This is a genomic window from Variovorax sp. GW821-FHT09D05 (assembly GCF_059416325.1).
Genome location: NZ_JBWKOZ010000012.1, coordinates 54,887 through 111,279 on the forward strand (window position 1 = coordinate 54,887; position 56,393 = coordinate 111,279).

50 protein-coding genes, 1 tRNA gene and 1 pseudogene (2 of these 52 running past the window's edge) are annotated in these 56,393 nt (G+C 66.2%); 33 read left to right on the top strand and 19 right to left on the bottom strand.

The window, feature by feature from the left end:
* The 11 genes from AC07O3_RS28810 to nirB all read right to left on the bottom strand — a co-directional run.
* Positions 1-703, bottom strand: the 5' portion of a protein-coding gene (locus tag AC07O3_RS28810) for a YaeF family permuted papain-like enzyme (protein WP_495340930.1). It extends 86 nt beyond the left edge of the window; 703 of the gene's 789 nt are visible here — the first part of the coding sequence; its start codon is at positions 701-703; the stop codon falls past the left edge of the window.
* A complete protein-coding gene (locus AC07O3_RS28815; protein ID WP_093057876.1) occupies positions 703-1,833 on the bottom strand; it encodes a sterol desaturase family protein in 1,131 nt (376 codons plus the stop codon). The genes AC07O3_RS28810 and AC07O3_RS28815 overlap by 1 nt, the downstream gene beginning before the upstream one ends.
* A gap of 64 nt (positions 1,834-1,897) precedes the next feature.
* Positions 1,898-2,788 carry an ABC transporter permease gene (locus tag AC07O3_RS28820; protein WP_093057875.1) on the bottom strand — a complete coding sequence of 297 codons (891 nt, stop codon included), beginning with the start codon at positions 2,786-2,788 and terminating at the stop codon, positions 1,898-1,900.
* A gap of 75 nt (positions 2,789-2,863) precedes the next feature.
* Positions 2,864-3,781, bottom strand: coding sequence for an ABC transporter permease (locus AC07O3_RS28825; RefSeq protein WP_307617109.1), 918 nt, complete (start codon positions 3,779-3,781; stop codon positions 2,864-2,866).
* 16 nt (positions 3,782-3,797) lie between these two features.
* A complete protein-coding gene (locus tag AC07O3_RS28830; RefSeq protein WP_093057873.1) occupies positions 3,798-5,066 on the bottom strand; it encodes an ABC transporter substrate-binding protein in 1,269 nt (422 codons plus the stop codon).
* A 70-nt stretch (positions 5,067-5,136) separates the two neighbouring features.
* Positions 5,137-6,258: an ABC transporter ATP-binding protein gene (locus AC07O3_RS28835; protein WP_093057872.1), complete on the bottom strand. Its 1,122-nt coding sequence runs from the start codon at positions 6,256-6,258 to the stop codon at positions 5,137-5,139.
* An 86-nt stretch (positions 6,259-6,344) separates the two neighbouring features.
* Complete coding sequence (gene cobA / locus AC07O3_RS28840; protein ID WP_495340931.1) at positions 6,345-7,151, bottom strand: uroporphyrinogen-III C-methyltransferase; 807 nt, start codon at positions 7,149-7,151, stop codon at positions 6,345-6,347.
* Positions 7,148-8,053 carry a DNA-binding protein YbiB gene (ybiB, locus tag AC07O3_RS28845; protein WP_426392324.1) on the bottom strand — a complete coding sequence of 302 codons (906 nt, stop codon included), beginning with the start codon at positions 8,051-8,053 and terminating at the stop codon, positions 7,148-7,150. The genes cobA and ybiB overlap by 4 nt, the downstream gene beginning before the upstream one ends.
* 62 nt (positions 8,054-8,115) lie before the next feature.
* Complete coding sequence (locus AC07O3_RS28850; protein WP_495340932.1) at positions 8,116-10,914, bottom strand: nitrate reductase; 2,799 nt, start codon at positions 10,912-10,914, stop codon at positions 8,116-8,118.
* A 3-nt stretch (positions 10,915-10,917) separates the two neighbouring features.
* Positions 10,918-11,316 (bottom strand): nitrite reductase small subunit NirD, encoded by a 399-nt coding sequence (gene nirD / locus AC07O3_RS28855; RefSeq protein WP_093177659.1) that lies wholly within the window; start codon positions 11,314-11,316, stop codon positions 10,918-10,920.
* 11 nt (positions 11,317-11,327) lie between these two features.
* Positions 11,328-13,808 (bottom strand): nitrite reductase large subunit NirB, encoded by a 2,481-nt coding sequence (gene nirB / locus AC07O3_RS28860; protein WP_495340933.1) that lies wholly within the window; start codon positions 13,806-13,808, stop codon positions 11,328-11,330.
* A gap of 64 nt (positions 13,809-13,872) precedes the next feature.
* On the opposite strand from nirB, the gene AC07O3_RS28865 reads away from it, so the two are divergent.
* Entirely contained in the window at positions 13,873-15,594 is a 1,722-nt protein-coding gene (locus tag AC07O3_RS28865) for a bifunctional protein-serine/threonine kinase/phosphatase (RefSeq protein ID WP_495340934.1), read from the top strand.
* Between the two features lie 20 nt (positions 15,595-15,614).
* Here AC07O3_RS28865 and AC07O3_RS28870 read toward each other — a convergent pair whose 3' ends face one another.
* A complete protein-coding gene (locus AC07O3_RS28870) occupies positions 15,615-16,874 on the bottom strand; it encodes an MFS transporter (protein WP_495340935.1) in 1,260 nt (419 codons plus the stop codon).
* Between the two features lie 266 nt (positions 16,875-17,140).
* On the opposite strand from AC07O3_RS28870, the gene AC07O3_RS28875 reads away from it, so the two are divergent.
* Complete coding sequence (locus AC07O3_RS28875) at positions 17,141-18,418, top strand: ANTAR domain-containing response regulator (protein WP_495340936.1); 1,278 nt, start codon at positions 17,141-17,143, stop codon at positions 18,416-18,418.
* A 28-nt stretch (positions 18,419-18,446) separates the two neighbouring features.
* Here AC07O3_RS28875 and AC07O3_RS28880 read toward each other — a convergent pair whose 3' ends face one another.
* The 4 genes from AC07O3_RS28880 to AC07O3_RS28895 form a co-directional block, all read right to left on the bottom strand.
* Entirely contained in the window at positions 18,447-19,256 is an 810-nt protein-coding gene (locus AC07O3_RS28880; protein WP_093079890.1) for an ABC transporter ATP-binding protein, read from the bottom strand.
* The gene (gene ntrB, locus AC07O3_RS28885) at positions 19,253-20,176 is read right to left on the bottom strand and encodes a nitrate ABC transporter permease (protein ID WP_093057862.1); all 924 of its coding nucleotides are present in this window, start codon (positions 20,174-20,176) and stop codon (positions 19,253-19,255) included. The genes AC07O3_RS28880 and ntrB overlap by 4 nt, the downstream gene beginning before the upstream one ends.
* Positions 20,177-20,186: 10 nt before the next feature.
* Positions 20,187-21,431 carry a CmpA/NrtA family ABC transporter substrate-binding protein gene (locus tag AC07O3_RS28890; RefSeq protein ID WP_093079892.1) on the bottom strand — a complete coding sequence of 415 codons (1,245 nt, stop codon included), beginning with the start codon at positions 21,429-21,431 and terminating at the stop codon, positions 20,187-20,189.
* A 343-nt stretch (positions 21,432-21,774) separates the two neighbouring features.
* Positions 21,775-23,037, bottom strand: coding sequence for a nitrate- and nitrite sensing domain-containing protein (locus AC07O3_RS28895; RefSeq protein ID WP_495340937.1), 1,263 nt, complete (start codon positions 23,035-23,037; stop codon positions 21,775-21,777).
* A gap of 119 nt (positions 23,038-23,156) precedes the next feature.
* Between AC07O3_RS28895 and tsaD the strand changes: the two genes are divergently transcribed.
* Complete coding sequence (tsaD, locus tag AC07O3_RS28900) at positions 23,157-24,197, top strand: tRNA (adenosine(37)-N6)-threonylcarbamoyltransferase complex transferase subunit TsaD (RefSeq protein ID WP_093057859.1); 1,041 nt, start codon at positions 23,157-23,159, stop codon at positions 24,195-24,197.
* On the opposite strand, the gene AC07O3_RS28905 is transcribed toward tsaD, so the two are convergent.
* Positions 24,154-24,888: an alpha/beta hydrolase-fold protein gene (locus AC07O3_RS28905; RefSeq protein ID WP_093057858.1), complete on the bottom strand. Its 735-nt coding sequence runs from the start codon at positions 24,886-24,888 to the stop codon at positions 24,154-24,156. The two genes, tsaD and AC07O3_RS28905, sit on opposite strands and share 44 nt — an antisense overlap.
* Before the next feature lie 187 nt (positions 24,889-25,075).
* Complete coding sequence (locus AC07O3_RS28910) at positions 25,076-25,447, bottom strand: Hsp20/alpha crystallin family protein (protein ID WP_093057925.1); 372 nt, start codon at positions 25,445-25,447, stop codon at positions 25,076-25,078.
* Between the two features lie 124 nt (positions 25,448-25,571).
* On the opposite strand from AC07O3_RS28910, the gene AC07O3_RS28915 reads away from it, so the two are divergent.
* The 26 genes from AC07O3_RS28915 (at position 25,572) to AC07O3_RS29040 (ending at position 50,407) form a co-directional block, all read left to right on the top strand.
* Positions 25,572-26,864 carry a branched-chain amino acid ABC transporter substrate-binding protein gene (locus AC07O3_RS28915; RefSeq protein ID WP_495340938.1) on the top strand — a complete coding sequence of 431 codons (1,293 nt, stop codon included), beginning with the start codon at positions 25,572-25,574 and terminating at the stop codon, positions 26,862-26,864.
* Between the two features lie 27 nt (positions 26,865-26,891).
* On the top strand, positions 26,892-28,064 hold the full coding sequence (locus AC07O3_RS28920; protein WP_495340939.1) for a pyridoxal phosphate-dependent aminotransferase: 1,173 nt from the start codon (positions 26,892-26,894) through the stop codon (positions 28,062-28,064).
* 81 nt (positions 28,065-28,145) lie between these two features.
* Positions 28,146-29,081 (top strand): DMT family transporter, encoded by a 936-nt coding sequence (locus tag AC07O3_RS28925; RefSeq protein WP_495341002.1) that lies wholly within the window; start codon positions 28,146-28,148, stop codon positions 29,079-29,081.
* Between the two features lie 88 nt (positions 29,082-29,169).
* Positions 29,170-29,436 (top strand): 30S ribosomal protein S15, encoded by a 267-nt coding sequence (gene rpsO, locus AC07O3_RS28930; RefSeq protein ID WP_007837783.1) that lies wholly within the window; start codon positions 29,170-29,172, stop codon positions 29,434-29,436.
* 206 nt (positions 29,437-29,642) lie between these two features.
* Positions 29,643-31,946, top strand: a complete 2,304-nt coding sequence (pnp, locus tag AC07O3_RS28935; RefSeq protein WP_093057854.1) for a polyribonucleotide nucleotidyltransferase — start codon at positions 29,643-29,645, stop codon at positions 31,944-31,946.
* Positions 31,947-32,036: 90 nt separating this feature from the next.
* Positions 32,037-33,035 carry an NAD(P)H-quinone oxidoreductase gene (locus tag AC07O3_RS28940; protein WP_495340940.1) on the top strand — a complete coding sequence of 333 codons (999 nt, stop codon included), beginning with the start codon at positions 32,037-32,039 and terminating at the stop codon, positions 33,033-33,035.
* A 20-nt stretch (positions 33,036-33,055) separates the two neighbouring features.
* On the top strand, positions 33,056-33,820 hold the full coding sequence (gene tpiA, locus AC07O3_RS28945; RefSeq protein WP_007837775.1) for a triose-phosphate isomerase: 765 nt from the start codon (positions 33,056-33,058) through the stop codon (positions 33,818-33,820).
* A 36-nt stretch (positions 33,821-33,856) separates the two neighbouring features.
* Positions 33,857-34,258 carry a preprotein translocase subunit SecG gene (gene secG, locus AC07O3_RS28950; RefSeq protein ID WP_495340941.1) on the top strand — a complete coding sequence of 134 codons (402 nt, stop codon included), beginning with the start codon at positions 33,857-33,859 and terminating at the stop codon, positions 34,256-34,258.
* A gap of 119 nt (positions 34,259-34,377) precedes the next feature.
* Positions 34,378-34,462: transfer RNA gene (locus AC07O3_RS28955), tRNA-Leu, on the top strand.
* 67 nt (positions 34,463-34,529) lie between these two features.
* Positions 34,530-34,889 carry an NADH-quinone oxidoreductase subunit A gene (locus tag AC07O3_RS28960; protein ID WP_012748607.1) on the top strand — a complete coding sequence of 120 codons (360 nt, stop codon included), beginning with the start codon at positions 34,530-34,532 and terminating at the stop codon, positions 34,887-34,889.
* Between the two features lie 12 nt (positions 34,890-34,901).
* Positions 34,902-35,381: a NuoB/complex I 20 kDa subunit family protein gene (locus AC07O3_RS28965; protein ID WP_007837763.1), complete on the top strand. Its 480-nt coding sequence runs from the start codon at positions 34,902-34,904 to the stop codon at positions 35,379-35,381.
* A 13-nt stretch (positions 35,382-35,394) separates the two neighbouring features.
* The gene (locus AC07O3_RS28970; RefSeq protein ID WP_093057850.1) at positions 35,395-36,006 is read left to right on the top strand and encodes an NADH-quinone oxidoreductase subunit C; all 612 of its coding nucleotides are present in this window, start codon (positions 35,395-35,397) and stop codon (positions 36,004-36,006) included.
* Between the two features lies 1 nt (position 36,007).
* Positions 36,008-37,261 (top strand): NADH-quinone oxidoreductase subunit D, encoded by a 1,254-nt coding sequence (locus AC07O3_RS28975; protein WP_093057849.1) that lies wholly within the window; start codon positions 36,008-36,010, stop codon positions 37,259-37,261.
* Between the two features lie 10 nt (positions 37,262-37,271).
* Positions 37,272-37,811, top strand: coding sequence for an NADH-quinone oxidoreductase subunit NuoE family protein (locus tag AC07O3_RS28980; protein ID WP_093079910.1), 540 nt, complete (start codon positions 37,272-37,274; stop codon positions 37,809-37,811).
* The gene (gene nuoF, locus AC07O3_RS28985; protein ID WP_093057847.1) at positions 37,811-39,151 is read left to right on the top strand and encodes an NADH-quinone oxidoreductase subunit NuoF; all 1,341 of its coding nucleotides are present in this window, start codon (positions 37,811-37,813) and stop codon (positions 39,149-39,151) included. The genes AC07O3_RS28980 and nuoF overlap by 1 nt, the downstream gene beginning before the upstream one ends.
* A gap of 20 nt (positions 39,152-39,171) precedes the next feature.
* Complete coding sequence (gene nuoG / locus AC07O3_RS28990; RefSeq protein ID WP_093079912.1) at positions 39,172-41,343, top strand: NADH-quinone oxidoreductase subunit NuoG; 2,172 nt, start codon at positions 39,172-39,174, stop codon at positions 41,341-41,343.
* Positions 41,340-42,419: an NADH-quinone oxidoreductase subunit NuoH gene (nuoH, locus tag AC07O3_RS28995; RefSeq protein ID WP_371127400.1), complete on the top strand. Its 1,080-nt coding sequence runs from the start codon at positions 41,340-41,342 to the stop codon at positions 42,417-42,419. The genes nuoG and nuoH overlap by 4 nt, the downstream gene beginning before the upstream one ends.
* A gap of 17 nt (positions 42,420-42,436) precedes the next feature.
* Positions 42,437-42,958 carry an NADH-quinone oxidoreductase subunit NuoI gene (gene nuoI / locus AC07O3_RS29000; RefSeq protein ID WP_042579825.1) on the top strand — a complete coding sequence of 174 codons (522 nt, stop codon included), beginning with the start codon at positions 42,437-42,439 and terminating at the stop codon, positions 42,956-42,958.
* 38 nt (positions 42,959-42,996) lie between these two features.
* Entirely contained in the window at positions 42,997-43,647 is a 651-nt protein-coding gene (locus AC07O3_RS29005) for an NADH-quinone oxidoreductase subunit J (protein ID WP_093057845.1), read from the top strand.
* Positions 43,644-43,952, top strand: a complete 309-nt coding sequence (gene nuoK, locus AC07O3_RS29010) for an NADH-quinone oxidoreductase subunit NuoK (RefSeq protein WP_019653383.1) — start codon at positions 43,644-43,646, stop codon at positions 43,950-43,952. The genes AC07O3_RS29005 and nuoK overlap by 4 nt, the downstream gene beginning before the upstream one ends.
* A gap of 7 nt (positions 43,953-43,959) precedes the next feature.
* Complete coding sequence (gene nuoL, locus AC07O3_RS29015) at positions 43,960-45,993, top strand: NADH-quinone oxidoreductase subunit L (RefSeq protein WP_093057844.1); 2,034 nt, start codon at positions 43,960-43,962, stop codon at positions 45,991-45,993.
* A 24-nt stretch (positions 45,994-46,017) separates the two neighbouring features.
* Positions 46,018-47,496, top strand: coding sequence for an NADH-quinone oxidoreductase subunit M (locus AC07O3_RS29020; RefSeq protein WP_093079915.1), 1,479 nt, complete (start codon positions 46,018-46,020; stop codon positions 47,494-47,496).
* A 24-nt stretch (positions 47,497-47,520) separates the two neighbouring features.
* A complete protein-coding gene (nuoN, locus tag AC07O3_RS29025) occupies positions 47,521-49,008 on the top strand; it encodes an NADH-quinone oxidoreductase subunit NuoN (RefSeq protein ID WP_093057842.1) in 1,488 nt (495 codons plus the stop codon).
* Positions 49,009-49,022: 14 nt separating this feature from the next.
* A complete protein-coding gene (locus tag AC07O3_RS29030; protein WP_093057841.1) occupies positions 49,023-49,328 on the top strand; it encodes a DUF2818 family protein in 306 nt (101 codons plus the stop codon).
* Positions 49,329-49,338: 10 nt separating this feature from the next.
* Positions 49,339-49,950, top strand: coding sequence for an NUDIX domain-containing protein (locus AC07O3_RS29035; protein WP_495340942.1), 612 nt, complete (start codon positions 49,339-49,341; stop codon positions 49,948-49,950).
* A gap of 7 nt (positions 49,951-49,957) precedes the next feature.
* Entirely contained in the window at positions 49,958-50,407 is a 450-nt protein-coding gene (locus AC07O3_RS29040; RefSeq protein ID WP_495340943.1) for a DUF1178 family protein, read from the top strand.
* 29 nt (positions 50,408-50,436) lie between these two features.
* Here the strand turns inward: AC07O3_RS29040 and AC07O3_RS29045 are convergent, their stop codons facing one another.
* The gene (locus AC07O3_RS29045; RefSeq protein WP_093057838.1) at positions 50,437-52,221 is read right to left on the bottom strand and encodes an ABC transporter transmembrane domain-containing protein; all 1,785 of its coding nucleotides are present in this window, start codon (positions 52,219-52,221) and stop codon (positions 50,437-50,439) included.
* Positions 52,222-52,298: 77 nt separating this feature from the next.
* On the opposite strand from AC07O3_RS29045, the gene AC07O3_RS29050 reads away from it, so the two are divergent.
* The 4 genes and pseudogenes from AC07O3_RS29050 to AC07O3_RS29065 all read left to right on the top strand — a co-directional run.
* Positions 52,299-52,835 (top strand): MarR family winged helix-turn-helix transcriptional regulator, encoded by a 537-nt coding sequence (locus tag AC07O3_RS29050; protein WP_093057837.1) that lies wholly within the window; start codon positions 52,299-52,301, stop codon positions 52,833-52,835.
* Positions 52,828-54,303, top strand: coding sequence for an efflux transporter outer membrane subunit (locus tag AC07O3_RS29055; protein ID WP_093057836.1), 1,476 nt, complete (start codon positions 52,828-52,830; stop codon positions 54,301-54,303). The genes AC07O3_RS29050 and AC07O3_RS29055 overlap by 8 nt, the downstream gene beginning before the upstream one ends.
* 54 nt (positions 54,304-54,357) lie before the next feature.
* Positions 54,358-55,692: an HlyD family secretion protein gene (locus AC07O3_RS29060; protein ID WP_093057835.1), complete on the top strand. Its 1,335-nt coding sequence runs from the start codon at positions 54,358-54,360 to the stop codon at positions 55,690-55,692.
* A gap of 47 nt (positions 55,693-55,739) precedes the next feature.
* Positions 55,740-56,393, top strand: a pseudogene (locus tag AC07O3_RS29065) (DHA2 family efflux MFS transporter permease subunit) (its annotated part continues 912 nt past the right edge of the window); the annotation flags it as partial.

Consider the following 56,393-nt stretch of genomic DNA (forward strand, 5'->3'; position numbering starts at 1 on the left):
GCACGTCGCCCTCGCGCATGTGCAGCAGGTCGGACGGGCTCACCCAGCGCGGGTCGGCGCTGGTGATCGGCAGGCCAGCCTGTTTGTAGGCCTCGAGCACGAACTGCGAGCAGAAGAACTGGTCGTCGCGGCTCGCACCCAGCTGCACCATCGCCATGCCGCTCACGCAGTAGCTGCTGACCGCGCTTGGCACCAGCGGCAGTTCGCACAGGCGCCGGTTCAGCACGAAAGGCGCGTTCAGCAGCACGCCCACGGTGTTGTAGCGCGCGCCGACCTGCGACAGCGCCCATTCGCGCATGCGCCCGGCACCGGCTTCGTCGACGCCCGGCACGCGAAAGGCCACCACCATCTGCTCTTCATCGACCAGATCGGCCAGCGGCCGCGCGCGCACGCCGGTGCCCACGGCTTCGGCGATCTGGCCGTCGCCGAGGTACAGCACCGCGTGGCTCACCGGCGAGAAGGTGCCCAGCCGGATGCCGAAGGAGTTCACCGTGGCGATGGAGGTCAGCAGGATGTCGCCGGGCTCCAGCGCATCGGCCGCGATGAGTTCGCCGCCGTTGCCCGGCGCGATGACCGAGCTCTGCACCCGCAGGCGCAAGCCGGCATCCTTGGTCGGCAGGTCGATGCGGGTGGCGCAGGCCGTGAGCAGCAGGGCTGCGCCCGCGGCAACGACGACCGCGGCGGTCTTGAACGCGGCGCGCATCAGCCCTTCCAGATGAACGGAAACTTCAGCTGCTTGAAGAAGCCGTTGGGCACGTAGTCGCCCAGCACGCCGTATTTTTCGGGCCAGAGCTTGGTGCTCTTCACCGCGGTGCCGAAGATGTAGTCGAGGAAGGCGTAGTGCGCCGCGTAGTTCTTGTCGAGTGCTTCCTGGTCCTGGCTGTGGTGCCAGTGGTGGAAGTTGGGCGTCACGATCAGGTAGCGCAGCGGACCGAGCCGCACGCTCACGTTGCAATGGTTGAACACCGCCTGGAAGCCCACCACCACGATGTAGGCGTCGATCACGTCCTTGCTGAAGCCCAGCACATAGATGGGCGCCAGCACCAGCGTGCGCGTGATCAGCAGCTCCAGGATGTGCTGGCGCGAGCCCGCCATCCAGTCCATGCTCTTCACGCTGTGGTGCACCGCGTGCAGGCGCCACAGCACCGGCACCTCGTGGTAGGCGCGGTGGGTCCAGTACTGCACGAGGTCGGCCACCAGAACGATCAGCAGCAGCCCCGCCCAGAACGGCAGGTTGCCCACCCAACCGCGAATGCCGTCATTGGCGGCCCAGCCGAAGAGCTTGTGCACCATCAGGTTGGTGGCCAGCAGCACGAAGCCCACGATCATGTGGTTCACCACGAAGTGATGGAAGTCGGTCTGCCACTCTTCGCGGAACACGGGCTGGTCTTTGCGCAGCGCAAAGAGTTTCTCGATGAAGATGAAGATCAGCGACGAGCCCAGCAGGTCGAGGATGAACCAGTCGAGCCCGATGTACGGCGTGTTGTCCGCGAAGTCGTGCACCGGCACCTTGTGCCCGCCGAGCAGCGCCGACGCCACCACCAGCAGGAACGCCGCCGACGAGAGCCAGCGCGAGCGGTTGAAGATGATGTTGACCAGCGACAGCCCACCCGAAATGACCAGCGCCGCCAGCAGGATGTAGCGCATCACGTCGACGTTGTAGCTCTTGCGCAGCTCGGGCGTGGTGAGGTACTGCGGAAAGTGGAAGGCCAGCACGCCGAGGAAGCACAGGATGGCCAGGCTCAGCGCGATGGTGCCTGTGACCAGCCCTTGGCCACGGCGCAGTTCGCCGTGGTTATGGGTGAATTCGTTGAGTTTGTCGATGTCCAGCATGCCCGCCTCTCTCGCTTGTACTTTGTGTTGGAGCGCGATTTTAGAGGCGGCTGTAGGAAAAATCTCACCTGGGCCGCACAGCCCTGCGGCGCAGCAGCGCGGCCGAGCCCAGCGCCACGGCCATCACGAGCAGCGACACGACGGTGGTCACCGTGCCCAGCGCATAGATCGACGGCGTGGTGACGGTCGAGGTGAGGCCCTGCAGCTCGAGCGGCAGCGTGTTGACGTCGCCGATGGCCTGCGAGGTGCGGGCGATCTCGTCCCACGACAGCGTGAAGCCGAACATGCCGATGCCCACGATCGACGGGCCGATCAGCGGCAGCACCACGAAGCGGAAGGTCTGCCACGGCGTGGCGCCGAGGTCGCGTGCGGCTTCCTCGTAGGCGGGGTTGAAGCGGTTGAACACCGCGAACATGATGAGCAGGCCGAAGGGCAGGGTCCAGGTCAGGTGCGCGCCGAGGGCTGAGCTGAACAGCCCCAGCGCGGTGCCGTAGCCTTCGAGCAGCGTGGTCGCGTCCATCGCCGTCAGCACGCTCTTGATGCCCGTGTCGATCAGCCGGAACTGCAGGCCGATGCCGAGCGAGATGATGATCGACGGCATGATGAGGCTGGCCACCGTAACGAAGAACAGGGCGTTGCTGCCCGCGAGCTTCTTGCGGAACGCCAGGCCTGCCAGCACCGACAGCACGACAGTGAAGGCCATCACCACCGCGCCCAGCGCGAGCGAGCGCCTGAAGGCCGCGCCGATGTCCACTGTGCCCAGCCCTTCAGCCAGCTTGTAGAACCAGTGCAGCGAGACGCCGCGCAGTGGAAACGTCAGGCCGCCTTCGGGGCCCTGGAAGCTGAGCACGAAGATCGTGATCATCGGGCCGTAGAGGAACAGCACGAACAGGGCGAAGACCGTGGCGAGAGGCCAGAAGCCGGGGCTGCGTTGTTCGCCTATGCGTTGGCTCATTTGTATTTTTCCTTCAGGGCGTGAGCGCGCCCCGAACGACGCACCCCAAACAGAACGGAAGAATCCAGGGTCACCCTAGAGCTCCTTTCGAATGTCGACCAGCCGTGTCAGCCCCCAGATGATCATCAGCACCACCGCCAGCAGGATCATCGCGTTGGCCGCAGCCAGCGGAAACTGCAGGTACGAGGTCTGCACCTGGATGATCTTGCCGATGGAGGCGATCTGCTGGCCGCCCATCACGCCGATGGTGACGAAGTCGCCCATCACGATGGTGATGACGAAGATCGAGCCGATCAGGATGCCGGTGCGCGACAGCGGCACCACCACGTTCCACAGCGTTTGCCAGCCCGAGGCGCCCGCGTCGCTGGCTGCTTCGAGCAGCGAGCGGTCGATGCGCATCATGCTGTTGAAGATCGGCACGATCATGAACATCGTGTAGAGGTGCACGAAGGCCAGCACCACCGAGAAATCGGAGAACAGCAGCCACTCCACAGGCTGGTTCACGAGGCCCAGGCCCATGAGCGCCTGGTTGACCAGCCCGTTGCGTCCCAAGAGCGGCACCCACGAGATCATGCGGATCACGTTCGAAGTCCAGAAGGGCACCGTGCACAGCACGAACAGCACCGTCTGCATGGTCGACGAGCGCACGTGGAACGCCAGGAAGTACGCAACCGAAAAGCCGATCAGCAGCGTGATGCCCCACACCAGCACGCAGAACTTGAACGTGCTCAGGTAGGTGTTGAGCGTGACGCACAGGTCGCCGTTATCGGTGAGGCGCGAGCAGCCCTCGAACAGGCTCAGGTAGTTGCGCAGCGTGACCGCAGGGATCAGCTCGTATTCGTTGAAATTCCACAGGCTGACCATCGCGACCAGCGCCAGCGGAACCAGGAAGAACAGCAGGAACACCAGCGCGAACGGCGCCGCCTGCCACCATGCTTTCACAGCATGGACGGGCGTGGTGGCGACGGACGCGCTGGTCGAAGGAGCGCTCACAGGCTCAGGTCGAAGGTCAGGCCGCGACGAACTCGTTCCACTTGCGCACCATGTACTCGTTCTCGTCCATCACGGCGTTCCAGCAGGCGATGCCGCCCATGCGCTGTTCGTAGCTGCCGCCGTCGCGCACCGAGCCCGCCTTGGCGATCACGTCGCCCTGCGGGCTCTTGATGTCCTGCGCGGCGGGCTTGCCTTCCATCCAGTAGGCCCACTCGTAGGCTTCCATCTTGGTCTTGGCGGTGTCGAGCACGGCGCTGTAGTAGCCCTGGCGGTTGAGGTACGCACCAGCCCAGCCGTCGAGGAACCAGTTGATGAACTCATAGGCGCCGTCGAGCTTCTTGCCCGAGAGCGTGGCCGGCAGCCCGAAGCCCGAGGCCCAGGCGCGATAGCCTTCCTTCAGCGGCTGGAAGGTGCAGTCGATGCCCTTGCTGCGCACGGCCGTGACGGCGGGCGACCACATCGACTGGATCACGACCTCGCCCGAGGCCATGAGGTTCACCGACTCGTTGAAGTCCTTCCACAGCGCGCGGAACTGGCCGGCCTTCTTGGCTTCGATCAGGGTCTTGATCGTCAGGTCGATCTCGGCCTTGGTCATGTTGCCCTTGTCGGCGTACTTGTGGATGCCCTTGGCCTCCACCACCATCGCGGCGTCCATGATGCCGATCGACGGAATGTTCAGGATCGCGGTCTTGCCCTTGAACTCGGGGTTCAGCAGCTCGGCCCACGAAGAGATCGGGCGCTTGATCAGGTCGGGCCGGATGCCCAGCGTGTCGGCGTTGTAGGTGGTCGGAATCAGCGACATGAACTGCGTGGCCGACTTCGCGAAGACCTTGCTCTTCTCGCCCTCGAGATAGATCACCTTGACCGGCGCCGTGCCCTGGCTGCCGACCTTCTTGCCGGCCACTTCGCCCTTGGTGAAGAGCGAGGTGATCTTGTCGGCGTTCTTCACGCGCTTGGTGTCGATGCCCTTCAGGTTGCCGGTCGGCACGATCTTCTTGAGCGAGAAGAACTCGGTGTCGATCAGGTCGAAGCTGTTGGGCGCGGTCACGGCTCGCTTGGTCACGTCGTCGGTGGTTACGGCCACGTACTGGATCTCGATGCCGGTGTCGGCCTTGAATTTTTCGGCAATCGCCTTGTCCTGGTTCACCGCGGTGCCGAGGTAGCGCAGCACGATCTTTTCCTGCGCATGCACGAAGGGCGCGATGCCCGTGGCCAGGATGCCGGCGGTGCCTTGCAGGAGGGTGCGGCGCTTGACGCCGTTGGACGAGTCGATGGAATCGGTCATGGCTGAGTCTCCAGAGAAAAAAGTGGAAAGAAACGAACGCAGGAAAAAGAGAAGCAGGTTGCGGATGCGCTCACAGGGTCATGGCGAGCGCGGCCGTGTCGTCGCGCTGGCGAGCCCCGGCGTTGGCGGGCGCCGAAGCCCGCTCGCCCGGTGGCTTGACGCCGGGGCCGAGCACGCGCGCGTCGGCTTCGGCCCATGAGAGGCGCACCGCCTCGCCGTGCGCATAGGGGCGCGCGAGGAAAGCGGCTTCGCCGAGCAGCACAGAGACGTTCTGGCGCCCGGCGGCGGCGCCTTCGAGCGCCAGGCCGAGCAGCACGTAGGTGCCCTGGTATTCGACGTCGGTAACGGTGGCGGCAAGGGCAGTGCCAGCCGCGTCGCCCTCCGAAGCCGCGGCGATCCGCATGCGGTCGTTGCGCACCGCGATCGGGCCGGCCGGCGTGTCGAACACGTTGTGGCCGCCCATGAAGCGCGCCACGAACTCGCTCGCCGGGTGGTTGTAGACCGCGTGCGGCGAGCCGACCTGCTCGATCACTCCGTGGTTCATCACCACCATGGTGTCGGCCAGCGCCATCGCCTCTTCCTGCGAGTGCGTCACGTGCACGAAGGTCAGGCCCAGTTCCTTCTGCCAGCGCCGCAGCTCGGCGCGCATCTGGATGCGCAGGAAGGGGTCGAGCGCCGACAGTGGCTCGTCGAGCAGCAGCACGCGCGGCTCGGTGATGAGTGCCCGCGCCAGCGCCACGCGCTGCTGCTGGCCGCCGGAAAGCTCGCCGGGCTTGCGGTTGGCCAGGTGGCCCATCGCGACGCGTTCGAGCAGGTCGTTGGCACGCTTGTGGCGCTCGGCCTTGCCGACGCCCTTCATCTTGAGGCTGAAGGCCACGTTGTCGGTGGCCGAGAGGTGCGGGAAGAGGGCGAAGCTCTGGAACATCATCGCCGTGCCGCGCGCGGCCGCGGGCAGGTCGGTGATGTTGCGGTTGTCCAGCAGGATGTCGCCGCTGGTGACGGACTCGTGGCCCGCGATCATGCGCAGCGTGGTGCTCTTGCCGCAACCCGAAGGGCCGAGCAGGCAGCAGTAGCTGCCGCTGGCGATGCGCAGGTCTATCTGGTCGACGGCGGCCGGTGTGCCGGGGGCATAGCGCTTGGTGAGCGCGACGATCTCGACTGCGGCGGGTTCGGGCGTGGCGACGGCATTCATTGCCGATGGCTCAGCACGATCCATGCCACGTTGTGGTGCGCGGCGCCCGTGCCGCTCGTGCTGTCCTCGCCCTGGTCAGGTGCCGATCAGGTACCGAACTTGTCCGCGTCCACCGGTACCTCGGCGGCTGCCAGTCCGCGCAGCACGTCGCCCACCACGATCACCGCCGGGCTGGCCAGGCCGGCCTCGGCGATGCCGTTCTGCAGGTTGCCCAGCGTGGTCGCGATGTGCCGCTGGTGCGGCAGGCTCGCATGCTGGATGACGGCCACCGGCGTGTCGCCCGGCAGGCCTTGCAGCAGTTCGCGTTCGATGTGCCCGGCGCCCGACACGCCCATGTAGATAACGAGCGTGAGCCGCGCGTTGTACGCCGTCGCGGCCAGCGCGCGCCAGTCGGTCGGGTCCTCGGCTGCACCGGCCCCTGTCTTGGCATGGCCGGTGACGAACACCACGCCCTGTGCATGGTCGCGGTGCGTGAGCGGCACGCCCAGCGCGGTCACGGCCGCCAGGCCGGCGGTGATGCCGTTGACCACGGTGCATTCGATACCGGCTTCGCGCAGGTGCTCCACTTCTTCGCCGCCGCGGCCGAAGATGAACGGGTCGCCGCCCTTGAGGCGGACCACGGTCTCGCCTTCGCGCACCGCGGTGATCATCAGCCGCTCGATGAATGCCTGCGGCGTGCTCTTGCAGCCGCCGCGCTTGCCCACGTGCACGATGCGCGCTCCGGGGCGGGCGTAGGCCAGGATCTCGTCGTTCACGAGGTCGTCGACCAGCAGCACCGTCGCGGCCTGGATTGCCTTCACGGCCTTGACGGTCAGCAGCTCCGGGTCGCCGGGGCCGGCGCCCACCAGCGTGCAGCGGCCGGTGATGAGGGAGGAGGGGGTGTCGTTGTTCATGCGTGGGATGCCAGTTGCGTGATGTGCCTGACTTGCGCCGCAATGGCTTCGGGCACGGGAAGCTCGCCGGCCAGCACGCGGCGCGTGTAGTCGGCGGTGGTGGCGACGTCGATTTCCTTCGGCAGGCCCGGCACTTCGGCAGTGGTGCCGGCCTGCTGCGCCTGCAGTTCGGTGCGCACGCCGCGCACGAAGCCGTCGATCTGCGCGGTGCGGCGCGGGTCGGACACTACTTCGCCTTCGAGGCCGCGCGAGAGCAGGGCGGTCATGCCCGTGAGCTCGAAGGTCTCGCCCATGGTGCGGGCGTATTCGGGGTGCGTGTAGCTGGCCACCACCACGCAGGGGCCGGCGGTGGGCTGCATCAGCTTCACCACGCTGTGGCCCGGGTTGCGCAGGCCGACCACGCGGCGCACATCGAGCAGGCGCTTGAGCGCGGGGTTCAGCAGTTCGGTGGGCGCAAAGGCCGCTTCGCCGTTGGCGATGGGGCGGATGGCGGTCATGGGCGGAACATCGAGCGCCGAGAGCACGTTCGACGCCAGCACGCGCGAAGTTTCGCTCGCACTGCCGTGCACCAGCACCGGCAGGCCTTCGCGCGCCAGCAGCAGCGCCAGCAGCGGCGTGAGCACCGGCAGCTTGCGCGCGCCGTTGTAGCTGGGCAGCACGACCAGCGCCCGGTCGCCCGCCGGAATGCGGTTCAGCCGCGCATGGGTGGCATCGAGAAAGCCGGCCATTTCCTCGGGCGTTTCGCCCTTGATGCGCATGGCCAGGCAGAAGCCGCCGATTTCGAGGTCGGTGACGGTGCCGTCCAGCACCTGGCCGAACAGGTCGGTGGCCTGTTCACGCGTGAGCGGCTTGGCGCCTCGCGCGCCGCGGCCGATTTCCTTGATGTATTGGCTGATTCCCATGGGTAGGCGGATTGTCCTGCAACGCTTATGCCGGAATGTCATTCGGCTTATGCACAGGGCTGTCATGGGGCTTCCACCATCGCTTCGGCCGGCGTCGCCCGCACCATGCGCTTGAGTTCCGGAATGCACGAGCCGCAGTTGGTGCCGCACTTCAGCGCGCCCTGCAGCTTGGCCAGCCGCTCGTCGGCGGTGCCGGTGCAGCGGCCCAGTTCGGTCTGGATCGCCACGTCCGCCACGTTGAAGCAGGTGCACACCGTCTTGCCGCGCGACTGCACCGCCACCGGCGCTTTCGAGCCCGGCGACAGCAGCAGGCGGCCGTAGCTTTGCGCCGGCAGTTCCTCGCGCAGCAGCGTGGAGATCCAGGTTTCGGCGCTGGTGTCGCCGCCCAGCAGGAAGGCTTCGAGGCCCGCGCTGCCGTCGGCACGGCGCACCAGCCGGGCCGAGCGGCGCTGGCCCCGGCGGCGGTCGGCGTAGCGCAGGGTGTCGGCGGTCTGCAGGCCGAGCAGGGCTTCGATCTTCTCGACCAGCGCGTCGTCGGGTGCGTCGTGCGCAGCGGCGCGAAAGAGGAGGCCGCTGCGTTCGGCGCCCTGCGTGTTGCCGGCAAACGGCACGCAGGTCGCAAAAGGAAACAGCGCCATCATCGGCTGCAGCGCGCGGTGCGCGGCCAGCGCGTCGCCATCGGGCAGCCAGGCCATGGCCAGCAGCGACCACGGCAGCTCGGCCTTGAGGATCTTCACCGGCGTGTGCTTCAGCTCGGGCTGCTTCGAGGTCGGGCAGTAGGCCGGCGTGGTCAGCGCGTTGATGCCCGCGAGCCGTGTGCCGTTCGACGAGCAGCCGCTCAGGTACTCCTCGCCCCAGTGCATGGCCACAAAGGCTTGGCTCATCCCCACCTCGGCGCTGGCACGCGCGGGCAGCATGATCGAGCCGCGCTTCGACGTCAGATGCACCAGGTCGCCTTCGCGGATCTGGCGGCGCGCCATGTCCTGCGCGTTCATCTGCACCACCGGCTCCGACACATGGCCGAACAGGCGGCCGACGGTGCCGGTGCGACTCATGCCGTGCCACTGGTCGCGCAGGCGGCCGGTGTTCAGCGAGAAAGGGTAGCGGGCCTCGCGGGCTTCGGCCACCGGCTTGTAGACCGTGTCGACGAAGCGGGCGCGGCCATCGGGCGTGGGGAACACGCCGTCTTCATAGAGGCGCACGCGGCCGGTGCTTTCGCCTTCCTTCAGCGGCCACTGCTGCGGGCCGGCGATTTCCAGCATCGCGTAGCTCAGGCCGGTGATGTCGAGGTCGCGCCCGCGCGTGGACTCGCGATGCTCGTTCCAGACCGATTCGGCGGTCTCGTACGGAAACAGCGTGAACGCGCGACCCAACTGCCTTTCGAGCCGGTGCGCGAAGGCCACGGCTATCGACCAGTCGTTGCGCGCCTCGCCGGGCGCCGGCACGGCCGGGCGCACGCGCGAGATGCGGCGCTCGCTGTTGGTCACGGTGCCTTCCTTCTCGCCCCAGGTGGTGGCGGGCAGCAGCAGGTCGGCAAAGGCGCAGGTGGCGGTGGTGGCAAAGGCTTCCTGCACCACGACGAACTCGGCGCGTTCCAGCGCGCGGCGCACCGTGGCCTGGTCGGGCATCGACTGCGCCGGGTTGGTGCAGGCGATCCACAGCGCACGGATCTCGCCGTCGGCCGCGGCCTGGAACATCTCGACCGCCGTCTTGCCCGGCTTCTCGGGCACCGAGGGCACGCCCCACAGCGCGGCCACTTCGGCGCGGTGATCGGGGTTCGCCAGGTCGCGGTGCGCGCTCAGCAGGTTGGCGAGGCCGCCGACTTCGCGCCCGCCCATTGCATTGGGCTGGCCGGTCAGCGAGAACGGACCCGCGCCGGCGCGGCCGATCTGCGCGGTCGCCAGGTGCAGGTTGATGAGCGCAGCGTTCTTCGCCGTGCCGCTCGACGACTGGTTCAGGCCCTGGCAGTACAGGCTCAGCGTGGCCGGCGACGTGGCAAACAGCCGCGCTGCCTCGAGCAGGTCTTCCTTCGGGATGCCGCACACCTGCGCGACCTTGTCCGGCGTGCATTCGCGCACCGTGGCCTTCAATGCGTCGAAGCCGTTGGTGTGCGCCGCGATGTACTTCGCGTCGATCCAGCCTTCCCACAGCATCAGGTGCAGCATGCCGTTGAACAGCATCACGTCGGTGCCGGGCTGGATGGGCAGGAACAGGTCGGCGATCTCGACCGTGTCGGTGCGGCGCGGGTCGGCCACGATGATCTTCAGCGCCGGGTTCGCGGCCTTCGCGTCCTCGATGCGGCGAAAAAGAATGGGGTGCGCCCACGCCGTGTTGCTGCCCACGATGAACAGGCAGTCGGCATGCTTCAGGTCGTCGTAGCAGGCCGGTGGCGCGTCGGCGCCCAGCGTCTGCTTGTAGCCGGCCACGGCGCTGCTCATGCACAGGCGCGAGTTGGTGTCGACGTTGTTGGTGCCGATCAGGCCCTTGGCGAGCTTGTTGAAGACGTAGTAGTCCTCGGTGAGCAGCTGGCCGGACACATAGAAGCCGACCGAGTCCGGGCCGTGGTCGCGGATCACCTGCGCGAACTTGCCGGCGGCGTTGTCGAGCGCGGTGTCCCACGTCACCGCGGTGGGCGCTTCTGCGCGCGCGAGGCGTTGCATGGGCTGCAGCAGCCGCGTCTGCCGCGTGACCGTGGCGCTGGCCGTGAGGTGCAGCGTCGAGCCCTTGGTGCACAGCCGGCCGAAGTTCGCCGGGTGGTCAGGGTCGCCGCGCACGCCGGTGATTTCGCTGCCCTGCGATTCGATGATGACGCCGCAACCGACGCCGCAGTAGGGGCAGGTGGAGCGGGTCTCAAGCGTCATGGGTTATTCCAGCGGCAGAACCGTCAGCACCGCGAACGGCTTCGGGCCGGCGACCGGGCGCTCCAGTTCGATGGCGTGCGTGGCCAGTTCGCCCGCGTCCAGGTGCACCACGCCGTCTTCCACCTTCACGGCGAACTTCGGCGTACAGCCTTCGTCGGGCGACCTGGCGCAGCCGTCGTCCAGTCCGATGGCCCAGTTGTGCAGCGGGCAGGCCACGCTGGTGCCGAACACGATGCCCTGGCTCAGCGGGCCACCCTTGTGCGGGCAGCGGTCGAGCAGCGCGAACACCTCGTTCTCGGCGTTGCGGAACACGGCAACGTCCACGCCGGCAGGCCGCGCCACGCGGCGGGCGCCGAGCACGGGGATGTCGTCGATGCGGCAGATGACTTTCCAATCGCTCATGGTGTCTCCTTTCAGGCGGTCTGGTGGGTGTCGATCGGCGCCGTCAGCGGCGTGAACTGCCGCACATCGACCGAAGCCTGCGCCGATTCGAACCACGGATCGGGCTCGCCGTCGAGCGCGAACTGCAGGCGCTCCCACAGCGCCTTGCGGCCTTCGGCGTCGTCGAGGATCTTCTTCTTCACGTAGTCCAGGCCCACGCGGCCGATGTAGTGCACCGTGCGCTCCAGGTACCAGCCCTCTTCGCGGTAGAGCTGCAGGAAGGCGCCCGAGTACTCCATCACTTCTTCGGCCGTCTTCACCTTCACGAGAAACTGCGCGACCTCGGTCTTGATGCCGCCGTTGCCGCCCACGTAGAGTTCCCAGCCCGAGTCGACGCCGATCACGCCCACGTCCTTGATGCCGGCTTCCGCACAGTTGCGCGGGCAGCCCGACACAGCCAGCTTGACCTTGTGCGGCGAGTACATCGCCCACAGCGCGCGCTCCAGGTCCTTGCCCATCTGCGTGGAGTCCTGCGTGCCGAAGCGGCACCACTCGCTGCCCACGCAGGTCTTCACCGTGCGCAGCGACTTGGCATAGGCAAAGCCGCTGGGCATGCCGATGTCCTTCCAGACGTTTTCCAGGTCCTCCTTCTTCACGCCCAGCAGGTCGATGCGCTGGCCGCCCGTGACCTTGACAGTCGGAATCTTGTACTTGTCGGCCGCGTCGGCAATGCGGCGCAGCTCGTCGGGCGTGGTGTGGCCGCCCCACATGCGCGGAATGACGGAGTAGGTGCCGTCCTTCTGGATGTTGGCGTGGCTGCGCTCGTTGATGAAGCGGCTCTGCGGATCGTCCTTGGCCTCCTTCGGCCAGGTGCTGATCAGGTAGTAGTTGATGGCCGGGCGGCAGGTGGCGCAGCCGTTGGGCGTGCGCCAGCCGAGGTTGCGATACACCTCGTCGTGCGTCAGGTAGTGCTCCTTGCGGATCGCGTCGCGCACGTCCTGGTGGCTCGCGTCGGTGCAGCCGCACACGGCCTTCTTCTTGGGCGTGGCCGAGTAGTCGCCGCCGGCGGTGAACATCAAAATCTGCTCGACCAGCCCGGTGCACGAGCCGCAGCTGGCACTGGCCTTGGTGTGCTTCTTCACCTCGTCGAGCGTGAACAGGCCCTTTTCCTTGATGGCCTTGCAGATGGTGCCCTTGCTCACGCCGTTGCAGCCGCAGACCTCGGCGTCGTCGGGCATGGTCGCGGCCTTGTTGTGGCCCTCGTGGCCGGTGTCGCCGATGTTCGATTCGCCGAACATGAGCTTGTCGCGGATGTCGTGCACGCTGCGGCCGTCGCGCAGCAGCTTGAAGTACCAGCTGCCGTCCACCGTGTCGCCGTAGAGGCAGGCGCCCACCAGCTTGTCGTCCTTGATCACCAGCTTCTTGTAGACGCCACCGAAGGGGTCGCTCATGACGATCTCTTCAGTGCCTTCGCCGCCCATGAACTCGCCGGCCGAGAACAGGTCGATACCCGTCACCTTCAGCTTGGTGGAGGTGAGCGAGCCCAGGTAGCGGCCGATGCCGAACTGCGCCAGATGGTTGGCCGCCACCTTGGCCTGCTCGAACAGCGGCGCGACCAGGCCGTAGGCAATGCCGCGGTGAGCCGCGCATTCGCCGACCGAGTAGATGCGCGCGTCAGTCACCGTCTGCATGGTGTCGGTGACGACGATGCCGCGGTTGCAGTGCAGGCGCATCTTCTCAGCCAGCTCCACGTTGGGGCGGATGCCCACGGCCATCACCACCAGGTCGGCAGCCACCTCGGTGCCGTCCTTGAAGCGGATGGTCTTGACGCGGCCGCCCTTGCCGTCGTCGCTGTCGCCGACGAGGTCTTGCGTCTGTGCACCGATCCGGAACTTCAGGCCCCGGTCTTCCAGCGACTTCTGCAGCAGCTTGCCCGCCACGTCGTCGAGCTGGCGCTCCATCAGCCAGGGCATCACGTGCACCACCGTCACGTTCATGCCGCGCAGCATCAGGCCGTTGGCGGCTTCGAGGCCCAGCAGGCCACCGCCGATGACCACCGCGTTCTTGTGCGTGCGCGCGGTCTCGATCATGTAGTCGGTGTCGGCGATGTCGCGGTAGGCGATCACGCCCTTCAGGTCCTTGCCGGGCACCGGCAGCATGAAGGGGTTGGAGCCGGTGCACATCAGCAGGCGGTCGTAGGCAGCCTCGGTGACATCGCCTTGCGAATCCACGGCGCGCACGACGCGCTTGACGCGGTCGACTTCCACCACCTTCTTGCCGGCGTTCAGCGTGATGTTGTTGTCCGTGTACCACTCCCAGCTGTTGAGCACGATCTCGTCGACCGTCTGCTCGCCCGCCAGCACCGGCGACAGCAGGATGCGGTTGTAGTTGGGATGCGGCTCCGCGCCGAAGACGGTGATGTCGTACAGCTCGGGCGCGATCTTCAGCAACTCTTCGAGCGTGCGCACGCCGGCCATGCCGTTGCCGACCATCACGAGTTTCATTTTCTTCATGGGGCTGGGCCTTTCAGGGAAATCAAGCAAAGGAGCGCCCGCGGCGCGCGTTCAGAATCGCGCCATGAGCTTTGAAGTGGACATCGGCTACAGCAGCCAGCGCGGACCGCGCGAGCTGAACGAAGACTTCGCCGGTGCAGTGCATGCGCCGCCGGGCGACGAGGCCCGCGGCCTCATTGCGGCCATTGCCGATGGGGTGTCCAGCGGCGGGCACGGCCGCGAAGCGGCGCAGACCACGGTGATGGGCCTGCTGGCCGACTACTTCGCCACGCCCGCCACCTGGGAGCCGACCGCCGCGCTCGACCGCCTGATCGGCGCGCAGAACGGCTGGCTGGCCGACCACAACCGCCGGCGCCAGAGCAAGCAGGACGGCGGCACGGCGCTCACCACGCTCACCGCACTGGTGCTGCACGGCCAGAGCTACACGCTGGCGCACGTGGGCGACACGCGCGCCTGGCGCGTGCGCGCCGGCGGCGGGCCGGCCGTGCCGCTCACGCAGGACCATGCCTTCGACCACCCCGACATGCGCAGCCGGCTCACGCGCGCCATCGGCCTCGACGACCAGGTGCGCGTCGACTACGCCCAGGGCGACGTGCGCGTGGGCGACTGCTTCGTGCTGAGCTCCGACGGCGTGCACGGTGTGCTCAAGCCGCAGCAGGTGGCCGCGCTGGCCCTGCAGGGCGATGCCGAAGCGGCCAGCGAGGCGCTGGTGCACGCGGCGCTCGACGCCGGCTCGCGCGACAACGCGACCGCGCTGGTCATCCGCGTGGTGGGGCTCGATGCGCGCCAGCTCGACGACGAACTCGGCGACGGTCGCCGGCTCGCACCGCCGCCCGCGCTGAAGGTGGGCGACGTGCTCGATGGCTACGCCATCACCGCGCTGGTGGCCGACACCGGCGTGCACCTGCTGTACCAGGCGCGGCATCCGCAGACGCGCGAGCTGGTCGCGCTGAAGACGCTGCATCCCTCGCGTGCCGGCGATCCGCAGGAACGCGCGATGCTGGCGCACGAGGCATGGCTGGGGCTGCGCGTCGGAGGTATTGGCGGCAGCGGTTTCGTTCGTGTGCACGAGCGCGCCGAGAACGCGAGCGCGCTGTACATCGTGTTCGACTGGCATGGCGGGCGCACGCTGGAGCAGCTGCGCAAGGCGAACGCGCGCGGCGCGGTGGCCGAGGTGGTGGCCGCCGGCATCGAGCTGAGCCGTGCGCTCGGCCGGCTGCACCGGCAGGGCGTGATCCATCGCGATATCAAGCCGGGCAACCTGCACCTGGGCGACGACGGGCGCTGGCGCATCCTCGACCTCGGCGTGGCCCTGTCCGGAAGAGAAGGCACGGCCCAGCGCGAGCTGCATGCCGGCACGCCCAGCTACATCAACCCCGAGCAGTGGGAGGAGGGCGGCACCGCCGACGCGGCCAGCGACCTGTTCGCGCTCGGCGTCACGCTGTACCAGTGGCTCACCGGCCATCTGCCCTACGGCGAGATCGAGCCCTACCAGGTGGCGCGCTACCGGCGCGATCCGGTCGCGCTCTCGCGCATCCGCCCCGACGTGCCGATCTGGCTCGACCATCTGGTGCGCAAGGCTGTCGCCCGCGATCCGCGCGAGCGCTTCGAAACCGCCGAGGAGCTGCTGCTCGCGCTGGAGCGCGGCGCCTCCCGCCCTGTGAACGCGCCCGCCGCCACGCCGTTGATCCGCCGCGACCCGCTCGCGCTCTACCAGCTCGCGCTCGGCGTGTCGGTGCTGTTCAACGTGCTGCTCATCGTGTGGCTGCTGTTCTTGCCACGTTGAGCGGAAGACGGCGGGGCGTGTCATGAGCGTGCCGTCTTGCGAATGTGGGGGGCAGCTGCGTGCGGCGTCGTGACGCGTGCACGGCCCCCCTTTTCGGCCCAGGTGCGCGTCCAGCGGATCTGCATCACGCGCATCACGCCCAGCATCACCAGCGACAGCGCCGCGAAGAACACGAAGCCCCAGATGTAGCTGCCCAGGTATTGCTTCGACAGGCCCATGGCGTTGGGCACGAGGCCGCCGCCCAGTGCACCGATCTCGCCGATCATCGAGCCGGCCACCGCCGTGCTCGTAGGCCAGCGCAGCGGCACCAGTTGGAACAGCGCGCCGTTGCCCGCGCCCAGTGCGGCGAAGCAGACGATCAGCACCAGCGTGGTGACGGCCAGCGAGCCTGAAGAGAAGCCCACCAGCACAAGGCTTACGGCCACCACCAGCAGCACCACCGTCAGCGTGTTCACGCCGCCCCAGCGATCGGAGATCCAGCCGCCCACGACGCGCACGGCCGCGCCCATGAAGGCCGCGAGCATGGTCAGCTGGCCGGCCTGCACCTTGCTCACGCCGAACTGGTCGTAGTAGTACGAGGGCAGGAAGGTGGTGAGGCCGATGAAGCCGCCGAAGGTCACGCCGTAGATCAGGCTGAACACCCAGCCGTCTTTCTCGAACAGGCAGGCAATGTGCTCGCGGAAGCTCGAATGAGCGTTCACGTCCGGCGGCTCCTTGGCGAACACCACCATCACGACCATCGGAATGAGGATGGCGACGGCGGCCACGCCGTACACCGCCTGCCAGCCCAGCCAGTTCGCCAGCGGCGGCGCCACCAGCACCGACACCGCCGTGCCCACGTTGCCCGCGCCCACAAGGCCCATGGCCAGGCCCTTGTGCTGCGGCGGGAACCAGCCCGAGCCAAGCGACAGCGCCACGCCGAAGCTCGCACCCGCAATGCCCAGCAGCACACCCATGGCGAGCAGGTCGTTGAAGCTCTCGACGAAGAAGAAGCCGAACAGCATCGCCACCGCGATCAGCGCCATTTCGACCAGCGTGGCCTTCTTGCGGCCGATGTACTGCGAGAGGATGCCCAGCGGAAAGCGCATCAGCGCGCCCGCGATGATCGGCACCGACAGCATCAGGCCCTTCTGGGCGGGCGAGAGGTTGAAGGTTTCGCCGATGAACGGCGCCATGGCGCCGTTGAGCACCCAGATGCAGCAGGAAAACGAGAAGTACAGGAAGGCCGCGAACAGTGTCGGGCTGTGGCCTGATTGCAAGAAATTCCTGAAGCTGGACATGGCGTTCAAAGATGCGAAAAGCCGCGGCGCGACCCTGGAGAGGTCGTGTCGACGGACGGGGTTGGGGTCGGAGTGCCGGCAGCGGACGCTGTCGGCGTGGGGGTGTGCACGGCGTGTGAATTGCCGGGCCGGCTGCAGGAGCCTGCAGCCTCATCACCAAAGCGGTGCTTCGTTACACCGCGCTCCGTTTCATGCAAGAGGCGTGCCTGCGAGTTCGCGCGGGCGTGGCCTATGCTCGCGGTGCGTTCCCACACCGCTTCCCCAAGATGTCCCTTCTCGTAGTCCTGCCCGATGAACCCGCCGGCCTCGTGTTGCCCGAGGCGCTTGCGCGGGCGCTGTCCGGCGCCGGTCTCGACGTGCTCGGCTGCGCGGATTGCGGCAGCTTCGCGCGGCAGGTCGAGGCGCTGGCCCCCCGGCAGGCCTTGATCTGCCTGCCTTTGCCCACGCCCGCGCTGCTCGACGAATTGCGCATGTGGGCCGGCCTGCCGCCGTGTGCGCTGAGCCTGGTCAGTGCGCCGTTGAACGGTGCTCAGCATGAAGAACTGGTCGCACTCGGCGTGCACGCGTGGATGCAGGCCGATGCCGTCGATGCCGAATCGCTCGCCGCATTGACCGCCCGCGCCCAATCGCGCTGGCAGCGCGAGGCCACTTTGCGCACCGAACTGGAGAGCCTGCGCACCCGCATGGACGAGCGCAAGTGGGTCGACCGCGCCAAGGGCCTGCTGATGTCCGCGCGCGGCATCGGCGAGGACGAAGCCTTCGGCCTGCTGCGCGGCGCTGCGATGCATGCCAACCTGCGTCTGGGCGAGGTGTCGCGCTCGGTCATCGAGGCGGCGCAGTGGGCCGACGCGATCAACCGCGCCGGGCAACTGCGCATGCTTTCGCAGCGGCTGGTGCGCGTGGCGGCGCAGCTGCTGGGCAACATCGACGCCCAGCGGGCGCGGGTGCTGCGCACGCAGTCGGCCGAGCGGGTGCAGCAGAACCTCGATCATCTGGCGACCCTCGGGCTCGGTGCGGCTGGTGCGCAGGCGCTGGGGGATGCGCAAGCCGCGTGGAGCGGACTGGCCACTGCCCTGACCGCGCGGCCGACGGCCGCGGGGCTGGCCGATATCGACCAGCGCGCGGAAGTGCTGCTCTGCGCCGCCGAGGCCTTGACCGAGGCGCTCGAAACCTCGGGCGCGCGGCGCGCGCTGCGCATCGTCAACATCTGCGGGCGGCAGCGCATGCGTGCGCAGCGGCTGGCCAAGGACGCGCTGCTGGCCGCCGCGCTGAAAGAGAAGGCCGCGAACGCGCGGCTGGTGCCGACCATGGCCGAGTTCGAGGCCGCATTGCTCGAGCTGGAGCACGCGCCGCTCAGCACCACCGAGATCCGCGCCGCGCTGGCCAGCGCCCGCGACGAATGGCTGCGGCTGGTCGGTGGCGTGCGCACGCTCGACAGCGCCGACGGCCGTGCCACGCTGGTGCGTTCCAGCGACGCGCTGGTCGACACCTTCGAGCGCCTCACGGCGTCGTACGAGCACAGCCTGCAAGTGATCATGTCCTGACGCCGGTTGTGCTGGCGCGGGCGCAGCGTCAGGCCGCGACCTTCTCCACGTGCGCCTGGCGCGTGTAGAGGAAATCGATCACCGCCTTGCGTGCGTGCACATAGGCCGGGTCTTCGGCCAGTTCGACGCGGTTGCGCGGGCGCGGAAGGTTCACTGCGAGTACGTCGCCGATGGTGGCGGCAGGGCCGTTGGTCAGCATCACGATGCGGTCGCTCAGCAGCACTGCCTCGTCGACGTCGTGCGTCACCATGACGACGGTGCTGTGCGTCTTCTGCACGATGGCCAGAAGCTCGTCCTGCAGCTTGGCGCGGGTGAGGGCGTCGAGCGCGCCGAAGGGCTCGTCCATCAGCAGCACCTTGGGCTCCATCGACAGCGCGCGCGCAATGCCCACGCGCTGCTTCATGCCGCCGGAGATTTCGCCGGGCCGCTTCTGCGCGGCGGGCGTGAGGCCCACCAGCGCCAGCGCCGCATCGGTTCGCGCGCGCAGCTGCGCTTTGTTTTCGGTGGCTGCGAACACGCGCTCGACCGCGAGGTACACGTTCTCGAAGCAGGTGAGCCAGGGCAGCAGAGAGTGGTTCTGGAACACCACCGCGCGCTCGGGGCCGGGGCCCTTGATTTCCTTGTTGGCGCACAGCAGCGAACCCTCGGTGGGCGTGGTGAGCCCGGCAATCAGGTTCAGCAGCGTCGACTTGCCGCAGCCCGAGTGGCCGATGAGCGTGATGAACTCGCCCTTGGCCACGTTCAGGTTCACGTCGCGCAGCGCGACGAAGCGGCCCTTGGGCGTCTTGAACGCCTGCTCGACCCCGTGGATCTCGATGTACTTGCTGTCGTCGATCATGACTTCACCTCTTCGAATGTGAATGCCGTTGCGAGCTTGATGAGCGCGAACTCCAGCACCAGGCCGACGATGCCGATCACGAAGATCGCGATGATGATGTTGGCGACGTTGAGGTTGTTCCACTCGTCCCACACCCAGAAGCCGATGCCGACGCCGCCCGTGAGCATCTCGGCCGCCACGATCACCAGCCACGCGGTGCCCACGGCCAGGCGCACGCCGGTCAGCATGTAGGGCAGCACGGCGGGAAACAGGATCTTGGTGAGGATCTTCCATTCGCTGAGGTTCAGCACCTTGGCCACGTTCATGTAGTCGCTCGGCACGCGCTGCACGCCCACGGCCGTGTTGATGACCATCGGCCAGATCGAGCAGATGAAGATGGTCCAGATGGCCGCCGGGTTGGCGCCCTTGAACACCAAGAGGCCGATGGGCAGCCAGGCCAGCGGCGACACCGGGCGCAGCAGGCTGATCAGCGGGTTGAACATGCGCGCGAGAAATTCGAAGCGCCCGATCGCGAAGCCGGCCGGAATGCCGACCAGCGCCGCCAGCCCGAAGCCCAGCGCCACGCGCTGCAGCGACGAGAGCACGTTCCAGCCCACGCCCTGGTCGTTCGGGCCCTTGCTGTAGAACGGATCGCTGAACACCGTCACGGCCTGCTGCCAGGTGGCTGCGGGCGTGGGGAAGCCGGTGGTGCTTTTCATGGCCACCACTTCCCAGATCAGCAGCAGCAGGCCGAAGCCCGCCAGCGGCGGCAGCACGCGCATCCAGAAGGCGCGCAGGTCGATGGGCGTGCGCACCCGGGGCTCGGGCGCCGGGGCGGGTGCGGGCTTGGGGGCTGCCGGCCTGGCGGCGACGGAAGGGGCCACTTGCGTCACCTGCGCGGTGGTCGCTTCGAGCGGCGAGTGAAAGACTGCGCTGACCATGTTGTTCTCCCTATGCATGAAGCTTGAACGACTCGGCGTACTTCTTCGGGTCTTTGCCGTCCCAGACCGAGCCGTCGAACAGCTTGCTGGTGCGCATCGTTTCCTTGGGCACCGGCGTCTGCGTGGCTGCGGCAGCCTGCTTGTAGATGTCGATGCGGTTGATCTCGGTGGCCACCTTCAGGTAGTCGGGGTGTTCCTTCAGCAGGCCCCAGCGCTTGTGCTGCGTGAGGAACCACATGCCGTCCGACAGGTACGGGAAGTTCACGGCGCCGCCGTTGTAGAACTTCATGTGGTTGGGGTCGTCCCAGCTCTTGCCCAGGCCGTTGGTGTAGCGGCCCAGGATGCGCTGGTTGATGGCGTCCACGCTGGTGTTGACGTAGCTCTTGTCGGCGATGGTCTCGGCCATCTTGTTCTTGTTCTGCAGGCCGGTGTCGATCCACTTGCCGGCCTCGAGGATGGCGGCGGTCACGGCGCGCGCGGTGTTCGGGTATTTCTTGGTGAACTCGGCCGTGGTGCCGAGCACCTTCTCGGGGTGGTCCTTCCAGATGTCCTGCGTGGTGATGGCCGTGATGCCGATGCCGTCCATGATCGCGCGCTGGCCCCAGGGTTCGCCCACGCAGTAGCCGTCCATGTTGCCCACGCGCATGTTGGCCACCATCTGCGGGGGCGGCACGGTGATGTTCTTCACGTCCTTGAACGGGTCGATGCCGGCGGAGGCGAGCCAGTAGTAGAGCCACATGGCGTGCGTGCCGGTGGGGAAGGTCTGCGCGAAGGTGTATTCGCGCTTCTCGCTGGCGATGAGTTTGGCGAGCGAGGCCGCATCGACCGCGCCCTTGTCCGAGAGCTTCTTCGACAGCGTGATGGCCTGGCCGTTGTTGTTGAGCGTCATGAGCACGGCCATGTCCTTCTTGGGGCCGCTCACGCCGAGGTGCACGCCGTAGACGAGGCCGTAGAGCACGTGCGCCATGTCGAGCTCGCCGTTGACCAGCTTGTCGCGCACGCCGGCCCAGCTGGCTTCCTTGCTGGGGACGATCTTCACGCCGTACTTCTTGTCGATGCCGAGCACCGAGGCCATCACCACGCTGGCGCAGTCGGTCAGCGGGATGAAGCCGATCTTCACTTCTTCCTTCTCGGGCTTGTCCGAGCCCTGGGCCCAGACGGCGGCGCGCAGCGCCGGGTCGATGCCGACGGCGCCGATGGCAGCGGCTTGCAATACGCGGCGTCGGCTGAGGCGGGTTTTGAGCAGGTCGGTCATGGGGCGGGGCTCCGGTTGAAGACAAACAAACAAGAAAGACAAAAACGAAAAGGCGTCCGCACCGCGCAGGGGCTGCTCGAAAACGAGCCCTTGCGGGATGGGGACGCCTTTGTCCGGTTCGGTGGGAGACACCCGCCGTTGGGTGCCGCCTGCCTGAAGACCCATTGAGGGGCCTACGAACTTATTGCTTGCAAGCGGTGTGCCAGCCTTCAGGTGCCATGAGCTGCTATCAAGAAAGTAGCGGGGTGCGGCCGCACAGCATGGGAGAGGGCCCGATCAGGCCGGGAAGCGCCGGATGGCACGGTTGTTGTGCACTGCACCAAGTTGAACGGTCCGGACCGCTTCAGCGCGGCGGCGCGCGGTCGAGCATGGGCAGGTAGTCGGCCATTGCCAGCATCGACTCGGCCACGTCGACCAGCCGCCGTTTCTGGTTCATGGCGGTCTGGCGCAGCATCTTGTGCGCGTCTTCTTCGCTGAGCCGGCGGTGCGCCATCAGCAGGCCCTTGGCGCGTTCGACGATCTTGCGTTCGTTGAGTGAGGCGCGCACGGTTTCGAGTTCGTCGCTCATGGCCTGCAGGCGGTGCGACTGTTCCTGGACCATGTCGAGCACCGAGCGTTCGAGATGGCGGCCGAACTGGGCGGGAGCGGCCGACTGCGCATCGGCGTCGTCGAAGAACAGGGCGCCGGCTTGCGGGGCCAGCGTGTCGAGCAACTGCCGGTATTCCTGCAGCTCGCTGCGCGCCTGCACGGTCTTTCGCTCGCACAGCGCGCGCAGGTCGGCGGCCAGGCGGTCTTCGACGATCTTCATGGCGTCGATGCGGCGGGTGCAGCAGTCGAACCAGGCCTGGCTGAGCGGCACGTCAGCCGGCGTGGAGGCGGCGCCGCGCCGGCGGATGCGTTCGAGCTCGGCCACTTCGGCATCGGGCTGGCTGTTGCGCCACAGCGCGAGCACCGCCTCACCGGAGAAATCGGTGAACACCTGGAAGCAGCGCTCCTGCGATTCGATCAGGTGCAGCCACTGCAGGCGCTGCGCCTCGTCGCTGCGGCCCAGCGCCAGCGCGGCGGAGCCGAAGGCGCGCTCCTGGCCGGCGAATTCCTTGCCCTGCATGAAGTTGAACATCGCGACCAGCAGGCGCGAGATCTCGGGGTCGGTGGCGCCGTCGGCCGCCTCGAACACCACCGACAGCAGGCCGGCGACGAGCTTGGCGAACGCGGCGGTGGACTGCGCCGGCTTCAGTTCGAGCGCATCGATGCGGCGGCGCAGGCCGGGCAGGGCGTCCAGCCCGGGGAGCACCCATGCGATGCGGCTGAACAGGCGCGCGCTGTTGCCGGCGCCCGCGCCGCGGTGGTTGTCGGCCTCGAGCTGGTCGAAGCCGGCGCGCACCTCTTGCTCCAGCGCGATGCATTCGGCGATCTGCGGGCCGCGCTGGTCGGCGAAGCGGGCGCCGCGAGAGGTGAGGAACATGTTCGACATGCCCCGCTCGCGCTGCAGCGCGTGGACGAGGCGGCCGATCAGGCTCACCAGTTCGCTGGTGCGGGCGAGCTGATCCAGCTCGTCGATTTCGCAGCGACGGGCAGCGATCAGAAAACTCAGTCCGGATTTCATGGTGGGAGGGCGCGGGGCTCTGGCATGGTCAACGCAACATCCGTGCCTCGGGGAGTGGAGAGCGCCTCCGTTTGCCCCTTCGCGGGTGCCGGGGGAGGGCGCCGCCTACACTCGGCGGCATGCTCTTGTTGGGAATCGAATCATCCTGCGATGAAACCGGCGTGGCGCTGGTCGAGTCGCACGGCGACGCGCTGCCGCTGCTGCTTTCGCACGCGCTGCACAGCCAGATCGCCATGCACCAGGCTTACGGCGGCGTGGTGCCTGAACTGGCCAGCCGCGATCACATACGCCGCGTGCTGCCGCTGACCGAAGCCGTCATGGCCGAAGCCGGCCGCACGCTGGGCGAGATCGACGTGGTGGCCTACACGCGCGGGCCGGGCCTGGCGGGCGCGCTGCTGGTGGGCGCCGGCGTGGCCTGTGCGCTGGGCGTGGCGCTGGGCAAGCCGGTGCTGGGCGTGCATCACCTCGAAGGGCATCTGCTTTCGCCGTTCCTGAGCGCCGATCCGCCGGAGTTTCCGTTCGTCGCGCTGCTCGTGTCGGGCGGCCACACCCAGCTGATGCGGGTGGACGGCGTGGGCCGCTACGAGCTGCTCGGCGAGACCATCGACGACGCAGCCGGCGAGGCCTTCGACAAGAGCGCCAAGCTCATGGGCCTGCCGTACCCCGGCGGGCCGTGGCTCGCGAAGCTGGCCGAAGGCGGCAGTGCCACGGCCTTCAAGCTGCCGCGGCCGCTGCTGCACAGCGGCGATCTCGATTTTTCCTTTGCCGGCCTGAAGACGGCCGTGCTCACGCAGGCCAAGAAACTCGGCGACCAGCTCGAAGCGAACAAGGCCGACTTGGCAGCGTCCACGCAGGCGGCCATCGTCGAGGTGCTGCTGAAGAAGTCGCTTGCCGCGCTCGACCAGACCGGGCTCAAGCGCCTGGTGGTGGCGGGAGGAGTGGGAGCCAACAGGAATCTGCGCGAACAGCTGAACGCTGCGTGCGCGAAGCGCAAGGTGCGCGTGCACTACCCGGAGCTGCACCTGTGCACCGACAACGGCGCGATGATCGCCATGGCTGCGGCAATGCGGCTGCAGTCAGGGCTGTCGCAGGCGAGCGAGCGCTATGCCTTCGACGTCAGGCCGCGATGGCCCATGGCTTCGCTACCGGAGACTGCGTAAGCAGTTGCTTTGATCGGCCGATTGCCGGCAGCGGCAGCACGTCGAGCACATTGCGCCACAGCTGGCGCCACTGCGGCCAGTCGTGGCCACCCTCGGTCGTGAAGACGCGCCCCGGCGGCAGGGCGTCGGCCAGCAGCTTGTGGTTGCTGGCAAAGCGGTCGTCGAGCCCGAAGCCCAGGTACAGCGGCGGCAGGTTCTGCGACGGCTGGGCTTCCAGGTACTGCTGGAAGAAGGGCCAGAGCTTGCGGTCGGGCTCTTCGTCGGGCTGCGGCCCGGTAGGCGCCTGCCAGGTGCGCAGGCCGCCGGCCTTCTTGATCTCCGCGCCGAGCACCCGGCGTCCCAGGTAGGGCGCGAGCGCCACGATGCCGTCCACCGACCCCGGCCGCGCCAGTTCGTGAATGAGCGCACCGAAGCCGCCGATGGAAATGCCCACGAGCCAGATCGACTTGTAGCCCTTGGCGCGCTGCGGCTCGATGACCTCGGTGTGGAGGCGATCGCTCAGCGTCTGTTCGTAGTAGTAGGAAACATCCGCGTCCACCAACAGGGAGTCGGCCGCCAGATGGCGTTCGCGCACAGCTGCGATGAACCCTTCGCGCTCGAACTCGTCGGGCTTCAGGTACGCCCCGGGCAGGAACACCAGGAGCGTGTCGGATTGTTCGTTGGGGTTGGCGGATTGAAGGTGCGTTTTCATGGTGCCTTTGGGGCACCCGAACCGCACCGTAGCGAGTTCGGTGCGTTTACGAGACGCCCACGAAGAAGAAAGTTCTAAGAAAACGTCACATCATGTGACGTTATCTAGCGCTATTGTGAATAAGGTGCTCGTTTAAAGTCAAAACGAGGCCTTAACTAACATTTTCCTCTTGTGGGCATAGGCCAAATTAGTTGATTTGTAACTGAGTGGCCTGGCTCACGGGGACCAGTTTGCCGAGCTTCAGCGTGAGCACGCCGTTCTCGAGCTTTGCTTCGCTGGTGGCCACGTCGATGTCCTGCGGCAGCTCGTAGGCGGCCTTGAACTGGCGCTTGGCTTCGGCCTTGCTGTCGATGCGCAGCACGGCGCCTTCGATGCTGATCGCGAGGTCTTCGCGCGTGAAACCCGGCACGTCGAGCGAGAGGGTCCAGCTCTTGTCGTCCTGCTCGACCAGCGGCGAGCGGCGGGCACCGGCGAAGGCATCGTTCACGAAGCGTTCGAACGAGCGGTCATAGGCGCGGGGAGCGAAGCGGGCGGTGCGAAGGGTGGGGGCGAAAAACATGATGAAGAACTCCTGAATCAACACAATGGGGACAAGGAATGTGTGTCCCTTACACTGCGCGGCCGTTCAATCGTGAGTGCCGCTTGACACCTCATCTAGGCCCCGCGGCACGCGTTTCAAGACAATGAATCCCCCCTTTATTTGGCGTCGCGAGGCCTTGAAATTCGCGGCGCTGGCGCTATGCGCGAGGCCCTTCGCCGCGCTGGCACAAGCATCGGTTTCATCGCCACCTGCGCCCATTCGCCTGGCACTCATCGAAAGCATGAGCGGCCCCTTCGCCAACACCGGCGAGGCCGTGTTCCGCAATCTGCTGTGGGCGGTGGAGCGCGTGAATGCGCGCGGCGGCATCAAGCTGCCCGGCGGCGCGCGGCCCCTGCAGCTCGACCGCTACGACAGCAAGGGGCAGAACGAAGAAGCGCTCTCCGCGCTGCGCGCCGCGATGGACGACGGCGCGCGCATCGTGCTGCAGGGCAACTCGTCGGCCACGGCCGCGGCGCTGGTCGATGCCATCGACAAGAACAACGAGCGCGACCCGTCGCGGCGCGTGATCTTCCTCAACTACGCGGCGGTCGACCCGGTGCTCACGAACGAGCGCTGCAGCTTCTGGCACTTTCGCTTCGACGCCCATGCCGACATGCGCGTGGCCGCGCTGATGGACGTGGTGAAGGACGACGCAGCGCTCAAGCGCGTCTACCTGATCGGACAGGACTACAGCTTCGGCCAGGCCGTGCTGCGCGAGGCGCGCCGGCAGCTTGGCGCACAGCGGCCCGACGTGGAGATCGTCGGCGACGAACTGCACCCGATGGGCAAGGTGAAAGACTTTGCGCCCTATGCCACCAAGATCATCGCGAGTGGTGCGCAGGCCGTGGTCACGGGCAACTGGGGCAACGACCTCACGCTGCTGGTGAAGGCGGCGCGCGAAGCGGGCTTCAACGGCACCTTCTATACCTTCTACGGCAATGCGCTCGGTGCGCCCGCAGCCATCGGCGATGCGGGCATCGGACGCGTGATCGCGGTGGCCGACTGGCTGCCCAACGTGCAGACGACGCAGTCCGAAGCCTTCTACCGCGCCTTCCGCGCGCGCTTTCCGAAGCCAGCCGAAGACTATGTGCACATGCGGCTGGCGCTGATGATCGAAGCGCTCGTACAGGCCATCGAACGCGCGGGCAGTGTCGACGCGGTGCCTGTGGCACGCGCGCTGGAGCAGGCCGACGTGAGCCTGTACGGCCAGCGCGGGCGCATGCGCGCTGCGGACCACCAGTTCCAGCAGCAGCTCGTGGTCGGCGTGATGGACAGGCAGGGCAGGCCGGGCGTGCAGTTCGACGTCGAAGGCTCCGGCTACGGCTTTCGGGTGGTCAAGACCATCGCCCCCGAGCGCGCCGAGCTGCCGACCTCGTGCAAGATGAAGAGACCTTGATGACGATGATGAACAGGACAACCAGACATGCGTGAAGCCATCCACAACCTCGAAGCATCGAAGATCCGCGAAGTCGCCAATGCCGGCATGGGCCGCGACGACGTGCTGGCCTTCTGGTTCGGCGAAAGCGACGAAGTCACTCCCGAGGTGATCCGCCAGTCGGCCATCGAGTCGCTGCAGCGGGGCGAAACCTTCTACGCCCACAACCTCGGCCTGCCCGAACTGCGCGAAGCCATCGCGCGCTACACCAGCGGGCTGCATCCGGCGGTCGATGCCTCGCGCATCGCCGTCACCTCGGGCGGCGTGAGCGCGCTGATGCTCGCGGTGCAGGCGCTGGTCGATGCGGGCGACGAAGTGGTCGCCGTGACGCCGGTGTGGCCCAACCTGACGGCGCAGCCCGCGATCATGGGCGCGCATGTGCGCACGCTGTCGCTGGTGCCGGTGAAGGGCCAGTGGACGCTCGACCTGCCCGCGTTGCGCGCAGCGGTCACGTCGAAGACGAAGCTGCTGATCGTCAACGCGCCGAACAACCCCACGGGCTGGACCATGACGCGCGACGAGCAGCAGGCCGTGCTCGACCATTGCCGCCAGACCGGCACATGGATCCTGGCCGACGAGGTGTACGAGCGGCTGTACTACGAGCCGACGCCCAATGGCTGCGCGCCGAGCTTCCTCGACATCTCGAAGCCTGACGACCGCCTCGTCGTCACGCACAGCTTCTCGAAGAGCTTCCTGATGACGGGCTGGCGCCTCGGCTGGCTGGTGCTGCCGCCGTCGATGGTGGACGGCATCGGCAAGCTGATCGAGTTCAACACCTCGTGCGCCAGCGTGTTCACGCAGCGCGCCGCCATCACCGCCATCGAGCACACGAGCGAGATCACGCCGCGCGTGGTGGCGCACCTGAAGCAATGCCGCGACACGCTGGTGCCGCTGCTGGCGGCGCTGCCGGGCGTGCAGGTGGCCTCGGCCAAGGGCGGCATGTACGCCTTCTTCCGGCTCGAAGGCTTCGGCGATTCGCTCGAAGTGGCCAAGCGGCTGGTGGCAGAGGCGGGCCTGGGGCTCGCGCCGGGCAACGCCTTCGCACCTGAAGCGCAGGGCTGGCTGCGCTGGTGCTTTGCGTCGAAAGACCCGCAGCGGCTGGTGAAGGGCGTGGAGCGGTTGCGCAACTGGCTGGCGGAACAACAACCCGGCAAGGGCTGAGCCGGCTGCAATTTCGTTCAAGACGCGGCGCGCCGGGGCCGCGAAGCTCGGGCTTTTCTCGAAAGCGAAAGGCTCTGCATGTTGTCGCAACGGTTGAAGGGGATGGCGCTGTGCGCGCTGGCGATGGTCACGGTCGGCAGCACGGTGGTGGCCAGCAAGGTCATCGCGGGCGGGCTGCCGCCGTTCACCGCGACCGCGCTGCGGTTCGCGATGGCGCTGCCGGTGTTCCTTGTGCTGCTGCGGCTGACCCGCACGCCGTGGCCGCGGCCCGGCCGGCGGGATCTGGCGCTGCTGGTGTGCCAGGCGGGGCTGGGGAGCGTGGGCTACACCGTGCTGCTGATCCTGGGCGTGCGCTGGGCGCCGGCAGCCAGTGCGGGCGTGGTGGCGGGCACCTTGCCGGCTGTGGCGGCGCTGGTGGCGGTGATTGCGCTGCGCGAGCGGCCGGGGCGGTTTCTGGTGGGCAGCATCGTGCTGGCGACGGCGGGGGTGCTGGCGATCAGCTGGCCCGGGGCGAGCCAGGCTTCGGCGGGGGACTCAAAATCCCCGGCGGCGCTGATCGGCAACCTGCTGGTTTTGGGCGCGGTGGTTTGCGAGGCGATGTTCATCCTGCTCAACAAGCGCCTGCGGGTGCCGGTGCGTCCGCTGGCGCTGTCGACGCTGATGACGGCCTTCGGGTTGCTCCTGTCGTTGGTGCCGGCGCTGTTCGAGCGAGCCTGGGAGCACCCCTTGCCGGCGGAGGCGCTGGCTGGCGTCGCCTACTACGCGCTGGTGCCGACGGTGCTGGGCTTCGTGCTGTGGTTTGCCGGATCTTCCCGGCTGCGCGGGGCCGAGGCGGCGCTTTTCACTGCCGTTCTACCGGTTTCGGCGCTGGCGCTGGCCGCGCTCTGGCTGGGCGAAAGCATCAGCCTGGCGCAGATCGGCGGGGCAGCCTGCGTGCTGGGCGCCGTGGGGCTGGCTTCGCTCGATGGAAGGCCCTCAAGGGGGCCTGAAAGCCCGATCAGGACGGTCGGGCTATAATTCCAAAGCTTTGCATGCCGCAAGGCGCACGGTGGGTGCAGTTCCAGCGCACACCGCAAGTCAAACATCCCGGAACAAGGAAATCAACATGATCGCAGCCTCCATCAAGGCAGAAGTTGTCAAGGACAACGCCCGCGCCGCCAACGACACCGGCAGCCCCGAAGTGCAAGTCGCACTGCTGACCGCCCGCATCAACGAGCTCACCCCCCACTTCAAGACGCACGCCAAGGACCACCACGGCCGTCGCGGCCTGCTGCGCATGGTGAGCCGCCGCCGCAAGCTCCTCGACTACCTCAAGTCCAAGGACGCCGACCGTTACACCGCGCTGATCGCCAAGCTGGGTCTGCGCAAGTAAATCGAATCGCATGAAAAAACGCCTGGGTTAGTCCGCTAGCTCAGGCGTTTTTTACTTCGCGATCCACTTTCGGAGTGCCCAAACAGAGCGAAGCTGTGTCATTCCAATGAAGTTCGCCCCGAGCTTCGCTGGAATGGCATCGTGTTCTGAGAAGCCTCCGTCTCTTGCGGACTCTGTGTAGTCCGCTATCAAAACAGGAGCAAAACATGAGCCTCTTCAACAAAGTCACCAAGTCGTTCCAATGGGGCGACAAGACCGTCGTCATGGAAACGGGTGAAATCGCCCGCCAGGCCAGCGGCGCCGTGCTCGTCGACATCGACGGCACCGTCATCCTCGCGACCGTGGTTGCCTCCAAGTCGGCCAAGGCCGGCCAGGACTTCTTCCCGCTGACCGTCGACTACATCGAGAAGACCTATGCCGCAGGCAAGATCCCCGGCAGCTTCTTCAAGCGCGAAGCCAAGCCCAGCGAACACGAAACGCTGACCAGCCGCCTGATCGACCGCCCGATCCGCCCGCTGTTCCCCGAAGGCTTCCTGAACGAAGTGCATGTGGTCATCCACACCGTGTCGCTCAACCCCGAAGTCGATGCCGACATCGCCGCCATGATCGGCGTGAGCGCCGCGCTGTCGATCTCCGGCGTGCCGTTCAACGGCCCGATCGGTGCAGCCCGCGTGGGCTACATCAACGGCCAGTACGTGCTGAATCCGGGGCAGACGGCTCGCAAGGATTCGCAGATGGACCTCGTCGTCGCCGGCACGCAATCCGCCGTGCTGATGGTCGAATCCGAAGCCCTGCAGCTAAGCGAAGAAATCATGTTGGGCGGCGTGGTGTTCGGCCACGAGCAAGCCAACATCGCCATCAACGCAATCCATGAACTCGTGCGCGACGCCGGCAAGCCGGTGTGGGACTGGAAGGCTCCCGCCGAAGACGAAGCCTTCGTCGCCAAGGTCAAGGGCCTGGCCGAAGACAAGCTGCGCGCCGTCTATCAAATTCGCAGCAAGCAAGCCCGTACGCAAGCCCTGCGCGAAGCCAACGCCAGTGTGCTCGAGGCACTGAAGGCCGAAGGCGCCGAGTTCGACTCCGGCAAGGTCAGTGACCTGCTGTTCGCCATCGAATCGAAGATCGTGCGCAGCCAGATCCTGTCGGGCGAGCCCCGCATCGACGGTCGCGACACGCGCACCGTGCGCCCCATCGAAATCCGCAACTCGGTGCTGCCCCGCACCCACGGTTCGGCGCTGTTCACGCGCGGTGAAACCCAGGCGCTGGTCATCACCACGCTCGGCACCGAACGCGACGCACAGCGCATCGACGCGCTGGCCGGCGAATACGAAGACCGCTTCCTGTTCCACTACAACATGCCTCCCTTTGCCACCGGCGAAGTGGGCCGCATGGGCTCGACCAAGCGCCGCGAAATCGGCCACGGCCGCCTGGCCAAGCGCGCGCTCGTCGCCGTGTTGCCGAACAAGGAAGAATTCCCGTACACGGTTCGCGTGGTGTCGGAAATCACCGAGTCGAACGGCTCGTCGTCGATGGCTTCTGTCTGCGGCGGCTGCCTCTCGATGATGGACGCCGGCGTGCCCATGAAGGCGCACGTGGCCGGCATCGCCATGGGCCTGATCAAGGAAGACAACCGCTTCGCGGTGCTGACCGACATCCTGGGCGACGAAGATCACCTGGGCGACATGGACTTCAAGGTTGCGGGTACCACCAACGGCATCACCGCGCTGCAGATGGACATCAAGATCCAGGGCATCACCAAGGAAATCATGCAGGTCGCACTGGCGCAGGCCAAGGAAGCGCGCATGCACATCCTGGGCAAGATGCAGGAAGCCATGGGCGAGGCCAAGGCCGAAGTCTCCAGCTTCGCACCGCGCCTGACCACGCTGAAGATCAACCCCGAGAAGATCCGCGACGTGATCGGCAAGGGCGGCTCGGTCATCCGTGGCCTGCAGGAAGAAACCGGCACGACGATCAACATCGACGAAGACGGCACCATCACCATCGCTTCGACCGATCCGGAAAAGGCCGAGCTGGCCAAGAAGCGCATCGAGCAGATCACGGCCGAAGTTGAAATCGGCAAGGTCTACGAAGGCCCGGTCACCAAGATCCTGGACTTCGGCGCGCTCATCAACCTGCTGCCCGGCAAGGACGGCCTGCTGCACATCAGCCAGATTGCGCACGAACGCGTCGAGAAGGTGACCGACTATCTGAGCGAAGGCCAGATCGTCAAGGTCAAGGTTCTGGAAACGGACGAGAAGGGCCGCGTCAAGCTGTCCATGAAGGCCCTGACCGAGCGTCCGGCCGGCATGGAATACAGCGAGCGCCCGCCGCGCGAAGACCGCGGTGACCGTGGCGAGCGCCGTGACCGTGGCGATCGCGGCGACCGCGGTGGTGACCGTGGCGAGCGCGCACCGCGCTTCAACAACGAGCAACAGCAGCCGCGCAACGAGCAGCCGCAGGCTCCGGCCGGCGAGCAGCAGCAACAAGCCCCGCGCGAGCCTCAGGAGTAAGAAGGGCGCAACGGCGGTCCTCCGGCTGCCGTTGCTATCTTTTGAACATCAAGCTTCGCCCCATCTGCGGGCGTTGGAGGCCGAAAGACCATGAAAGCCATTGAAATCACTTCGTACGGTGCCCCCGAGGTGCTGCGCGTTGCGCAGCGTCCCGACCCGGTAGCGGGTGCGGGCGAACTGCTGATCCGTGTGGCGGCAAGTGGCGTCAATCGCCCGGACGTGCTGCAGCGCAAGGGGCACTACCCCGTGCCGCCGGGCGCTTCCGATCTGCCGGGCCTCGAAGTGGCCGGCGAGATCGTCTCGGGTGACGTTGCGGCGCTGGCCGAGGCGGGCTTCAAGGTTGGTGACCGTGTCTGTGCGCTGATCGCCGGTGGCGGCTATGCCGAGCTGTGCGTGGCGCCCGTGGCGCAATGCCTGCCGGTGCCCAAGGGGTGGAGCGACATCGATGCAGCTTCGCTGCCCGAGACCTTCTTCACCGTCTGGAGCAATGTGTTCGACCGCGGCCGCCTGCAAAAGGGTGAGACGCTGCTGATCCAGGGCGGCTCGAGCGGCATCGGCGTCACGGCGATCCAGATCGCCAAGGCGCTCGGTGCGACCGTGATCGTCACGGCCGGCAGCGACGACAAGTGCGAAGCCTGCCTGAAGCTCGGCGCCGACCATGCCATCAACTACCGCACGAGCGACTTCGTCGAAGAGGCGAAGAAGCTCACCGGTGGCAAGGGTGTGGACGTGGTGCTCGACATGGTTGCCGGCGACTACGTGGCGCGCGAGATCGAGTGCCTGGCCGAAGATGGCCGGCTCGTGATCATCGCAGTGCAGGGCGGCGTGAAGAGCGAGATCAATGCGGGCCTCGTGCTGCGCAGGCGGCTCACGATCACCGGCTCGACGCTGCGTCCGCGGCCGGTGGCGTTCAAGGGCGCCATTGCCAAGGCCCTGCGCGAGAAGGTGTGGCCGCTGCTGGAAAGCGGCGCAATCAAGCCCGTGATCCACAGCATCTTTGCGGCGGCGGGCGAGCCCAGCGGCGCAGCCCAGGCTCACGCGCTGATGGAATCGAACCAGCACATCGGCAAGATCGTGCTGACATGGTGAGTGACGAGAAGACGAACGCGATGACGACCAAGAAGAAACTGATCGCTGGCAACTGGAAAATGAACGGCAGCCTGGCTGCCAACGAGGCGCTGGTGAAGGCCTTGCAGCAAGGCCTGGCCGCAAGTCCGGCGGCTTGCGATGTGGCGCTGTGCGCGCCTGCGCCGTACTTCGCGCAACTGCAGTCGCTGCTGGCGGGTTCGCCGGCACTGGCACTGGGCGCGCAGGACATTTCGGCTCATCCGCAAGGCGCCTTCACCGGCGAGCAATCGGCGGCGATGCTGAAGGACTTCGGCGTGCGCTATGCCATCGTCGGTCACTCCGAGCGTCGGCAATACCACGGCGAGACCGATGAAGCGGTCGCGGCCAAGACGGCGGCAGCGCTGGCCAATGGCATCACACCGATCGTCTGTGTCGGCGAAACGCTGGCACAGCGCGAAGCAGGGCAGACCGAAGAAGTCGTCAAGCGTCAGTTGGCAGCGGTCATTCATGTGAACGGTCATTGCATCAGCGAGATCGTCGTGGCGTACGAGCCTGTCTGGGCCATCGGTACGGGCAAGACGGCCACGCCGGAGCAGGCGCAAGCGGTGCATGCGGTGCTGCGCGCGCAACTGCATCACGCAGCGAGCGAGCATGCAGCCGGCATCCAGATTCTTTATGGCGGCAGCATGAACGCCGCCAACGCCGCAGAACTGCTGGCGCAGGCCGACATCGATGGCGGCCTCATCGGTGGCGCTTCGCTCAAGGCGCCCGATTTTCTGCAGATCATTTCCGCCGCTGCGCGCTGAACGCGCAACGGCTGTATCACTTAGGAGTAAGAACGAATGAACCTGGTCCTCAATCTACTGGTCGGTGTGCAGATGCTGACGGCCCTCGCAATGATCGGCCTGATCCTGATCCAGCACGGCAAGGGCGCCGACATGGGTGCGGCCTTCGGCAGCGGCAGTGCCGGCAGCCTGTTCGGTGCCAGCGGCAGTGCCAACTTCCTCTCGCGCACCACGGCTGTGCTTGCTGCGGTGTTCTTCGCATGCACGCTGCTGCTGGCCTATTTCAGCCACGCGCGTCCTGCAGGTGGCGGCAGTCTTCTGGAGCGCGCTGCAGTGGGTGCACCGGCCGCGCCGGCTTCTGGTGCAGCGAGTGAAATTCCTGGTGCGGCGGCTCCCAGTGCGCCTGCTTCGGCTCCTGCTGCCCCGGTTTCGGGCGCGGGTCAGATTCCGAGCAAGTAATCAACTCGTTTTCATGAGTTGCCTGTGAGAAATGGCTTCATTTCAGGGTAAACTCTAAATCTGTTCGGAAAGCCAAATGCCTCTTGCAGGTACCTCATGCCATCCGAGCAGCAAAAACCGCGGTCGTGGTGAAATTGGTAGACACGCTATCTTGAGGGGGTAGTGGCGAAAGCTGTGCGAGTTCGAGTCTCGCCGACCGCACCAAATCTCATCGGCAGAAAGCCTCATCCAGGGGCTTCTCTTGCCGGTGGCAAGCGGTGAAAAACTCTCGATGAATCTCGACTCCTACCTCCCCGTCCTTTTGTTCATTCTGGTCGGAGTCGGCGTAGGCGTCGCCCCTCAGGTCATCGGATACATTCTCGGCCCCAACAGGCCCGACGCCGCAAAGAACGCTCCCTACGAGTGTGGCTTTGAAGCCTTCGAGGACGCACGCATGAAGTTCGACGTGCGCTACTACCTCGTTGCGATTCTCTTCATCCTGTTCGATCTCGAAATTGCCTTTCTCTTTCCGTGGGCCATTGCGCTCAAGGAGATCGGTGCTGTCGGCTTCTGGGCCATGATGATCTTTCTCGCCATCCTCGTCGTGGGCTTCGCCTACGAGTGGAAAAAAGGCGCGCTCGACTGGGAATGACAAGGAATCACGATGGCCATTGAAGGCGTTCTCAAAGAAGGTTTCGTCACCACCACCTACGACTCGGTGGTGAATTGGGCGAAGACCGGATCTCTCTGGCCGATGACCTTCGGCCTCGCATGCTGTGCGGTGGAAATGATGCACGCGGGCGCCGCCCGCTACGACATCGATCGTTTCGGCATGCTGTTTCGGCCCAGCCCACGTCAGTCCGATCTGATGATTGTGGCCGGCACGCTGTGCAACAAGATGGCTCCGGCCTTGCGCAAGGTCTACGACCAGATGCCCGAGCCGCGCTGGGTGTTGTCGATGGGTTCGTGTGCGAATGGCGGTGGTTACTACCACTACAGCTATTCGGTCGTACGCGGCTGCGACCGCATCGTGCCGGTCGATGTCTACGTTCCGGGTTGCCCGCCCACCGCCGAGGCTTTGCTCTACGGCGTGATCCAGTTGCAGCAGAAGATTCGCCGCACCAACACCATTGCCCGCGCCTGAGGGATTGCCGACGATGACTGACTTTGCAATTTCGCCGGAGGTGCTGCGCGCCACCATCGCCGAGACGCTCGGCGCCAAGGCCAAGAGCGTGACGCTTGCCCTGGAAGAGGTGACCGTGGTGGTCGGCGCCGCCGACTACATAGAAGCCGCCTTGCTGCTGCGCGATGCGCCCGGCTGCCGCTTCGAGCAGCTGATCGACCTCTGCGGCATGGACTACTCCGACTACCGCGAAGGTGAGTGGCAGGGCGAACGCTACTGCGTCGTCACGCACCTGCTGTCGGTAAGCCTCAACCAGCGCGTGCGCCTGAAGGTGTTCGCGCCGAACGAAGACCTGCCTGTGGTCGATTCGCTGCAGCCCGTCTGGAATGCCGCCACCTGGTTCGAGCGCGAAGCCTTCGACCTCTACGGCATCGTGTTCGACGGTCACGACGACCTGCGCCGCATCCTGACCGACTACGGCTTCATCGGCCATCCGTTCCGCAAGGACTTCCCGGTGTCGGGTCACGTCGAGATGCGTTACGACGAAGAACAGAAGCGCGTGGTCTACCAGCCGGTTTCCATCGAGCCGCGCGAAATCACCCCGCGCGTGATCCGCGAAGACAACTACGGCGGCGGTTTGCACTGATATGGCCGAAATCAAGAACTACACACTCAACTTCGGTCCCCAGCACCCTGCGGCACACGGCGTGCTGCGCCTGGTGCTCGAGCTGGACGGCGAAGTGATCCAGCGCGCCGACCCTCACATCGGCCTGCTGCACCGCGCGACCGAGAAGCTTGCCGAATCGCGCACCTTCATCCAGTCGCTGCCGTACATGGACCGTCTCGACTACGTGTCGATGATGAGCAACGAGCACGCGTACTGCCTCGCCATCGAGCGGATGATGGGCCTCGAGGTGCCGATCCGCGCGCAGTACATCCGCGTGATGTTCGCCGAGATCACCCGCCTGCTGAATCACCTGCTGTGGCTCGGTGCGCACGGTCTGGATTGCGGTGCGATGAACATGCTCATCTACTGCTTCCGCGAGCGCGAAGACCTGTTCGACATGTACGAAGCCGTGTCCGGCGCGCGCATGCACGCGGCGTACTTCCGTCCGGGTGGCGTCTACCGCGACCTGCCGGATGCAATGCCGCAGTACAAGGTCAGCAAGATCAAGAACGCGAAGGCTATCGAGAAGCTCAACGAGAACCGCCAGGGCTCGCTGCTCGACTTCGTCGACGACTTCTGCAAGCGCTTCCCGAAGATGGTCGACGAGTACGAGACGCTGCTCACCGACAACCGCATCTGGAAGCAGCGCACCGTGGGCATCGGCGTGGTCACGCCGGAGCGCGCGCTGAATCTCGGCTTCACCGGCCCCATGCTGCGCGGCTCGGGCATCGAATGGGATTTGCGCAAGAAGCAGCCCTACGACGTCTACGATCAGATGCAGTTCGACGTGCCCGTCGGCAAGACCGGCGACTGCTACGACCGCTACCTGGTCCGCGTCGAAGAGATGCGCCAGGCCAACAAGATCATCCAGCAGTGCTCGGCCTGGCTGCGTGCCAACCCCGGCCCTGTCATCACTGACAACCACAAGGTCGCCGCGCCCGCGCGCGAATCGATGAAGGCGAACATGGAGGAGCTGATCCACCATTTCAAGCTCTTCACCGAAGGCTTCCACGTGCCCGAAGGCGAAGCGTATGCCGCCGTCGAGCATCCGAAGGGCGAGTTCGGCATCTATCTCGTGAGCGACGGCGCCAACAAGCCGTACCGCCTGAAGATCCGCGCCCCTGGTTTCCCGCACCTCGCCGCCCTCGACGAAATGTCGCGCGGTCACATGATCGCCGACGCTGTCGCGGTGATCGGCACGATGGACATCGTGTTCGGCGAGATCGACAGGTGAGAAAGAGCGAATGACGACTTCCTCGACCCACCATGACGCGGCGCCCTCGGCGCCGTTGAAGACTACGATCCTCGAGCGCTTTGCGCGCGAGGTCGCCAAGTACCCCGAAGCAGGCAAGCAATCCGCCGTGATGGCCTGCCTCGCCATCGTCCAGCAGGACGAGGGCTACGTCAGCCTGCAGCGCGAGCGCGAGATTGCCGAGTACCTCGGCATGGCGCCCATCGCCGTGCATGAAGTGACGACCTTCTACAACATGTACAACCAGCATCCGGTGGGCAAGTTCAAGCTCAACGTGTGCACCAACCTGCCTTGCCAGCTGCGCGATGGCGTCACCGCCCTCGTGCACCTCGAGAAGAAGCTCGGCATCAAGATGGGCGAGACCACGGCCGACGGCCTGTTCACGCTGCAGCAGAGCGAATGCCTGGGCGCCTGCGCCGATTCGCCCGTGATGCTGGTCAACGACCGTACCATGTGCAGCTTCATGAGCAACGAGAAGCTCGACCAGCTCATCGAAGGCCTGCGCGGTTCCACCAAAGGGGAGGCTGCCTGATGTCACCCGAACAAGTGCTCCAGCAGTTCCAGGCGACGGGCGTCCAGACCTGCTTCCATGACCGTCACATCGAGCCGCAGATCTATGCGGGCCTTGACGGCACCAACTGGCGTCTGGCCGACTACGAGGCGCGCGGCGGCTACCAGGCGCTGCGCAAGATCCTCACCGAGGGCCTCACGCCCGACCAGGTGATCGCCGAAGTCAAGGCCTCGGGCCTGCGCGGCCGTGGCGGCGCCGGTTTTCCGACCGGCCTGAAGTGGAGCTTCATGCCCCGCCAGTTCCCGGGCCAGAAGTACCTCGTCTGCAATTCGGACGAAGGCGAACCGGGCACGTGCAAGGACCGCGACATCCTGCAGTTCAACCCGCACATCGTGATCGAAGGCATGGCCATCGCCGCGTATGCGATGGGCATCAGCGTGGGCTACAACTACATCCACGGCGAGATCTTCCAGAGCTACGACCGTTTCGAGGAAGCCCTCGAAGAAGCGCGCGCCGCCGGCTACCTCGGCGACAAGATCATGGGCAGCACGTACAACTTCCAGTTGCACGCCGCCCACGGCTTCGGCGCCTACATCTGCGGCGAAGAAACCGCGCTGCTCGAATCGCTCGAAGGCAAGAAGGGCCAGCCGCGCTTCAAGCCGCCGTTCCCGGCCAGCTTCGGCCTGTACGGCAAGCCGACCACCATCAACAACACCGAGACCTTCGCGGCGGTGCCCTGGATCATCCGCAACGGTGGTCCGGCTTACCTCGAATGCGGCAAGCCGAACAACGGCGGTACCAAGATCTACTCGGTGAGCGGTGACGTCGAGCTGCCCGGCAACTACGAAGTGCCCATGGGCACGCCGTTCTCCAAGCTGCTCGAGCTGGCCGGCGGCGTGCGCAAGGGCCGCACGCTGAAGGCCGTGATCCCCGGCGGATCGTCGGCGCCGGTGCTGCCGGCCGACATCATGATGGCCTGCACCATGGACTACGACTCCATCGCCAAGGCCGGCTCCATGCTCGGTTCGGGCGCGGTGATCGTCATGGACGACAGCCGCTCGATGGTCGAGTCGCTCAAGCGCCTCTCGTACTTCTACATGCACGAGTCCTGCGGCCAGTGCACGCCGTGCCGCGAAGGCACGGGCTGGCTCTACCGCGTGGTGGACCGCATCCACAACGGCCAGGGCAAACCCAGCGACCTGCAACTGCTGGACTCCGTCGCCGGCGACATCATGGGCCGCACCATCTGTGCGCTCGGCGATGCGGCAGCGATGCCGGTGCGCGCCATGATCAAGCACTTCCGTCACGAGTTCGAAGCCCTGATCCCGGGCTACGTTCCGACGGCGCCCGTCAAGGCCTGAGCGCGAGAAGAAACATACTCATGATCGAAATCGAACTCGACGGCAAGAAGGTCGAAGTGACCGAAGGCAGCATGGTGATGCATGCGGCCGACAAGGCGGGCACGTACATCCCGCACTTCTGCTATCACAAGAAACTCAGCATCGCGGCCAACTGCCGCATGTGCCTCGTCGACGTGGAAAAAGCGCCCAAGCCGATGCCGGCCTGTGCCACGCCCGTCACGCAGGGCATGATCGTTCGCACCAAGAGCGAAAAGGCCATCAAGGCGCAGCAGTCGGTCATGGAGTTCCTCCTGATCAACCATCCGCTGGATTGCCCCATCTGCGACCAGGGCGGCGAATGCCAGTTGCAGGACCTGGCCGTTGGCTACGGCGGTTCTTCCTCGCGCTACGAAGAAGAAAAGCGCGTCGTGTTCCACAAGGACGTGGGCCCGCTGATCAGCATGGAAGAAATGAGCCGCTGCATCCATTGCACGCGCTGCGTCCGCTTTGGCCAGGAAGTGGCCGGCGTGATGGAGCTCGGCATGTCGCACCGCGGCGAGCACTCCGAAATCGAAACTTTCCTCGGCGACTCGGTCGACTCCGAACTGTCGGGCAACATGATCGACATCTGCCCGGTCGGCGCGCTCACGAGCAAGCCCTTCCGCTACAGCGCCCGCACGTGGGAACTGTCGCGTCGCAAGTCGGTGAGCCCGCACGACTCCACCGGCGCCAACCTGATCGTCCAGGTCAAGAACAACCGCGTGATGCGCGTGGTACCGCTCGAGAACGAAGACGTCAACGAATGCTGGATTGCCGACCGCGACCGCTTCTCGTACGAAGCGCTCAACGGCCCGGAACGCCTGACGCAGCCCATGCTGAAGCAGGGCGGCCAGTGGCAGCAGGTCGACTGGCAGACGGCGCTCGAGTACGTTGCCAATGGCCTCAAGCAGATCAAGGCCGACCACGGCGCGCAAAGCATCGGCACGCTGGTCAGCCCGCACAGCACGCTCGAGGAGCTGCAGCTCGCAGCCTTGCTCACGCGTGAACTCGGCAGCGACAACATCGACTACCGCCTGCGCAACGCCGAATTCACGGCGTTCGAAGGCGTGCGCTGGCTCGGCACCTCGATCGCTTCGCTCACGCAAGTGCAGCGCGCGCTGGTCGTCGGCTCGAACCTGCGCAAGGAACATCCGCTGTTTGCACAGCGCATCCGCCAGGCCGTGCGCAAGGGCGCCGCGCTGTCGGTGATCACTTCGGCCAGCCTGATGGCTGCCCGCGATGCCTGGGCCATCGACGTGGCGCAGTCGTCCATCGTCGAAGCCGACCAATGGGTCGAGGCGCTGGCCGCAGTTGCTGCCGCCATCGGCCAGACCAATGGCGCAGCCGCGCCCCTGGCACCGAAGAACGCGCCTGACGCCGCCGCGCAAGCCATCGCAGCTTCGCTGCTGAGCGGTGAACGCAAGGCCATCCTGCTCGGCAATGCCGCCGCCCATCACGCACAAGCCAGCAGCCTGCTGGCCCTGGCGAACTGGATCGGTGCGCAGACGGGCGCCACCGTCGGCTACCTGACCGAAGCCGCCAACACCGTTGGCGCGCAGATCGTTGGCGCTTTTCCGAAGAACGGCGGCCTCGATGCAGGTCGCATGCTCGCTGCCGGTTCCGGCCTGAAGGCTGTGATGCTGCTGAACACCGAGCCGGTGTTCGACTCGGCCGCTGGCGCCGCCGCTGCCGATGTCATCGGCAATGCTCAAATGGTCGTCACGCTGAGCCCCTTCAAGGCCAACCTCGAGTTCAGCGACGTGCTGCTCCCGATCGCTCCTTTCACCGAAACCCCCGGTACCTTCGTCAATGCCGAAGGCCGCCTGCAAGGTTTCCATGCCGTCGTGAAGCCGCAAGGCGAAACGCGTCCGGCGTGGAAGGTGCTGCGCGTGCTGGCCAACCTGCTGGGCCTGCCCGGCTTCGCGTTCGAATCGACCACCGAGGTGCTGGCCACCATCGGTGACAAGGGCGCGGTACCGGCGAATGCGCTGAACAACGCCACCTCCGCCAATGCCGTCGCTTCCAGCGGTGCAACTGCTGCACCCGTGGTCGCGAGCATCTACCAGCTCGACTCGATCGTGCGCCGCGCACCGTCGCTGCAACTGACTGCCGACGCGCGCAATGCATCGGCTGGATCGAACGTGTCGGCGCGTGCCGAGGAGGCACTGGCATGATCGTCGACACCATTCATGGCTTCGGCCAGGGGCTGGTTGCCGCAGGCTGGTGGACCGCCGTGGTCTGGCCCCTGATCTGGACGCTGATCAAGATCATCGTGGTCGTGATCCCGCTGATGCTGGCTGTGGCGTACCTCACGCTGTGGGAACGCAAGGCCATCGGCTTCACGCAGATCCGCATCGGCCCGAACCGCATCGGACCGCTGGGCCTGCTCCAGCCGATCGCCGACGCGCTCAAGCTGATGACCAAGGAAATCATTCTTCCGACGGTCGCCAACAAGGGCCTGTTCCTGCTGGGCCCGATCATGACCATCATGCCGGCGCTCGCCGCATGGGCCGTGATTCCCTTCGGCCCCGACGTGGCGCTGGCCAACATCAACGCCGGCCTGCTGTTCGTGATGGCCATCACCTCGCTCGAGGTGTACGGCGTGATCATCGCCGGCTGGGCCTCGAACTCGAAGTACGCCTTCCTGGGCGCGCTGCGCGCCTCGGCACAGATGGTGAGCTACGAAATCGCGATGGGCTTCTGCTTCGTCGTGGTGCTGATGGTCACCGGCAGCCTGAACATGAGCGAGATCGTGAACGTCCAAGGCAAGGGCATGTTCGCCAACATGGGCGTCGGCTTCCTGTCGTGGAACTGGCTGCCGCTGCTGCCGATCTTCGTCGTGTACTTCATCTCCGGCCTGGCCGAGACCAACCGCCACCCGTTCGACGTGGTGGAAGGCGAGTCCGAAATCGTTGCCGGCCACATGATCGAGTACTCGGGCATGAGCTTCGCGATGTTCTTCCTGGCCGAGTACGCCAACATGTGGCTCGTCTCGATCCTGACCGTGGTGCTGTTCCTCGGCGGATGGCTGCCGCCGTTCGAGTTCCTGAGCATCATTCCGGGCTGGATCTGGCTGGGCCTCAAGACCTTCTGCGTGGTCACCATGTTCCTGTGGGTGCGTTCGACGTTCCCGCGCTTCCGCTATGACCAGATCATGCGTCTGGGCTGGAAGATCTTCATTCCCGTCACCCTCGTGTGGCTGGTCGTGGTCGGTGGCTGGATGCAGACGCCGTTCAACATCTGGAAATAACAGGAAGCGCCAACATCATGTCTGCTGCGCACACCGCAACACCGTCCGCGCCGTTCTCGCTCAAGGACTTCCTGGGCAGCTTCATGCTGTTCGAGCTGTTCAAGGGCCTGGCCATTACCGGCAAGTACGCCTTCGCTCGCAAGATCACGGTGCAGTTCCCCGAAGAGAAGACGCCGCTGTCGCCGCGCTTCCGCGGCCTGCACGCGCTGCGCCGCTACGAAAACGGCGAAGAGCGCTGCATTGCCTGCAAGCTCTGCGAAGCCGTCTGCCCGGCGCTGGCCATCACCATCGAATCGGATGTGCGCGACGACGGCTCGCGCCGCACCACGCGCTACGACATCGACCTGACCAAGTGCATCTTCTGCGGCTTCTGCGAAGAGAGCTGCCCGGTCGATTCGATCGTCGAGACGCACATCTTCGAATATCACGGCGAAAAGCGCGGCGACCTGTACTTCACCAAGGACATGCTGCTGGCCGTGGGCGATCGCTACGAAAAAGAAATCGCAGCGAACAAGGCGGCTGACGCCAAGTACCGCTGATTCCGACCAGCCCGAACCCCGTACCAATTCGAATTCCAATGGACGTCAAGACCGGTCTGTTCTATCTGTTTGCCGTGGTGCTGCTGTTTGCAGCGTTCCGCGTCATCACCGCCCGCAACCCCGTGTACGCCGCGCTGTACCTGGTTCTGGCCTTCTTCCAGGCATCGGCCATCTGGCTGCTGCTGCGCGCCGAGTTCCTCGCGATCTCGCTCGTGCTGGTGTATGTGGGCGCCGTGATGGTGCTCTTCCTGTTCGTGGTGATGATGCTGGACATCAACGTCGACGGCTTGCGGGAGGGCTTCTGGAAGCACTTTCCGCTGGCGGCAGGCGTGGGCGCGCTGATTGCGCTCGAAATGGCGGCCGTGCTCATGGGCGGCTTCCGCCTCGGCGAGCCGCGCGCTGCTGCCGGTGCGTTGGGGGCCAACACTTCCAATACGCTCGAACTCGGCAAGCTGCTCTACTCCGAATACCTCTACCCGCTGGAAATTGCCGCGGTCATCCTGCTCGTGGCCATCGTGGCCGCCATCGCGTTGACGCTGCGCACCCGCAAGGACAGCAAGTACGTCAACCCGGCCGACCAGGTGCGCGTGAAGGCGCGCGACCGCGTGCGCATCGTGCAGATGCCGGCAACGCGTGCTGCCGAGCCTGTGGTTGAAGCTGCGGACGCTGCAAAGGAAAACAAGGCATGACGCTCACGCTCGGACACTTTCTTTCGCTCGGCGCGATGCTCTTCGCGCTGTCCGTGATCGGCATCTTCCTGAACCGCAAGAACCTGATCGTCCTGCTGATGGCCATCGAGCTGATGCTGCTCGCGGTCAACATGAACTTCGTGGCGTTCTCGCACTTCCTGGGCGACATGCACGGCCAGATCTTCGTGTTCTTCATCCTGACGGTGGCCGCGGCCGAGTCGGCCATCGGGCTGGCGCTGCTGGTTCTGCTGTTCCGCAACAAGTCGAACATCAACGTCGACGAACTCAACTCGCTCAAGGGTTGAAAGCAACATGAGCGCAACCCTTTCCGCATCCACCTTGCTGGCCGTGCCGCTGGCACCCCTGGTCGGCGCCGCTGTCGCCGGCCTGTTCGGCACCAAGTTCGGCGGCAATCACATCGGCCGCAAGGTCACGCACTCGCTGACCATCCTGGGCGTGCTGGTCGCCTTCATCATCTCGGCCATGACGCTCAAGAGCGTGGTGGCCGACGGCGCCCGCTTCAACGAAACCATCTATGAATGGATGGTCGTGGGTGGCCTGAAGATGGAAGTCGGCTTCATGGTCGACGGCCTCACCGCCATGATGATGTGCGTCGTGACCTTCGTGTCGCTGATGGTCCACATCTACACCATCGGCTACATGGAAGAAGACGACGGCTACAACCGCTTCTTCGCGTACATCTCGCTGTTCACCTTCTCGATGCTGATGCTCGTCATGAGCAACAACATGCTCCAGCTGTTCTTCGGCTGGGAAGCGGTGGGCCTGGTGTCGTACCTGCTGATCGGTTTCTGGTTCAACAAGCCGACCGCGATCTTCGCGAACATGAAGGCCTTCCTGGTCAACCGTGTGGGCGACTTCGGCTTCATCCTCGGCATCGGCCTGATCGCCGCCTACGCCGGCACGCTGAACTACACCGAGGCCTTTGCCAAGGCGGGTACGCTGGCCGGTATCACGTTCCCGGGCACCGAGTGGATGCTCATCACCGTGATCTGCATCTGCCTGTTCATCGGCGCGATGGGCAAGAGTGCCCAGTTCCCGCTGCACGTGTGGCTGCCCGACTCGATGGAAGGCCCGACGCCCATCTCCGCACTGATCCACGCGGCAACGATGGTGACGGCCGGCATCTTCATGGTGGCGCGCATGTCGCCGCTGTTCGAGCTGAGCGACACGGCACTGAGCTTCATCCTCGTGATCGGCGCCATCACCGCGCTGTTCATGGGCTTCCTGGGCATCATCCAGAACGACATCAAGCGCGTGGTCGCGTACTCGACGCTCTCGCAGCTCGGCTACATGACGGTGGCGCTCGGTGCCTCGGCCTACTCGGTCGCGGTGTTCCACCTGATGACGCACGCGTTCTTCAAGGCGCTGCTGTTCCTCGGCGCCGGCTCGGTGATCATCGGCATGCACCACAACCAGGACATCCGCTGGATGGGCGGCGTGCGCAAGTACATGCCGATCACCTGGATCACCTCGCTGCTGGGTTCGCTCGCGCTGATCGGCACGCCGTTCTTTGCCGGCTTCTACTCGAAGGACAGCATCATCGAGGCGGTGCATGAAAGCCACCTGTGGGGCGCGAACTTCGCGTACTACGCGGTGCTGGCCGGCGTGTTCATCACGGCGTTCTATTCGTTCCGCATGTACTTCCTGGTCTTCCACGGCAAGGAACGCTACGACCAGAACCCCGATGCGCACCATGACGACCATGGCCACGGTCATGACGATCATGGTCACGGCCATGACCAGAAGCCGCACGAATCGCCTTGGGTCGTCTGGCTGCCGCTGGTGCTGCTGGCCATCCCCTCGGTGGTGATCGGCTTCATGACGATCGAGCCGATGCTGTTCGGCGAGTTCTTCAAGAACGCGATCGTCGTGGACGGCACCAGGCACCACGCCATGAAGGAACTGGAAGAAGCCTTCCACGGCCCGGTGGCCATGGCCATCCACGGCCTGCAGGCTGCGCCATTCTGGCTGGCGCTGGCTGGTGTGGTCCTGTCCTGGTACATGTACATGATCAACCCGGCGCTGCCGGCTGCGATCAAGCGCGCCTGCGGCCCGATCTACCGCCTGCTCGAGAACAAGTACTACATGGACTGGTTCAATGAGAACGTCATTGCCCGCGCGACGCGCGCGCTTGGCACCGGTCTGTGGAAGGGTGGCGACCAGGCCCTGATCGACGGAGCCGTCGTCAACGGTTCGTGGAAAGTGATTGGCCGGATTTCGGGTGTGGTGCGCTGGATGCAGTCTGGCTACATCTACCACTATGCCTTCGCGATGCTGCTCGGCATCTTCATCCTGATGACGTACTTCGTCTGGTTCAAACGCTGAGCCTAGCGCTGGAGAAAAAGAAAAATGGGTTTGTTGAGCCTTGCCATCTGGGTGCCGATCGCATTCGGCGCCGTGCTGCTGGCGTTTGGCCGTGACGAGCATGCCAAGGGCGTGCGCTGGGTCGCGCTAGTCGGTGCCATCGTGAGCTTCCTGGTCACGGTGCCGCTGTTCACGCGTTTCCAGAACGGCACTGCCGCGATGCAGTTCGTCGAAAAGACGGGCTGGATCGCACGCTTCAACGTCAACTACCACCTCGGGATCGACGGCCTGTCGCTCTGGCTGGTGCTGCTGACGTCGTTCATCACGGTCGTCGTCGTGATCTCGGCCTGGGAAGTGATCACCGAGCGCGTGAACCAGTACATGGGCGCGTTCCTGATCCTGTCGGGCTTCATGATCGGCGTGTTCTCCGCGCTCGACGGCGTGCTGTTCTACGTGTTCTTCGAAGCCACGCTGATCCCGATGTACCTGATCATCGGCATCTGGGGCGGCCCGAACAAGATCTACGCGGCGTTCAAGTTCTTCCTGTACACCTTGCTCGGCTCGCTGCTGATGCTGGTTGCGCTGATCTTCCTGTACAACAAGTCGGGCGGCAGCTTCGACATCCTGGCCTGGCACAAGCTGCCACTGGGTTCGACCGCGCAGACCTTCCTGTTCTTTGCTTTCTTCGCGGCCTTCGCCGTGAAGGTGCCGATGTGGCCGGTGCACACCTGGCTGCCCGACGTGCACGTCGAGGCGCCCACCGGTGGCTCCGCCGTGCTGGCCGCGATCATGCTGAAGCTGGGCGCCTATGGCTTCCTGCGCTTCTCGATGCCCATCGCGCCCGACGCCTCGCACGAATGGGCCTGGCTCATGATCGCGCTGTCGCTGATCGCCGTGATCTACGTCGGCTTGGTGGCGCTTGTGCAGCAGGACATGAAGAAGCTGGTGGCCTACTCGTCGGTCGCCCACATGGGCTTCGTGACGCTCGGCTTCTTCATCTTCAACGAGCTCGGCGTGTCCGGCGGCATCGTGCAGATGATTGCGCACGGTTTCGTGTCGGGCGCCATGTTCCTGGGCATCGGCGTGCTGTACGACCGCGTGCACTCGCGCCAGATCGCCGATTACGGCGGCGTGGTCAACACCATGCCCAAGTTCGCCGCGTTCGCGCTGCTGTTCGCCATGGCCAATTGCGGCCTGCCGGGCACCGCCGGTTTCGTGGGCGAGTGGATGGTGATCCTGGGCGCCGTGAAGGCCAACTTCTGGATCGGCCTCGGCGCCGCCACCGCGCTGATTTTCGGCGCGGCCTACACCCTCTGGATGTACAAGCGCGTGTACCTGGGTCCGGTCGGCAACGACCACGTCAAGGAACTCAGCGACATCAACGCCCGCGAGTTCCTGATGCTGGCACTGCTGGCCATTGCCGTGCTGTGGATGGGCCTGTTCCCGAAGCCGTTCACCGACGCGATGAACGCCTCGGTGACCGAGCTCCTGCGCCACGTGGCAGTTTCGAAGCTGCCTTCCTGATGCCACGCTGAAGAAGAGAACGAGATGATTGACAAACTCAGCTGGGTCACGATCTACCCCGAAATCGTGTTGCTGGTCATGGCCTGCATCATTGCGCTGGTCGACCTGTCGGACACGAGCCCGCGCCGTACCCGCACCTATGTGTTGACGCTGGCCACGCTTGCCGTGGTCGCCGTGCTGTCGGGCCTGCAGGCCCTTGACGCCAAGACGATCTACGGCTTCGGCGGCATGGTCGTCAGCGACCCGATGGGCAACTGGCTCAAGTGCTTCGCCACCGTCGCCCTGATGGTCACTCTGGTCTACGGCCGTCCCTATGCGGCCGACCGCGAGATGCTGCGCGGCGGCGAGATGTTCACCGTCAGCATGTTCGCGCTGCTGGGCATGTTCGTGATGATCTCGGGCAGCAACTTCCTGCTGATCTACCTGGGCCTCGAACTGCTCACGCTGTCGAGCTATGCGCTGGTGGCGCTGCGCCGCGACAACGCGGTGGCCAGCGAAGCGGCGATGAAGTACTTCGTGCTCGGCGCCATGGCCAGCGGCTTCCTGCTGTATGGCCTGTCGATGATGTACGGCGCGACCGGCTCGCTCGACGTCAACGAAGTGTTCAAGACCATCGCGAGCGGCAAGGTGAACCACCAGGTGCTGGTGTTCGGCCTGGTGTTCATCGTCGCCGGCCTGGCCTTCAAGGTGGGCGCTGCGCCGTTCCACATGTGGGTGCCTGACGTCTACCAGGGCGCTCCGACTGCGATCACGCTGCTGATCGGCGCCGCGCCCGAGCTGGCTGCCTTCGCGATCATCATCCGCCTGCTGGTCGACGCTCTGCAGCCGCTTGCCATCGACTGGCAGCAGATGCTGGCCGTGCTCGCCATCGCCTCGCTGCTGGTCGGCAACCTGGCCGCCATTGCGCAGAGCAACCTGAAGCGCATGCTGGCCTATTCGACGATCTCGCAGATGGGCTTCATGCTCCTCGGCCTGGTCGCCGGCTCGGACCAGCAGGGCACCTACAACGCCCAGTACGCCTACAGCGCCTCGATGTTCTACATCGTGACCTACGTGCTGACCACGCTGGCCAGCTTCGGCATCATCCTGCTGCTGGCGCGCGAAGGCTTCGAAAGCGAAGAGATCACCGACCTGGCTGGCCTGAACCAGCGCAGCCCGCTGTACGCCGGCGTGATGGCCATTGCGATGTTCTCGCTGGCCGGTCTGCCGCCGCTGGTCGGCTTCTACGCGAAGCTGGCCGTGCTGCAGGCGCTGATTGCATCGGGCCACGCCATCTACATCGGCCTGGCCGTGTTCGCGGTGATGATGTCGCTGATCGGCGCGTTCTACTACCTGCGCGTGGTCAAGGTCATGTACTTCGACGCACCCGTCACGGCCACCACCGTGTCGGCGCCGCGCGACGTGCGCACGGTGCTCACGATCAACGGCGCGTTGATCCTGATCCTGGGCATCGTGCCCGGCGGCCTGATGACGCTTTGCTACGACGCGATCGTGGCAACCCTGGCCCACTGACGCGGCCCGGCCTGGTGTCGCAAACCGCGTCGGTCTGGGTCGTTCTGCTGGTGGCCCTGGTGGCTGCCAACCTGCCGTTCTTCAACGACCGCCTGTTCGGCGTCGTGCCGCTGGCGACAAAGCCCAAGTCGCTCGCGGTGCGCCTCGCCGAACTGGTGGTCTTGTACTTTCTGGCCGGTGGCATCGGGCTGCTGTTCGAGCGCAGGGCAGGGCAGATTGCCCCGCAGGGCTGGGAGTTCTATGCGGTGACTGGCGCGCTGTTCATCGTGCTGGCCTTTCCAGGATTCACCTGGCGCTATCTGATGAAGCACAGGCATTGACGAGGACGACATGACCACGCCCATCGACACCACCGATTCCCATCTGAAGGAAGAGCTCACGAGCCGCGAAGAGCTGTTCAAGGGCAAGTTCCTGGAGGCCAGGCGAGACACCATCCGGCTGCCCGATGGCCACAGCGCCACGCGCGAGTACGTGGTGCATCCGGGCGCCGTGGTGGTGATTCCGCTGCTGGAAGACGGGCGAGTGGTGCTGGAGCGGCAGTTCCGCTATCCGGTCGGCCACGTGATGATCGAATTTCCGGCGGGCAAGCTCGACGCGGGCGAAAACCCTTTCGATTGCGGCCGGCGCGAACTGCTCGAGGAAACCGGCTATACCGCGCGCGAATGGGCGTATGCGGGTGCGATGCACCTGGCGGTGGCGTACTCGACCGAAATCATCCACATCTACTTTGCGCGCGGCCTTTCACTCGGTGAGCGGCAGCTCGATCATGGCGAGTTTCTCGACGTGTTCACGGCCACGCCCGATGAGCTGGCCGGCTGGTGCCGCGACGGCAAAGTGACCGACGCCAAGACCCTGACCTGCACGCTTTGGCTGCAGAACGTCCTTTCGGGCGCATGGGCACTGGATTGGAAGGCTGCCCCTGCGGAAGGCCACGCGGGATAATCCGCGGATGAAGGTTCTCAATCTCCGCTGCGCGCACGGCCACGGCTTCGAGGGCTGGTTCGCGTCCAACGAGGCCTTCGATAGCCAGTTGGGCAGCGGACTGGTCGAGTGCCCGGTCTGTGGCGACACCGCCATCGTCAAGCTGCTGAGCGCGCCGCGCCTCAATCTGGGCAATGCCAAGGCGCCTGAGGCTACGGCACCGGCTGCTGCCTCGAACGTTCCCGCCGAACTCTCACCCGAAGCCCGCTGGATGCGCGCTGTGCGCGAGGTGCTGGCAAAGACCGAAGACGTCGGCGACCGCTTTGCCGACGAAGCCCGCAAGATGCACTACGGCGAAGCCCGGGAGCGCGGCATTCGCGGCCAGGCGACGCCGGAGCAGACCGAAGCGCTGCTCGACGAAGGCATTCCGGTGATGGCGCTGCCGATTCCGGCGGCGCTGAAAGAAACCCTGCAGTAATTGACCAGCCGGTCGCGGCCGTTCAGCGTTCAGGCCGTGAACTGAAGCGCAGCCAGGCGCGCGTATACACCGCCCTGCGCGACCAGCGTCGCATGCGTTCCCTGCTCGACGATTCCGCCGTGGTCCAGCACCACGATGCGATTGGCCTTCTGCACCGTGGCCAGCCGGTGCGCGATGACCAGCGTGGTCCGGTTTTCCATTGCCGATTCCAGTGCCGCCTGCACCATGCGCTCGCTTTCCGCGTCGAGTGCGCTCGTGGCTTCGTCGAGCAGCAGCAGCGGCGGGTTCTTCAGGATCGCGCGCGCAATCGCGATGCGTTGGCGCTGTCCGCCCGACAGCCGCACGCCGCGTTCGCCGAGGAAGGTGTCGTAGCCCTCGGGCAGCGCCTGGAGGAAGTCGTGGGCGAAGGCGGCGCGTGCTGCGGCATGCACTTCCTCGGTTGTCGCCTCGGGACGGCCGTAGCGGATGTTCTCGAACGCGGTGGTCGAGAAGATCACCGCGTCCTGCGGCACGAGGCCGATGCGGGTGCGCAGGTCGGGCAGGGCGAGCGAGGCCAGCGGCGCGCCGTCGAGCAGCAGGCGGCCCGATTGTGGGTCGTAGTAGCGCAGCAGCAACTGGAACACCGTGCTCTTGCCCGCGCCGCTCGATCCCACCAGGGCCACGGTTTCGCCCGGCGCGACTTCGAGGCTGAAATCGCGCAGTGCCGGTGTGCCTGGCCGTGACGGGTAATGGAAGGTCACCGCATCGAACTTGATCGTGCTGCCCGCCACGGGGACGGGCGTGACCGTCGGGCTCGGCGGTGAAAAGATGGCGGCGGGCGCATGCAGCAGCTCCATCAGCCGCTCGGTCGCGCCGGCTGCACGCAGCAGGTCGCCGTACACCTCGCCGAGCACCGCAGTCGCGCTGGCCAGGATGGCGACGTAGACGACGGTCTGGCCCAGGTGGCCGGCCGTGATGTCGCCGCGCAGCACCGCCTGCGTGCCCTGATAAAGGCCCCAGAGCAGCGCCGCCGAGGTCGCGATGATGATGAACGCCACCAGCACCGAGCGTGCCTTGGTGCGGCGCACGGCGGTGCGAAAGGCGTTCTCGGTCGAGCCGTTGAAGCGCGCGGCCTCGCGGCCTTCAGCCGTGTAGCTCTGCACCACGGGAATGGCATTCAGCACCTCGGCGGCGATGGCGCTCGAATCGGCCACGCGGTCCTGGCTGGCGCGCGACAGCTTGCGCACGCGGCGGCCGAACCACATGCTCGGTAGAACCACCAGCACGAGGATGCCCAGTACCTGCACCATCACGTAAGGATTGGTCCAGATCAGCACCGCCAGGGCGCCCACGCCCATCACCGCGTTGCGCAGCCCCATGCTCAGCGACGAGCCGACGACCGTCTGCACCAGCGTGGTGTCGGCCGTCAGGCGCGACAGCACTTCGCCGGTCTGCGTGGTTTCGAAGAAGACGGGGCTCTGTTTCAGCACATGGCCGTAGACCGCGTTGCGGATGTCGGCCGTCACGCGCTCGCCCAGCCAGCTCACCGTATAGAAGCGCGCCGCCGAGAAAACGCCCAGCGCCACGGCCACGGCGAAGAGGGCGCCGAAGTGCTCGCGCAGCGCCATGGTCTGGGCGCCTTTGTCGGTACTGATCAAGCCGCCGTCAATCAGACTTCTCAATGCGATAGGGAAAACCAGCGTGGTAACCGCCGCCAGCACCAGAAAGAGGGCTGCCAGCACGATCTGCACGCGGTAGGGGCGAAGAAAAGGGCTCAGGCCCGACAGCGACCGGGGCGAGCCCTTGGCCATGGAAGACGGTGGGGTAGAAGCCATGCGCCGATTCTAACGATCCCTTGCCTCCACAAAGGCGGCCTTGACAATTACTGCCGCGGCAGCTAATATTTTGCCCCATGAGCGATGCAAACATTCCAGTAGCCCCGTCGGTCCCTGCCGACGCCGAGCGTCGCCCGCCTGTCTTCTATCGCGCGGAGACCTACTCGACCGAAGAGAGCATCGGTTATCTGATGCGCCGCATCATCACTTTGGTTGGTCAGGCAGTAGAAACCCGCATGTGCGAGCCCGGCGGCCCGACCTATCCGCAATGGTTGCCTCTCTACAAGCTGCACACCGGCGCCGCCACCACCGTGGCCGAACTGGCCCGCGCCTGCGAGCTCGACACCGGCGCCATGACGCGCCTGCTCGACCGCCTCGAAGCCAAGGGCTTGTGCCGCCGCGTGCGCTCGCTCGAAGACCGCCGCGTGGTCAACATCGAACTCACCGACGAAGGCCGTGCCGCCGCCAAGGAAGTGCCCTACGTGCTCAGCCGTGTGCAGAACGAACACCTCGCTGGCTTCAGCGCCGAAGAATGGGAGCAGCTCAAGGGTTACTTGCGCCGCATCCTCGACAACGCCCAGGCCCTCGCGGCCCGTGGAGATAAAAATGACTGATTCCCTCGCCGTGCGCGCTGTGCGTCGCACCCCCGTCGTGGCCGCAGCATTGCTCGTGGTCGCACTTGCCGGATGTGCCGACATGGCCGGCATCGGCTCGCAGGCCAAGCTGCGCGATGCCTCGTCGCTGGGCATCGCGCCCGACAGCGCCGCGGCGCCTGTGTCCCGCCTCGACAGCCAATGGTGGCTCGCCTTCGGCGACACGCAGCTCAATTCGCTGATCGACCAGGCCGTGGCCGGCAACCCCAACCTGCAGGTCGCGCAAGCCCGCCTCGCGCGCGCGCAGGCCTCCGCCGACATCGCCGGCTCGGCCCTCAAGCCCAAGGTCAACGCCGAGCTCGACCTGGATCGCCAGAAGTTCAACAGCAACTACATCTACCCCGCACCGCTGGGCGGCTCCACGCAGAACATCGGCCTGCTGCAGCTCGGCGCAAGCTGGGAGCTCGACTTCTTCGGCAAGAACCGCACCGCGCTCGACGCCGCCATCGGCTCGGCGAATGCTGCGGCCGCCGATGCGGATGCTGCCCGCGTGCTGCTCGCGAGCAACGTGGCGCGCAGCTACTTTCAATGGGCGCGCCTGAACGACCAGCTCACCGTGGCCCAGCGCACGCTGGCGCAGCGCGACGAAACGCTCAAGCTCGTGCGCGACCGCGTGTCCGCCGGCCTCGACACCCGCCTCGAATTGCGCCAGAGCGAAGGCGGCCTGCCCGAGGCACGCCAGCAGATCGAATCGCTCAACGAGCAGATCGCGTTGCAGCAGCACGCGCTCGACGCGCTCGTCGGCCAGCCGAATGTGTCGGCATCGCTCAAGCCGCCGGTGCTTGCCGGCGTCAAGCCGATGGCACTGCAGGGCAGCATTCCGGCCGACCTGCTTGGCCGCCGAGCCGACATCGCCGCCGCGCGCTGGCGCGTCGAGGCAGCCACGAGCGACGTGGCCAACGCCAGGACGCTCTTCTATCCCAACGTGAACCTCACGGCCTTCGTCGGCTTCCAGAGCCTGGGCTTCGGCAAGCTGCTGAAGTCGGGCAGCGAGCAGTGGGGCGTGGGCCCGGCCATCAGCCTGCCGATCTTCGAAGGCGGCAAGCTGCGCGCCAACCTGCGCGGCAAGTCGGCCGACCTCGACGTGGCCATCGAAAGCTACAACGCCACCGTGCTCGACGCGGTGCGCGACGCGGCCGACCAGGTCACGAGCGCGCAGTCGATCACGCGCCAGCAAACCGAACAACGCGCAGCGCAGACCGCTGCCGAAGGCGCCTACGACATCGCCGTGCAGCGCTACCGCGCGGGCCTCGGCAACTACCTCAACGTGCTGACCGCGGAAACCTCCGTGCTGGCGCAGCGCCGGCTGGCCGTCGACCTCGCCGCCCGCGCGCTCGACACGCAGGTGGGCCTGGCGCGCGCGCTGGGCGGCGGCTGGCAGCCCCCGGCCACGGCCACCGCCTCGGCCCCCGCGGCCGCAGTGAACTGAACAAGAACCGACCAGAACTGACCCGACTTCCTCGTCTTCGGAAAGAACTTCATCATGAGCGACAACAACACTCCGACGCCCGCTGCAGCTGCAGCTCCTGCAGCCCCCGAGGCGCCCGCCAACAGCGGCAAGCGCCGCCGCGCACTCACCGCGCTCGCCGCGGTGGTGATCGTCGTCGGCGGCGGCTGGGGCCTCTACGAATGGCTGGTCGCCAGCCACTACGAGGACACCGACAACGCCTACGTGCAGGGCAACGTCATCCAGATCACGCCGCAGATCGGCGGCACCGTGATGGCCATCGGCGCCGACGACACCGACTTCGTGAAGGCCGGCCAGCCCCTGGTGCAGCTCGATCCGGCCGACGCCAAGGTATCGCTCGAACAGGCCGAGGCCGCGCTCGCGCAGGCCGTGCGCCAGGTGCGCACGCTGTACGCCAACAACGGCTCGCTGGCCGCGCAGGTCACGCTGCGCCAGTCCGACATCGTGAAGGCGCAGAGCGACATCGCCAAGGCGCAGGACGACCTGCAGCGCCGCCGCGCGCTGTCGGGCAACGGCGCCGTGTCGAAGGAAGAACTCAACCACGCCGAGACGCAGCTCGACACCGCCAAGAGCGCACTCGCCGCGGCGCAGGCCGGCGTGGTCGCCGCGAAGGAAGCGCTGGTCAGCAACCAGTCGCTGACCGACGGCACCAGCGTGGCCCAGCACCCTAGCGTGCTGGCCGCCGCCGCCAAGGTGCGCGAGGCCTACCTCGCCACCCAGCGCGTGGCCATGCCCGCACCGGTCGACGGCTATGTCGCCAAGCGCACCGTGCAGCTCGGCCAGCGCGTGGCCGCCGGCACGCCGATGATGTCGATCGTGCCGCTCAACCAGCTGTGGGTCGACGCCAACTTCAAGGAAGTGCAGCTGCGCAACATCCGCATCGACCAGCCCGTGAAGCTCACGGCCGACGTGTACGGCAAGAAGGTCGAGTACACCGGCAAGGTTGCGGGCCTGGGCGTCGGCACCGGCAGTGCGTTCGCGCTGCTGCCCGCGCAGAACGCCACCGGCAACTGGATCAAGGTGGTGCAGCGCGTGCCCGTGCGTATCGCGCTCGACCCCGAGCAGCTCAAGGCCAACCCGCTGCGCATCGGCCTGTCGATGGACGCCGAAGTCGACATCTCGTCCAAGAGCGGCAAGATGCTCGCCGACGCGCCGCGCGCCACCGCGCTGACGCAGACGGCCGTGTACAGCCAGCTCGACCGCGGCGCCGACGCCGAAGTCGACCGCATCGTCGCGGCCAACCTCGGCCGCAGCGCACCGGCAACGGCCACCGCGCCGTCGAAGGGCTCGGCGGCCCCGTCGAGCGCACCCGCCGCGGCATCGGTGGCAGTGCAGGGGCAGCCGGGCTGATCGCCCGCGCTTCCCTCGGGTAACTCAGGCAAACAGTTCGCGCGACCGCAATGGCCACCGCTGCTCCTGCTTACGTTGCGCATCCACCGCTCGAAGGCGCAGCCCGCGTCTGGGGCACGGTAGCGCTGTCTGCGGCAACCTTCATGAACGTGCTCGATTCGTCGATCGCGAACGTGTCGTTGCCCGCCATCTCGGGCGACCTGGGCGTGAGTACCACGCAAGGCACCTGGGTCATCACCAGCTTCGCGGTGGCCAACGCCATCGCGGTGCCGCTGACGGGCTTCATGACGCAGCGCTTCGGACAGGTGCGCCTGTTCATGGCCAGCGTGATCCTGTTCATGGTCGCCTCGCTGCTGTGCGGCCTGGCGCCGAACATGACGACGCTGATCGCCTTCCGCGCGCTGCAGGGCTTCGTGGCCGGCCCGATGATTCCGCTGTCGCAGACGCTGCTGCTGTCGAGCTATCCGCGCGCCAAGGCAGGCCTTGCGATGGCCATGTGGTCGATGACCACGCTGGTCGCGCCGGTGATGGGGCCGCTGCTGGGCGGCTGGATCACCGACAACATCTCGTGGCCGTGGATCTTCTACATCAACATCCCCGTGGGCATCGTCGCGGCCGCCATCACCTGGACGCTGTACCGCAAGCGCGAGAGCAGCACGCACAAGGTGCCTATCGACGCCGTCGGCCTCGCGCTGCTGGTG

What these genes read in the sequence shown, in the direction of transcription:
- nuoH (WP_371127400.1), top strand. Translation starts at nt 41,340, where the DNA reads ATGATCGTCGACACCATTCATGGCTTCGGCCAGGGGCTGGTTGCCGCA.
- AC07O3_RS28975 (WP_093057849.1), top strand. Translation starts at nt 36,008, where the DNA reads ATGGCCGAAATCAAGAACTACACACTCAACTTCGGTCCCCAGCACCCT.
- AC07O3_RS28970 (WP_093057850.1), top strand. Translation starts at nt 35,395, where the DNA reads ATGACTGACTTTGCAATTTCGCCGGAGGTGCTGCGCGCCACCATCGCC.
- AC07O3_RS28980 (WP_093079910.1), top strand. Translation starts at nt 37,272, where the DNA reads ATGACGACTTCCTCGACCCACCATGACGCGGCGCCCTCGGCGCCGTTG.
- AC07O3_RS28850 (WP_495340932.1), bottom strand. Translation starts at nt 10,914, where the DNA reads ATGACGCTTGAGACCCGCTCCACCTGCCCCTACTGCGGCGTCGGTTGC.
- AC07O3_RS28875 (WP_495340936.1), top strand. Translation starts at nt 17,141, where the DNA reads ATGTCCCTTCTCGTAGTCCTGCCCGATGAACCCGCCGGCCTCGTGTTG.
- AC07O3_RS28830 (WP_093057873.1), bottom strand. Translation starts at nt 5,066, where the DNA reads ATGACCGATTCCATCGACTCGTCCAACGGCGTCAAGCGCCGCACCCTC.
- AC07O3_RS28870 (WP_495340935.1), bottom strand. Translation starts at nt 16,874, where the DNA reads ATGTCCAGCTTCAGGAATTTCTTGCAATCAGGCCACAGCCCGACACTG.
- AC07O3_RS29035 (WP_495340942.1), top strand. Translation starts at nt 49,339, where the DNA reads ATGACCACGCCCATCGACACCACCGATTCCCATCTGAAGGAAGAGCTC.
- tsaD (WP_093057859.1), top strand. Translation starts at nt 23,157, where the DNA reads ATGCTCTTGTTGGGAATCGAATCATCCTGCGATGAAACCGGCGTGGCG.
- AC07O3_RS28905 (WP_093057858.1), bottom strand. Translation starts at nt 24,888, where the DNA reads ATGAAAACGCACCTTCAATCCGCCAACCCCAACGAACAATCCGACACG.
- nuoK (WP_019653383.1), top strand. Translation starts at nt 43,644, where the DNA reads ATGACGCTCACGCTCGGACACTTTCTTTCGCTCGGCGCGATGCTCTTC.
- AC07O3_RS28940 (WP_495340940.1), top strand. Translation starts at nt 32,037, where the DNA reads ATGAAAGCCATTGAAATCACTTCGTACGGTGCCCCCGAGGTGCTGCGC.
- ybiB (WP_426392324.1), bottom strand. Translation starts at nt 8,053, where the DNA reads ATGGGAATCAGCCAATACATCAAGGAAATCGGCCGCGGCGCGCGAGGC.
- AC07O3_RS29060 (WP_093057835.1), top strand. Translation starts at nt 54,358, where the DNA reads ATGAGCGACAACAACACTCCGACGCCCGCTGCAGCTGCAGCTCCTGCA.
- secG (WP_495340941.1), top strand. Translation starts at nt 33,857, where the DNA reads ATGAACCTGGTCCTCAATCTACTGGTCGGTGTGCAGATGCTGACGGCC.
- AC07O3_RS29040 (WP_495340943.1), top strand. Translation starts at nt 49,958, where the DNA reads ATGAAGGTTCTCAATCTCCGCTGCGCGCACGGCCACGGCTTCGAGGGC.
- nuoL (WP_093057844.1), top strand. Translation starts at nt 43,960, where the DNA reads ATGAGCGCAACCCTTTCCGCATCCACCTTGCTGGCCGTGCCGCTGGCA.
- AC07O3_RS29020 (WP_093079915.1), top strand. Translation starts at nt 46,018, where the DNA reads ATGGGTTTGTTGAGCCTTGCCATCTGGGTGCCGATCGCATTCGGCGCC.
- rpsO (WP_007837783.1), top strand. Translation starts at nt 29,170, where the DNA reads ATGATCGCAGCCTCCATCAAGGCAGAAGTTGTCAAGGACAACGCCCGC.
- AC07O3_RS28960 (WP_012748607.1), top strand. Translation starts at nt 34,530, where the DNA reads ATGAATCTCGACTCCTACCTCCCCGTCCTTTTGTTCATTCTGGTCGGA.
- nirD (WP_093177659.1), bottom strand. Translation starts at nt 11,316, where the DNA reads ATGAGCGATTGGAAAGTCATCTGCCGCATCGACGACATCCCCGTGCTC.
- AC07O3_RS29050 (WP_093057837.1), top strand. Translation starts at nt 52,299, where the DNA reads ATGAGCGATGCAAACATTCCAGTAGCCCCGTCGGTCCCTGCCGACGCC.
- AC07O3_RS28920 (WP_495340939.1), top strand. Translation starts at nt 26,892, where the DNA reads ATGCGTGAAGCCATCCACAACCTCGAAGCATCGAAGATCCGCGAAGTC.
- AC07O3_RS28965 (WP_007837763.1), top strand. Translation starts at nt 34,902, where the DNA reads ATGGCCATTGAAGGCGTTCTCAAAGAAGGTTTCGTCACCACCACCTAC.
- AC07O3_RS28890 (WP_093079892.1), bottom strand. Translation starts at nt 21,431, where the DNA reads ATGACCGACCTGCTCAAAACCCGCCTCAGCCGACGCCGCGTATTGCAA.
- AC07O3_RS29045 (WP_093057838.1), bottom strand. Translation starts at nt 52,221, where the DNA reads ATGGCTTCTACCCCACCGTCTTCCATGGCCAAGGGCTCGCCCCGGTCG.
- nirB (WP_495340933.1), bottom strand. Translation starts at nt 13,808, where the DNA reads ATGAAGAAAATGAAACTCGTGATGGTCGGCAACGGCATGGCCGGCGTG.
- AC07O3_RS29005 (WP_093057845.1), top strand. Translation starts at nt 42,997, where the DNA reads ATGGACGTCAAGACCGGTCTGTTCTATCTGTTTGCCGTGGTGCTGCTG.
- AC07O3_RS28820 (WP_093057875.1), bottom strand. Translation starts at nt 2,788, where the DNA reads ATGAGCCAACGCATAGGCGAACAACGCAGCCCCGGCTTCTGGCCTCTC.
- nuoI (WP_042579825.1), top strand. Translation starts at nt 42,437, where the DNA reads ATGTCTGCTGCGCACACCGCAACACCGTCCGCGCCGTTCTCGCTCAAG.
- AC07O3_RS28865 (WP_495340934.1), top strand. Translation starts at nt 13,873, where the DNA reads ATGAGCTTTGAAGTGGACATCGGCTACAGCAGCCAGCGCGGACCGCGC.
- nuoN (WP_093057842.1), top strand. Translation starts at nt 47,521, where the DNA reads ATGATTGACAAACTCAGCTGGGTCACGATCTACCCCGAAATCGTGTTG.
- AC07O3_RS28915 (WP_495340938.1), top strand. Translation starts at nt 25,572, where the DNA reads ATGAATCCCCCCTTTATTTGGCGTCGCGAGGCCTTGAAATTCGCGGCG.
- AC07O3_RS28835 (WP_093057872.1), bottom strand. Translation starts at nt 6,258, where the DNA reads ATGAATGCCGTCGCCACGCCCGAACCCGCCGCAGTCGAGATCGTCGCG.
- AC07O3_RS28910 (WP_093057925.1), bottom strand. Translation starts at nt 25,447, where the DNA reads ATGTTTTTCGCCCCCACCCTTCGCACCGCCCGCTTCGCTCCCCGCGCC.
- nuoF (WP_093057847.1), top strand. Translation starts at nt 37,811, where the DNA reads ATGTCACCCGAACAAGTGCTCCAGCAGTTCCAGGCGACGGGCGTCCAG.
- cobA (WP_495340931.1), bottom strand. Translation starts at nt 7,151, where the DNA reads ATGAACAACGACACCCCCTCCTCCCTCATCACCGGCCGCTGCACGCTG.
- tpiA (WP_007837775.1), top strand. Translation starts at nt 33,056, where the DNA reads ATGACGACCAAGAAGAAACTGATCGCTGGCAACTGGAAAATGAACGGC.
- AC07O3_RS28815 (WP_093057876.1), bottom strand. Translation starts at nt 1,833, where the DNA reads ATGCTGGACATCGACAAACTCAACGAATTCACCCATAACCACGGCGAA.
- ntrB (WP_093057862.1), bottom strand. Translation starts at nt 20,176, where the DNA reads ATGGTCAGCGCAGTCTTTCACTCGCCGCTCGAAGCGACCACCGCGCAG.
- AC07O3_RS28880 (WP_093079890.1), bottom strand. Translation starts at nt 19,256, where the DNA reads ATGATCGACGACAGCAAGTACATCGAGATCCACGGGGTCGAGCAGGCG.
- AC07O3_RS28895 (WP_495340937.1), bottom strand. Translation starts at nt 23,037, where the DNA reads ATGAAATCCGGACTGAGTTTTCTGATCGCTGCCCGTCGCTGCGAAATC.
- nuoG (WP_093079912.1), top strand. Translation starts at nt 39,172, where the DNA reads ATGATCGAAATCGAACTCGACGGCAAGAAGGTCGAAGTGACCGAAGGC.
- pnp (WP_093057854.1), top strand. Translation starts at nt 29,643, where the DNA reads ATGAGCCTCTTCAACAAAGTCACCAAGTCGTTCCAATGGGGCGACAAG.
- AC07O3_RS29055 (WP_093057836.1), top strand. Translation starts at nt 52,828, where the DNA reads ATGACTGATTCCCTCGCCGTGCGCGCTGTGCGTCGCACCCCCGTCGTG.